This is a genomic window from Dyella lipolytica, from assembly GCF_030160075.1.
GTDB lineage: Bacteria > Pseudomonadota > Gammaproteobacteria > Xanthomonadales > Rhodanobacteraceae > Dyella_B > Dyella_B lipolytica.
Window position 1 is genome coordinate 58,295 of sequence record NZ_BSNQ01000009.1, and the last position, 54,553, is coordinate 112,847.

Genomic DNA, 54,553 nt, shown 5'->3' on the forward strand with positions numbered 1-54,553 from the left:
GCGCTAAATCCCGATGGAGTCAATGAGTGAAAGAAAAATCTAACCGAGGTTACAAGGCGATACCGCGACAAACGTATGCGGTGGTGCTCATGACTGGAATCGAACCAGCGACCTCTTCCTTACCAAGGAAGTGCTCTACCGACTGAGCTACATGAGCACAAAAACACAGTGACGAGATCAATGGAGCGGGAGACGGGAATCGAACCCGCACCATCAGCTTGGAAGGCTGAGGTTCTACCATTGAACTACTCCCGCCCTGCGCGGAACCCGCTTGCCAGCGCAACTGCCTAGGCAATCATGCTGGTGGAGGGAGGTGGATTCGAACCACCGAAGGCGTAAGCCAGCAGATTTACAGTCTGCCCCCGTTGGCCGCTTGGGTATCCCTCCAACAAAGAACGGCTATTGTGTGGATCGAGGCTTGGCGTGTCAACACCTAGCCGGTCCCAAACGGCCGGTTTTTCGACATTTTTCGGCGATGCTGACGCCGCCGTTCAGTCGTTTCCGCCGCCGCGCATATCGACCAGCTGCTCCATGCTCTTGGAAAGTTCAAGTAGATGCAGCGCTTTCTCTTGCAGACGACGCTCGTTGTCGTCGCGCGGTGTCCACGGCGGCACGGGCGTGGGTTTGCCATCCGGTTTGTCCAGCGCCACGAAGACCATCACGCAACTGGTCGCAAGGCGCTCATCGCCAGTACGCAAATCGCGCGCAAGCACGTCCACGGCCATCTGCATGCTCGAGGAGCCGGTATGGATCAATTTGGCGCGCACGCTGACCAGATCGCCGATCAGGATCGGTTTGACGAACTGAATGCCGCTGACCGCCGCAGTGACGCAGTACGCCCCGCTCCAGCCCACAGCGCAGGCATAGCCCGCCTGATCGATCCATTTCATGACCATGCCGCCGTGCACCTTGCCGCCGAAATTGACATCGGTGGGCTGCGCCATGAAACGGAAGGTCACTTCGTGCTGCTGGCCTGACATGGGATCTCCAACGGACTGAGCCAACGATTCGGCAAGTCGCATTATGCCCGCTTGCTGCGCGGCCTCGGCAAAATCAACGTCATGGGAGTGGTCAGCACCCCATTGGGCGATAGCTTTTCAGGGCCATTCGCGCGAAAACCCAGCCGCAAATAGACCGGAACCGCGCAACGCGTGGCATTGAGTGTGAAACGATGTGTATGAGCTCGTCGCACGGCGTCTTGCATGGTTCGCAGCCATAGTTGCCGTGCGAAGCCTCGACCTTGGTAGCGCGTGCTAACGAAAAATTGCACGAGATGGCAATCATCGCGCATCGCCGAAACTCCCACCAGCACGTCGCCCAGATAACCGAGATGAAACCGCTGCCCTTCGATGATTTTTTCGCGCAGCGCTCTGGCGCTAAGACGCGAAAGCAGCGCCTGCCCCGCCTTGCGCGGCTGATCGGGAAGTATCCAGCGATGCGCCACCCGGCGAATCAGCACACCGATGACACGCGCATCGTCCGGCTGCGCAAGTCGCATGCGTAACTTTGACTGTGACATGTAGGAGCCTGCTTCGTAGTACGCCGCTAGCGTGGCAAGAATCCCCGCATGAAAGAAGCCCCGCGTGTGCGGGGCTTAGAGGAACGGTCGAGACTCAGACGTTGAACAGGAAGTGCAATACGTCGCCTTCTTTCACGATGTACTCCTTACCTTCCTTGCGCAAACGCCCTGCAGCGGCAGCGCCAGCTTCACCCTTGTATTGGATGAAGTCGTCGTAACCGATGGTCTCGGCACGAATGAAGCCTTTTTCGAAATCGGTGTGAATCACACCGGCGGCCTGCGGTGCTGTGGAACCGGCTTTGACCGTCCAGGCGCGAACTTCCTTAACACCCGCAGTGAAATAGGTCTGCAAACCGAGCAACTTGTAACCAGCGCGAATCACGCGGTTGAGACCTGGCTCTTCCAGACCGTAGCTGGCTAGCATCTCATCGCGATCGGCGTCATCGAGCTGCGACAGCTCTTCTTCGATCGCGGCACACACTGGCACCACCTCGGCACCCTCGGCCGCGGCGCGCACGCGCACGGCATCGAGATGCGGGTTGTTTTCGAAACCGTCTTCGCGCACGTTGGCGATGTACATCAGTGGCTTGAGCGTCAACAGAAAGAGATCGCGGATCAGCGCTTTCTCTTCATCGTCCAAGCCAAGACTGCGCGCCGACTTACCCTCGTTGAGGCCGGTAGCGAGCTTCTGCAACACCGGCTTCTTCGCTAGCGCTTCTTTGTCGTTCGCTTTCGCGGCGCGCTCGGCGCGGTTCAAGGCTTTCTCCACGGAATCCAAGTCGGCAAGGGCCAACTCGGTGTCGATGGTTTCAATATCCGCGATTGGGTCGATCTTGCCGGCGACGTGCACGATGTCGGTGTGCTCGAAACAACGCACAACGTGAGCGATCGCATCGACTTCGCGAATATGCGCCAGGAATTTATTGCCCAAGCCCTCGCCCTTCGACGCACCCGCCACCAAGCCTGCGATGTCGACGAACTCCACGGCGGTGGGAATCAATTTCTGCGGCTTGACGATCTCGGCCAGCGCGTTGAGACGCGGATCGGGCACGGGCACGACGCCGACATTCGGCTCGATCGTGCAGAACGGGAAATTCGCCGCGGCAATGCCCGCCTTGGTCAATGCGTTGAACAGGGTGGATTTGCCGACGTTAGGCAGGCCGACGATGCCGCATTTGATGCCCATGCTTTTGAATCCGGGGAAGGTGAATCGTGGATAAGAAATAGTACGCCAGGCGTCGAATCGCTTAGCGATCCCGGACGCCCGACGTTCAATTCGCTGGTGTGTGTAGCTGCTGCATCGCCTTGTCGAACTGCCCCTCGACCGCCAGCGGCAGCACGTCCAGTGCGCGCGCAACACCATCGAGCATGGCGTCCTCATCCTTGACGGAAGGACGGCCCAATACCCAGGGCGTCACTTGATCGCGATGACCGGGATGGCCAATCCCAATGCGCAAACGATGAAACTTGCCGTGCCCGAGGTGGGTGATGATGTCGCGCAGTCCATTCTGGCCGCCGTGGCCGCCATCGAACTTCAGTCGCACGGTGCCGGGAGGCAGATCCAGATCGTCATGGGCGATCAGGCATTCCTCCGGCTCGATCTTGTAGTACCTCAGCGCCGAAGCCACCGCGATGCCACTCTTGTTCATGAAAGTGGCGGGCCTCAGCAGCCACACTGGCTCGCCGCCGATGCGCAGCTTGCAGGTCTCGCCATGCAGCTTGCCGTCGAAACCAAAGCGCTCGCCTTGGCCCGCTGCGAGGGCGTCAACAAACCAGAACCCGGCGTTGTGCCGGGTTCTGAGGTATTCGGCACCGGGATTGCCCAGCCCGACAATGAGTCGCAAACCTGCCATAAAGCAGAAGCGCGCCTTGCGCATCCGCGCCTCGTGAGAAGCGCGGGGCGCAGCGGCTTACTTCTTGGCGTCCTTGGAGGGCGCGGCGGCAGCGTCAGCGGCCGGCTTGGCCTCGCCTTCGGCACCCGCTTCAGCAGCCGGTGCTTCGTCGACTTCTTCCTTCACGGTCACGGCGGTAACAACGGCCACGTCGTGATCGGCACCCAGATGCAGCGCAACGATTTCCACGTTGGCCGGCAGCTTGAGCTGCGACAAATGGATGATATCGCCCGGCTTCAGGTCGGTCAGGTCCAGATCGATGAACTCCGGCAGATCCTTCGGCAAGCAGGAGACTTCCACTTCCGTCATGTTGTGCGAGATCACCACGCCAGCGGTCTTGCCGGCCGGGGACTTTTCCTGGTTCAGGAAGTGGATCGGCACATTCACGCGAATCGCTTCGTTCTCGTTGATGCGCTGGAAGTCCATGTGCAGCATCTGCAACTTGAACGGATGCTTCTGCCAGTCACGCACCAGCACCTTCTGCACCTTGCCGTCGACGTTCAGATCGAGCACCGAGGAGAAGAACCACTCGTGCTTGGCGGCGAGCAGGATGGTGTTGTGCTCGATCTGGATGCTCTGCGGAGGTTGGCCCGCACCGTAAACTACGGCTGGCACGAAAGCCGTACGACGCAGGCGGCGGCTCGCACCTTTCCCCTCGTCTTTGCGGCCTTGCGCCAGAATCTCATGAGTCTTAGCCATTTCAGTATTGCCTTGGTTTAGGAAGCCGCCTCACGGCAGCCAAGTAGACTCTCCCGCGACCAGAAGAGCCGGATTGCCCGCCTTAACGGGCGGAAAAGCGCTCGATTATAAACGAAAAAGCCGCCGTAGGCCTGAATAGCCCCGGCAGCCCTCCTCTCAACCCGGCCTTGCGGCTGGTTAATCGATATACAACGAGCTGACCGACTCGCCGAAGGCGATGCGTCGGATCGTCTCCGCCAGCAGCTCCGCCACCGACAGCTGGCGGATCTTCGGGCAGGCCTTGGCGTCGTCGCGCAGGGGCAGCGTATTGGTGACCACCAGCTGGTCGAGCTGGGAACCCTCGATATTGCGAATCGCCGCGCCGGACAGCACCGGATGCACGCAGTAAGCCACCACCTTGCGCGCGCCGCGCTCCTTCAGGGCAGCAGCAGCAGCGCAAAGCGTGCCGGCGGTATCGACGATGTCATCCACCATCACGCAGGTTTTGCCTTCGACGTCGCCGATGATGTTCATCACCGTGGCCACATTGGCCTTCGGGCGGCGCTTGTCGATGATGGCCAGATCCGCGTCGTCCAGGCGTTTGGCGATGGCGCGTGCGCGAACCACGCCGCCCACGTCCGGGCTGACCACGATCAGGTCGTCCATGCTGTGGTTGCGCCAGATGTCCGCCAACAGGATCGGCGAGGCATAGACGTTGTCCACCGGCACGTCGAAGAAACCCTGGATCTGGTCGGCATGCAGGTCGACGGTGAGCACGCGATCAACGCCGGCCTTGCCGATCAGCTTGGCCACCAGCTTGGCAGTGATCGGCACGCGCGCTGAGCGCGGGCGACGATCCTGACGGGCGTAGCCGAAGTAAGGGATAACGGCGGTTACGCTGGCCGCCGAGGCGCGCTTCAGCGCATCGGCCAAGGTCAGCAGTTCGAACAGGTTTTCCGCACTCGGCGCGCCCGTGGGCTGCAGCACGAAGACTTCCTGGCGGCGGACGTTCTCTTCGATCTCGATCTGCACTTCGCCGTCGCTGAATTTGCCGACGAGGGCCTTGCCTAGCGGCACGCCCAGTCGGTGAGCAACATCTTCGGCGAGGGCACGGTGCGCATTGCCGGCAAACAGCATCGGGCTGGACGTATCCACGTTTGCTCCCTCAGAAACCAGGCCATTGATAAATGGCTGGGGCGGTAGGATTCGAACCTACGCATGCGGGAATCAAAATCCCGTGCCTTAACCAGCTTGGCGACGCCCCAGTATGACTCGTTTGTAGTTTGCTTCCGATCAACCCGTTGCGCCATGACGCGACAGCGCCCGATGCAACGGCGACAGACCTACGCCCTCGACCACCCAGGCCGTGAACGACGCCGGGCAACGCCTGGCAACCGCCTCAGCCTGCTCGATCGTTGCCGTCTCGAGGAAAACACAACCACCGCTGCCGGAAAGACGTGCGTGGCCGTGACCTCCGAGCCAGTCGAGCGCTGCGGCAACCCGCGGGTGGCGCGCGCGAACGATGGGCTCGAATGCGTTTTCCAGCGTTTCGCCGGAAGCAAAGGATGAAATTGTCGCCGGGGGCGCATTTCGTGTCAATTCAGATGCCTGAAATAATGTCTCCGTGGACACGTGTTCGTGCGGGTCGAGCACCGCATACCAACGCTTGGGCAGTGTGATGGGCTTGATGTGCTCGCCGATGCCAGTAGCCCACGCCGAACGGCCGCGCACAAATACCGGCACGTCCGCCCCCAGTTGTCGACCCAGTTCCGCAAGTTCATCCGCACTCAGGCCGCACTTCCACAGATGGTTCAGCGCCACCAGCGCGGTTGCAGCATCCGAACTCCCTCCGCCCAGACCGCTACCCATCGGAATGCGCTTTTCTACTTCGATATCGACACCTGCGCGAACACCGGCATGCGTGCGCAGCAATGTCGCAGCGTGCACTAGCCAATCCGTTTCTGCCGGAACGCCAGGCACGCCGGTCAGACGATGAATTTCACCATCATCGCGTGTGCGCAGGCGGATCTCATCGCCCCAATCGAGCAGCCGAAATACGGTTTGCAGTTCGTGGTAGCCGTCCTCGCGTCGTCCGGTAATACGCAAAAACAAATTGAGCTTGGCTGGCGCCGGCCAGACGGTCCATTCGTCCGCTGCCGGTAGCGACAACCTGCGTGACATGAACACGCGCAGCGCATCCGGGAATCCGTTTTCGCGATCGCGATCGCGTGCATACGCAAACGCCGCATCCCACTTGTTGACGGTGACAAACCCATGTTTCGCGTAGAACGGTGCGTTCCACGGCACATCGGCCAATGTACCCAGGTCCACACGGCGATAGCCGGCGGCCCTCGCCCAGTCGCAGGCATGCTCCAACAGCGCCGCGCCAATACCGCGCCGGCTATATGCGGGGAGCACGTCGATCTCGGCGATGCCGATGACATCGCCACCATGCTCTGTATCAAGCCACACGAAACCAACAGGCTCGTTGCTTTCATCATCCAACGCCACCCATACAAGGCCGCGCTGGATCGCTTCCTCAAGCTGTTCCGGTGGAATCGATATGGCCTTGTAGAACGGCCAAACAGGATGTTCGCGAAACATCTGCACGGCAGTGCGCTCTATGGCGCAAATGGCGTCGACGTGCGCCGTGACGGCGCGTTCGATACGGAATGACATGAATGGACGCCAGGAGTCGGGTAATGCAGTGAGATGAAGCGTAATGCATGTGTACGGCGAAGCGCCTAATGCATGCTCCACGATTCGATGGCCAGTTTCACCTTATACGGCGGCTTGTCCGCAAACACTTTGGTCGGCAGCGGCGGCTGATGCGTATTGTCCCAGGCGGGATAGCTGACAGCCCAACCGTCCTGCTGCAACAGCGAGGGCAGCCTGTCGTCACCGAAACTCACTTCTGCCTCGGCACCCTGGGCACGTACGCCGAGCACCCACGCACGCAATTCGCTCAATGGAACATCCCAACCGAGCGCATGCTGCATCAACGCCTCGGCATCCGGCCCGTGTTGCGGGCCGCCATCCAACCCATCAAGTACTGCGCCGTCCGGGCCGCCGGCCAAACGAAAACTCTTGCCGGTTACGGGTGCGCGCAGCGTGAACTCGTAGTGGTCGCCATCCTGCGTCCAGGTAAGGTTCCCCGTACCTCCGTCCCGGCCATTCGATACAAACAACCTACCCTGCAAGGTCCAATGGGTGGTGTCGGCCAATTGCTGCTCACGCACCTGCTGCTGGGCCAGCGACGTGGCGTCGCCTTTGTTGCGCACGAGTTGCTGAGGGGCGCACGCAGCCAGCAGCAGCGGCGCGAGCGCTGCGAGAAAGCGAAGGGATGATTTCATGGCTGAAGACGCTTCAAGGTTTCTTGCAGGCTGACATTGTGCGGATCCATATGTCGCACCTGATCGAAAATCTGCTGCGCCTGCTCGTGTTGACCTTGCTTCCACAACACCTCTCCCAGATGCACGCCGACATCGGCATCCTTGCCCGATTGCCATGCGCTACGCAGCACCTGTGCCGCCTGATCAAGATGCCCAAGCCGATATTGCAGCCAGCCCCATGAGTCGGCGATCGACGGATCGTTCGGTTTGGCCGCACGCGCGGCGGAGATCAGCTTTTCCGCCTCCGGCAAGTCGCGTCCGGCATCAGCAAGCGTGAAACCCAGCGCGTTGCTGGCGTCGATGTCGTCCGGCTTGATCTGCAACAGACGGCGAAAATCGGCCACCGCCAGATCGATCTTGCCGATTTCCGCATAGGCCAATCCGCGCCCATACAAAAGATCGGGATCGTCCGGCACCACCTGCAAAGCATGACTGAACGCGTTGGTAGCTTCCGCGTAGCGCTTTTCTCGCAGATACAAGTCGGCATCCACTTCATAAGCGCGACGCAGTTGCGCCGGTTGATCGAGATAATCCGTCTGCAGTTCCGCCAATTGCTGATGCGCCTCGACGCCGTGCCCGAGCGACTGCTGCAGGATCGCACTGCGCAAATCGGCATCGAAGGCATGATCGTCGTCGTCCGGCACCTGGTCGTACCACTTCAACGCTTCTTCCTTGTGATCGAGCACTTCGGCCAATTGCCCCAGCAGATAGGCACTGGCATGGCGCACATCAGCCGGTGCATGCGACAGCTGCTGATACACCTGCTCGAGCGTCTTGCTGTCTTTGGCGTTGGCCGCCAGCGCGGCGCGAAGCGCATAGGTTTGCGCGTTCTGCGGACCCTTTTCCAGCAAACGGGTCGCCTGCGCGTATTGGCCGCTCTGGCCGAGCAGCGACGCATACGTCAGCCGCAATCCGATATTGCTGGGGTCTTTTACTTGCGCCTGGCGCAGTAGGCTCAGACCACCGGTGCGGTCGCCGTTATTGAGTTTCAATTGAGCGGCCCAGGCATACGTCTCGGCCGTGCCGAAACGCTTCATGGCGCCATCGGCCACTTGCTGGGCGTAGGCATGGCGACCGAGCTGCTCGCCAAGTTCGCTCATCGCTAGCCATGCTTTGGGATCCGGCGGCAGGCGATCGGGCGTCGCCAATGATTCGAGCAAACTGGAGGCGAGTGCGGCGTCGCGGCTGCCTACCAGCACGCGTCCGAACATGCGCCAGGCATCCTTATCGCCGGTCGCCAGCAAAAGCGACAACTGGTGTTGGGCCTCATCGGTCCGCCCCTGCTCCACCGCGAGCTCGGCGCGCGCTTGAGCCAACTGCGCCGGGGTCGCACCGAGGGCTTGCCAGCGATCGATGGCGCGTTGCGCTGCGTCCGGATCATGGATGGCAATAGCTAGCGCAGTCGCCTTGCCGGCCAGTTCGGGATCGTCCGAAAGCATCATCGCCTTGCCATAAGCCTGCGAGGCGGCCTTGAGATCCGAGCTGGACAACGCCAGTTCACCTGCCAGCATCTGAGCCAACAGATCATGGTCCAGATCCGGTGTGGCCACGGTCATACGCGCCAGTGGCTGCGCCGATCCCGTCGATGCGATACCTGTACGATGGGGCAGCGCCGTACATCCGGCCACACCCAGCACGACCAACCCGCTAGCTACAAACTGCCGCACTTGCTTGAACTTGACCGTTCCGCTCAGCACACTATTCCTCCAAACTACCCGTCGGTTCCGGTCATATCCGGCCATGCCTAGTCTACGCCGGCCCACGCCTGCCGCCTCCAATCGCATCACGTCATGAAGCTGATCGCCCTCGGGCTCAACCACCTTACCGCGCCGGTCAGCCTGCGCGAGCAGGTTGCGTTCGACGAGGATGCCACCAGCGTGGCCTTGCACGAGCTGGCACATCAGCCCGGCATCGACGAGGCGATGATCCTTTCCACCTGCAACCGTACCGAACTTTACGTCAGCGTAACGGCAGGCGCGGAGAACGTGCCGCAGGAATGGCTCAATCGTCACCATCGTCTGACTCCGGGCAAGCTTGACGAGTTCCTTTATCGCCATGATGACGAAGCGGCCGTGAGACATATGTTTCGGGTCGCCACCGGGCTGGATTCGATGGTGCTCGGCGAGCCGCAGATCCTCGGTCAGGTCAAGGACGCCTATCAGCAGGCCCGCCATGCCAATGCGCTGAAAACGCCCATGGATCGCCTGCTGCAACAGACCTTCGCCGTCGCCAAGCGCGTACGCACCGATACGCGTATCGGTGCGCATACCGTATCGGTGGCCTTCACTGCGGTGCGTCTGGCCGAGCGGGTGTTTACGGATTTGCGACAGGCATGCGTATTACTGATCGGCGCCGGCGACACCATCGAACTGGCCGTACGGCATCTGGCTGAAAAACAGGTGCGCCGCCTGATCGTCGCCAATCGCACATTGGAGAATGCGCAAGAGCTTGCGGGCCGTCACGGCGGCTATGCGATCGCCCTGCACGATCTTCCCCAACACCTGGCCGAAGCCGACATCGTGATCGCTTCCACCGCCGCCCGGCAGCCTGTGCTGACTCGCGCCATGGTGGAAAAAGCCATCGCAGCGCGTCGCCGCAAGCCGATGTTCATGGTCGATATTGCGGTGCCACGCGATATCGAACCGGCGGTGGGTGAGCTCGACGACGTTTATCTCTACGGCATCGACGATCTGCGCCAGGTCATCGACGACAACCGACGCTCGCGCGAAAACGCCGCGCGCGAGGCCGATGCCATCATCGATCTGCAAGTCGAACGCTACATGGCCTGGCGCCGCGCGCTCACGGTGAAGAACCCGGCCATGGATCTGCGCCTGCACGCCGAGACCTACCGCGACGAAGTGCTGGAGAAAGCGCGCGCCATGCTCGCGCGCGGCAAATCGCCGGACGACGCGCTGGCGTTTCTCGCCAACACGCTGACCAACAAATTGCTGCACCATCCCAGCGCACGCCTGCGTGAAGCGGCGCTAAGCGGTGATCACGATCTGCTGCACGCCGCAGGTCGTCTGTATGGGCTCGAGGACGACACAGGGACGACAGACGAGTAGCGAGAGCGGCTGGCTGCCGCACACCGGATGTCCGTAGCGACACTGGCACTTCAATGCCCTTACTCGCGCCTCGCCCACCCTTATCGCCCTGCCCATGACGCCCTCTATCCGCCGCAAACTCGAAGCTATCGCCGAACGCCACGAAGAGATCGGCCTGCTGCTAGGCCAAGCCGACGTGCTGGCCGACAATCATCGCTTCCGCGAGCTCTCGCGCGAATACGCGCAACTCGAACCGGTGGCCGGTGCCATGCGCGAGCAGGCAGGTTTGGAACACGAACTGGCCGACGCGCGCACCATGCTCGACGACCCCGAACTTCGCGAGATGGCAGCAGACGATATCGTGCGCCTCGAATCGCGCGCCGCGGCGTTGGAAAGCGAACTGCAACTCTTGCTGATTCCGAAGGATCCGCGCGACGACGCCAACCTCTTCCTGGAAGTGCGGGCGGGCGCAGGCGGCGACGAAGCCGCGATCTTCGCTGGCGATGTGTTCCGCATGTACACCCGCTACGCCGAGCGCCAGCGCTGGCAAGTCGAAGTGTTGAACGAGAACCCTGGCGAGCACGGCGGCTACAAGGAGATCGTCGCCCGCATCGAAGGCAAGGGTGCTTTCTCCCGACTGAAGTTCGAGTCCGGCGTGCATTGCGTGAAACGGGTGCCGGCTACCGAATCGCAAGGCCGCGTACATACCTCCACAGCCACCGTGGCCGTGCTGCCCGAGCTAGACGAGATCGGAGAAATCGAGCTTTCCCCGACCGACCTGAAAGTCGACACCTTCCGCGCCTCGGGCGCCGGCGGCCAGCACGTCAACAAGACCGATTCGGCCATCCGCATCACCCATTTGCCTAGCGGCATCGTGGTGGAATGCCAGGACGAACGCAGCCAGCACAAGAACCGCGCCCGCGCCATGAGCCTGCTCAAGGCGCGCCTGCTGGACGAAGCGCAATCCAAACAGACGGCAGAACAGGCCCAGTCCCGCCGCCTGCAGGTCGGTACCGGCGATCGCAGCCAACGCATCCGCACCTATCGCTACAAGGACAACCTGGTGACCGATCACCGCATCGGGCTGGACCTGTACCGCCTGACGGAGATCATGCAGGGCGACCTGGATGAACTGCTCGGCGCACTGGCCCGCGAACATCAGGCCGACGAATTGAAGTCCCTGGCTGGCGGCTGAGAAGCAACCCGGCGCCTCAGAGCCGCGGTACGCTTAGGCCTCAAGGGGATCTCGAAATATCTCGCCCAAGTCGTCATCCGGCCGCCGGATGACGGCTGTGACGTCGAGTTTTCGAAGCGCCATTTTGTCTTTCACCCACTCGTTTCCGGTTAATGAACGACACTCAGCTCACCGATATTGCCTCGACCCTGCATAAGCTCAGCGAGCTGCTGCAGCGCGACGCCAACGACGAAGCCGCTCGTTTCGCCACGCTGGCGCGTCGGCAGTTCCCGGTTGCCGCCGAACTGATTCGCCTGCACGGCGTGGCGCTGTTGCGACTAGGGCGTCATCGCGAAGCACACGTAGCGATGAACCGCGCGGCCGAACTGGCGCCGGACAATATCGAGCTGCAGTGCAATTTGGCCAGCCTTGCGCTGGCCGACGGCAAGGCTGGGGTTGCCATCGAACGCCTGCAAAAAGCACTCGCCAAATCCTCTGGACATCCGGCGATTCTGCAAGCGCTGGGCACGGCCTACATGACGACAGGGCAGCATGTGCAGGCCCGCGATGCGTTTGCCCTCGCCGTTAAAAACATGCCGCAGCACCCTCTGATCCGCTTGAACCTGGCGGCTGCGGAACTGGAACTGGGCCGCATGCCGGAAGCCGAAGTGCAGACTCGCGAAGCCTTACGGCAAGCACCTTCCTCCGACATCGCGCATGTGATGCTCGGTCACGTCATGCGCATGCAGCGTCGCCCGCAAGAAGCGGCAGCCGCGCTGCTGCAGGCCGGCAAGCTTTCGCCCAACAACCCGCAATATCTGTTCCAGGCGGGCTTGATGCTCAAAGAGGCCGGCGACCTGGTCGGTGCAAACCAGGCATTCACCGACGCACATGCGCGCGGACCGGATTCACTCTCGGTGATGGGGCGACTGCTGTTCGTCCGCCGTCAACTGTGCCGCTGGCAAGACATCGATGCATTGAGTGAGCGTGTTAAGCAGGGCGTCTTGCGAGGCGAATCCAGCGTGCATCCCTTCTCTTTCCTGGCAGAAGACGCCGATGCCGCGACCCAGCTCCGTTGCGCCAGATCGTATGCTGCATTGATCGAACAACAGATGGCCGCATTTCGCCAACAACTTAGCTTGCGCCACGCCCTGCCCTTGCCTGAAACCCCCATTCGAGTCGGCATGATCTCGGACGGATTCCATGAAACAGCTGTCGGCCAGCATATTGTCGCCCTGATCGAAGCGCTCGCGAACAGCGATTTGGATATTCACCTGTTCGCTGCCACACCCGACGACGGCGGCACGGTGCGACGGCGCCTTTCAGCCGCCGCCACCCTGCATGATGTTTCTGCGCTCAGCCGCGGGCAGGTGGCTACGCTGATTCATGGCACGGCGATAGAGATTCTGTTCGATCTCAACGGCTACCGCGGTGTCGGCAATGCCGAATTGATGGCGTTACGTGCCGCACCCGTGCAGGTGAGCTGGCTGGGCTACACCGGCAGCTCCGGCGCGCCCTGGATGGATTATCTGCTTACCGATGCCGTGACAGTGCCGACAGAGTTGCGCGAGCACGTCAGCGAAAAAGTGATTCGATTGCCGCGATGCCCGCAACCGAACGATCCGACGCGCACGCTGCCCGCACCACCTTCAAGGCAGGCCTGCGGTTTGCCCGAACATGGCATCGTATTCGCGTGCTTCGGCGAAACCTACGCCATCAATCCGGCCGTGTTCGCGCGCTGCCTGCTGATCCTTCAGCAGGTACCTGGCAGCGTATTGTGGCTGCTCGCCGGGCCTGCCGATACAAACAAGCGCCTGCAACACGCGGCGAGCGCGCTCGATGTCTCGCCCGAACGCTTAGTCTTCATGCCGCGCCTGCCTTACTCCGACTATTTGGCGCGTTACGCGCATGTGGACTTGTATCTGGATACGTTGCCCACCAACGCACGGGCCACCGCGTCGGATGCCCTCTGGGCAGGCTGCCCGGTGCTCACCCGTACCGGCGACACCATCGCCGGACGCACCGTAACCAGCCTGTTACATCAGCTCGCACTGCCCGAATTGATCACCGTCGACAACGTAGCCTTTACCGGCATGGCCACCGCCCTAGGCAACAATCCGGAGGCATTGGCCACGCTGCGTCGTCACATTACGCAACAACGCACGCGGAATATGCTGTTCGACATGCAGGGATTCGCTGCTGACTTCCGCCGCGCCGTACGCACGATCAGTGCGCGCTATCGTATTGGCCGTCCGCCCACCGATTTCAACTTGTAGCTTTGGGAGATACCCATGAGCAAGCAGGACAAACAATACGGCAAGCGAATGGAAGCATTGCAACTGGAACTGGCCGGTTTGCATCGCTGGTTACGGCGTAGCGGCAAGCGGTTGGCCGTGATCTTTGAGGGTCGCGATGCGGCTGGCAAGGGTGGGACGATCAAGCGCATCGTCGAAAGCATGGACACACGCGGCTATCGCGTCGCCGCGCTAGGCAAGCCGGGCGAAGTCGAAGCGACCCAGTGGTATTTCCAACGCTATATCTCGCACCTACCAGCAGCCGGCGAGTTCGTGCTGTTCGATCGCAGCTGGTACAACCGCGCCGTAGTCGAACCTGCCATGGGCTTTTGCACGCAGGCGCAATACGAGGCGTTTCTCGCGGCCGTGCCCGCATTTGAAAAACTGCTGACCGATGACGGCATCATCCTGATCAAATACTGGCTGGCGGTGGATCAGAAGGAGCAGGAAAAACGCTTTGCCGAGCGTGCCGAAGATCCACTCAAGCGCTGGAAGCTCTCGCCGGTCGACCTGGCCTCGCGCGGCAAATACACCGACTTCGGTCATCTGCGCGACACGATGATCGAGCGCACGCATACCTCCAACGCACCCTGGTTCGTGGTCGACTTCAACGATCAAAAGCGTGGCCGCATCAACCTGATCCAGCATCTGCTGGAACAAGTACCCCGCCGCGACGAGACGACTCCGCCTTTGAAGCTGAAACCGTTGAAAGGCAAGCCGAAACGGGAGCGCGTGACTGACAAGGCGTTGTGGGTTCCCGATGCCTTCGGCAGTTAACGCGCCGCGCGGGCTAAATCACTACAAATCCATCTTTGACGTGCCCATGATGTTCGCTGCGAACGACATCATCCACTCGTGCCGTCGGCGGCCCTTGCCAGAGCCATTGCTCCAGCTCGAACAGTGCCTCGACACGACCCATCGCTACAACTTCGACCCTGCCATCGGGAAGATTGGCGGCATAACCGCTCAATCCAAGCCTGAGTGCCTCGTTACGCGTGCTGGCGCGAAAGAACACACCCTGCACTTTGCCGCTGACGAGAAAGCGCACGCTCGGCATAGCATTACGGGCCGATCGCGGCGCCTAGCGAAGCGGACGTGACCGGCCCCATGAAATGCTTGGCAACCTTGCCATCCGGAGCGATCAGCCACGTCGTTGGCAGGCCCAGCGGTTCGTCGAAATCCTTCAGCGGCTTGTCCATCGTTACTTGCGCGACGGGAAAACCGACCGGATGCTTGTCGAGAAACGCGCGAATGTCCGACGGATCCGTGTCGTCATACGCGATACCGATCGCACGCACGTTCGGGTGTGTCGCCACGAAGTGCGCGATATCCGGCAATTCCTTGATGCACGGCGCGCACCACGTCGCCCAGAAATTCACGATCACCCAGTGCCCGCGCTGCGACGCCAAGTCATACGGCTTGCCATCGAGCGTCGTTACCTTAATCGACGGTTGTGCCGGCATGACGGCATAGGCGGGCGCCGCGAACATACAGGCAACCAGCAGCGACGTTACGAACAACTTCATGATTCGGATTCCTGGGTTTGGGGTGCACGCGCTGTATTCAAAGGATAAGCCGCATCCAACCGGGTACCCAATGTTGCATCGAGCGAACGTGCCAATTTGATCAGCAGTGAGAGTAGCTCCGGAGGCAGCTCGATACAGGATGCCGCAACCTGCTCGGCCGGGTTCAACGGCAAACGGTAGCCGCTGTGACGATAGACGTGCAACAGATCGGTGTTGTCCAGGCTGCGGGTCAATGCCCAGCCGCCGGCCTCGCTGCGATGAATTAAATCCGCACGCGCTAAGTCATCGAAGTAAGCGGCGATCGACGCGCTGCGCAAATAGGGTTCGGCGGCGCGAATACTGGCCGAATCGATGCTGCGCCCAGCGCGCTGCGCATCGACAAAGTGTCGCAACACCACCAGCAACCCAAGAAACTCTGAACCCTCTGGCATGGCATCGCACGGCGCCTGGTATTCGAAAGACGAAATGGACGCAGCGATCGACGCGCAGAGAATCACGATCACCCAGGACAGATAGATCCACAACAACAGCAGCGGAATGATCGCCAGCGCACCATAGATCTGCTGGTAATTTTGCGCACGCATCACGTAGTGGGTGAAACCCCAACGCGCGATCTCGAACAGCATCGCACCCAGCAACGCGCCGATCGCCGTATGTGTCTTGTTGACACGCCGATTGGGAATCGTGGTGTACATCAACCATAGCGTGAGGAACGTAACGACGAATGGCAGGGCCTTGAGCAATTCCTGCCCGATGCCTAATTGCTGACTCGCATCCCGCAGCACGGGAACCGCTGCTACATACGATGTCACCGCGATTCCGCCCACCACTAGGATCGGCCCCAAGGTGAGCGCCGCCCAATACAACAGCAAACGGGGGCCCCACGGACGGTGCCTGTGCACCTGCCAGATGCGATTGAGCCGGTCTTCGATGCTGTTCATCATCGATACCGCACTGAACAACATCACCAGGATACTGATGCCGGTAAGGCTGCGTGCATTCGAAGAAAACGCCAGCAGTGCCTTCTGCACCTCATCCCCAGCGGTAGGCACGAAGTTGCTGAAGACAAAATTGATCAGCGTTTCACGCGCATCCTCGAACATGGGAAACGCCGCAAACATAGCGAGCATCGCCACCGTCAGCGGAACCAGCGAGACTAACGTGGTGTACGAAAGCGCACCGGCGGTCTCGAAGCACTTGTCGTCGAGAAAACGCTGCCAGATAAAATGGCCGAAAGTGAGCGTGCGGTCGCGGTCGAAGCGCAAATTCATGGGGGTGGTCGCCAACATCCTCGCTGTCGCACGTACACTACCCCATCCAGTCTGAACCTCCCAAGCGCATGAATGACATCCTGGTCCTCTACTACAGCCGCACCGGCCACACGGCCCAACTGGCTCGCCTGATCGCCCGCGGCGTCGAGGAAATTCCCAGCATGCGCGCACGCCTGCGCCAGGTTCCCCCGGTAGCGCCGGTTACCGAGCTGGCTCAACCGCCCGAACCCGAGGAAGGCGCGCCTTACGTCACCAAGCAGGATTTGCATGAATGCGTTGGCCTGGCACTCGGTAGCCCGACCCGCTTCGGCAACATGGCCGCGCCCTTGAAGCATTTTCTGGATAGCACCGGCGCGGAGTGGGCGAGCGGCGCACTGGTCGGCAAACCGGCCGCCGTGTTCACCGCTACGAGCACCATGCACGGCGGTCAGGAATCGACGTTGCTCAGCATGGCGCTCCCGTTGCTACACCACGGGATGCTGCTGCTGGGTATTCCGTATACCGAGCCGGCGCTGACCAGCACGCTAAGCGGCGGCACACCGTATGGCGCCAGCCACGTTAGCGGCGCAAAGGGCGACAACAGCATTAGCGAACACGAACGTGAACTCGCCCGCGCCCTCGGCAAACGGCTTGCCGATACGGCGCGTAAGCTGGCAGCGAATCCATGAGCGCACCGCTCTCCGTCACTTACCGTATCGGCATCGCCGCATGGATCGCGTTGATTGCGTTGCAAGTCGCCTGGTACGCATGGCTGTTTCCACCCGAACGCATACCGGTGTGGATCGCGCTTGCCATCACGGTGATTCCGCTGCTGCTTCCCGCGATGGCGGTCCGCAACGTACGTCGCGCCTTGCTTTGGGTTGGCATCCTCGGCCTGTTCTACTTCTGCCACGGCATCGCCGAATGCTGGAGTTCGCCGCAAGAACGCTGGCCAGCATTGATTGAAGTACTGCTTACCTTGCTGCTGATCGGTGCGCTCGGCGCTGGCGTGAAGCGCAAACCGTCACCCAGCGCGAGTTAACCAAACACCACCATGCTCTGGCGACTCAACGCTATGGGCTGTCCGTCCGGTCCCCACAACATGACCTGCTGGCTGGTGTAGCCATCCTGCGCGGCTTGCAGCTGGGCATCGATGCGCCAGTGGTCGAGCGACAACCCTCGGCTATCGGCAAACAACTCCAGCATCCAGGTCAACGAACTGCCAGGCGCAGGCTGACGGAGCATCGAAAGCGCGACCGGCGGAATGAAATCGGCGAACGCGATCACCCGGGCTTCGTCGGCTACGCCATCATCCTTGAGCGTGATCTCGACGACCTGCGCGGTCTTGCTGCTGCCCGAAAAAGGAATATCGCCTTGCAGCCAGCGCGCCTCGAAGTGTTGCGTGAATTGCGGCAGGACACCTGGCACGTAGCGAAGTACGTGCGGCTTGGCCATCGTTTCCACACTCGGCTGCGATGGCATCACATGCAGCGCCGACGCACGCGCAGCACCAAACACACCGATGACCACGCAGGCCGTCGCATCGCCGTCTATCAGGCGCGCCTCGACTTGGGTCACGCTCTTGCCCTGGCGCAGCACCTTGGCGGCGATATGCACGGGACCCGCAGGGATCGGCGAGACAAACGTTACTTGAAGGCAGCGTAGGGGCGTTTCGGCAGGCACGAGCGCACGCATGGCCCGCAAAGCCAACGCCGCCTGTATCCCGCCAAAGGCACTGCGACCCTGCATCCAATCCTCGCTGATCGAAGCGGCCCATAGGTCGCCGTCGCGGCGGACGGTATCGAGTGCTTCCGAAAATCGCATGTCCTGGCCTCCATTTCGCTCCGGCCATGCTAACTGATGGTTTCGACCGGACCCAGTGAGCAGCCCTGTGCCTATACTCATCGCCATGGCTCAAGCGAGGTGGCTGTCATGGGATTTTTGCAAGACGCTCCGCAACTGGCTCATCCGCACCGTAATGACCGGTTGTTGATCGCATTGCTTAATCGCGCGTTCCCATCCAAGCGCCGTGCGGCCCTGGATGCCGATCTCGATGCGCTGGGCGACTACGCGCAGATGGCGTGGGAACGCAGCAGTCGCAGCGCACGTCGTAAACCCGTGTTGACACAGTGGGATGCCTGGGGACGTCGCGTGGACCGCGTCGAATTGACGGCAGCTTGGAATGAAGGTCCGCAGATCACCACGCGCCATGCCATTCTCGCGGCCGGGCACGAGAACCACGAGCACGCGCGCCTGGAGGAATTTGCACGCGCCTATGTCTATCACGTGGCCAGCGAGTTCTATACCTGTCCGCTCGCCATGACCGACGGCGCCGCCACGGCGCTGAAAGCATCCGACAACAAATCCCTGATCGAGCGCGCGCTGCCGCATTTCCTCAGCCGCGATGCGCACAGCTTCTGGCTATCGGGCCAGTGGATGACCGAGAACGCCGGCGGCTCGGATGTGGGCAACACCGAAACCGTGGCGAAGCGGGATGCGGATGGCCAGTGGCGTCTCTACGGCCGCAAGTGGTTCAGTTCCGCCGTGGTCGGCGAAGCAGCGTTGGCGTTGGCCCGTCCTGAAGGCGCTGGAACCGGCACCGCGGCACTCGCATTGTTTTACGTCGAAACGATGAACGGCATCGAACGCAAACCCGAGCTGATCATCGATCGTCTGAAAGACAAGCTAGGCACGCATGAACTGCCCACGGCGGAGATCCACCTCGACGGCTTACCGGCAACGCCTGTGAGCGAACTTGCGCATGGCGTACGGCAAGTTGCGCCGATGCTCAATGTCACGCGCACCTGGAACGCAATCTGCGCTGTCGCGAGCATGGCGCGGGCGATCGCACTGGTGCGCGATTACGCGTCGCGGCGACAGGCCTTCGGCCGCACGCTGATCGAACAACCACTGCACGCGCAAACGCTGGCCGACATGCAGGCCGAATTCGAAGGTGCGTTCGCGCTGGCTTTCGAAGTCGCCTATTTGCTCGGTCCCGTCGAACAGAAAGTGGCGACCTTGCAGGAAACCGCTTCGCTGCGCCTGCTCACGCCGCTGGCAAAACTGTGGACGGGCAAGATGGCGGTAAGCCTCTGCTCGGAAGCATTGGAATGCTTCGGCGGCGCCGGCTACATCGAGGACACCGGATTGCCACAGCTGCTGCGCGATGCGCAGGTGTACGCGATCTGGGAAGGCACTACCAATGTGCTGTCGCTCGACAGCCTGCGCGCGCTGGCCGGCAACAACAGCTTCGCTGCGCTGCGCAAGGTGATTACCGGCTGGCTGGGCGAGGCCCATAACGCCCAGGCCTCCTTCGCGATTCACGCCGCCCTCGATGCGGCAGCCACGCACATGGATGCCCAGAAGGTCGAGCGCAGCGTCCTGGAGGCCGGCGCGCGAGGCATCGCGATCACGCTGGCACGCTGCGCGGCGGCCGCCTTGATGGCACGCCAGGCGGCCTGGTCCTCGTCGCGCGGCGACGAGCGCCCCGCCGCCGCCCTGCGGCGCTTTCTCGGGCACGGCCTGCTGCGCCTGTCCGACATCAACGGTGAGGACACCCGACTCCTGCTCGAATGAAAGGCCGCCGCCGGGACAGTCTCTGGTTAAAATGCCGGCTCACCCCCACGGCATTTCCATCATGCAGCATCTGACCATCGTTACGACCGGCGGCACCATCGACAAGATTTACTTCGACGACAAGTCGGACTACAAGATCGGCGCTCCGCAGATCGGCGAGATCCTGGGCCAACTCGGCGTGGCGTTCCAGTTCGATGTGATCCCGATCCTGCGCAAGGACAGCCTGCACATCAATGCAGAAGACCGCGCGCTGATTCGCTCCACTATCGAGGCACAACCGCATCGCCATGTGCTGGTGACGCATGGCACCGACACCATGGTGGAAACCGCCAAGGAACTCGCTTCGATCAAGGGCAAGGTGATCGTAATCACCGGTGCGCTGAACCCTGCGCGCTTCCAGGGCTCGGATGCCGTGTTCAACATCGGTTGCGCTGTCGCCGCCGTGCAGACCTTGCCTGATGGCGTTTACATCGCCATGAACGGACGCGTGTGGGACCCGGCCAAGGTGCGCAAGAATCGCGACGCCAATCGATTCGAAGAAATCAGCGGAGCGGTGTAACCGCCGTCATTCCACTTCAATCGTCACCAGAATATCGTCGGAATACTCACCGGGAACCGCATCCTGATTGGCAAAGACTCTGCCAAACGCTTCCACCTGACTAAAGCTTTGGACGGATATAACGATGGGGACACTTCCGCCCGTTCCGTCGCCCCACGCTATTGAACGACTCCATTCGGTGTAAAGCTGATATTTCAGCGTAGCGCTCTCACCTCCTTGATGACGCATCAAACGGTACTCGAAGCTACCGCTGTCGGGGCTGGGGGATACGCTCGCCGTGAGCCTTGTCGGCTCCGTGCACCGGAGGCTCCAGCCCATCGTCATGTCCAAGTTTCGGCTTTGCCCGGATGTGTAGTTACCGAAATTGAGAACGTTGGTATCGATGTGACACTCCGCCGCCGCCGGGACAGGTTCGGCGTGCGGTGGCAAAGGATGTATCGACGGTGGCAGAGGGTCCACCGGCTCCGCGGGTGGCGGCATCGTGAATTGGGTATGCGCCGGCGCGCCAAAAAACACGAGCAGCACTGCCGCCAAGCCACAGCGCCAAATAAGCTTATTCACAGGTCACCTGCCCTGCCTGCCAAATGGCCGGCCTCTCATCAGGCACATGGATCACAGCGGTACATGCCGGCGATGCACGAGGTACGTCGATGCGGTAGTCGCCGCTGGTCATATTGTCCAACTCGAAAAATCCAGCGTCGCCCGTGCGCTGACTGAAAACTTCCCCGTCCGGCGCCGTTACGGTTATCGCATAGTTATTGATGGCGCCCCCGCCATGCGCCGGCGAGAAATGTAGCGAGCCGTTCACGGCAGAGATCTTCGGCAAAGCGAATTTCACCAAAACCCCAGCGCCGTCGGCCGGCACTACATCAATCCTCGGCTCCAGCAAATCCACATCCATGGGCAAATCGTCTTCGCGGACGGAAAGCGTCGTGGCGGCGTAGGGCGCCAAACTGGGCACCAGCAAGGTGCCGTTGCGACCGGTGACACCTATCGGCGTACCACCGCGATTGATACCCACGCCCGGGTAACCCACATCGGCCACGGCAAAGGCATCGTTGATCTCCGGTGTTAGATAAACATGGCCTTCAATCGTCGCGACAGCACCGCTGATCGAGAAGTTGGTGGACTGCTGCACGAAAGAACCATCGTCCACGTCACGGGCGCCCACGTCGATTTGTGTCCAACGATTGAGCCATGTGACATGAGCATCCTTGTCGTTAATGGGGCCTTGCCAACTGTCGTAAAGCCAATAACCGAATCCACCGTCGGAAGGCGGATACATGGTGGCTTCGATGTATCGCTGTGGCGGGCTGTTGGTGACGTTTCGATAGCCCGCGCTCACCGTGGTGCGATTGCCCAATGGGATATAGACGGACGCAAAAATGCCACGCAGCCGCGTGCCACTGCCGGTCGCGCGCAGCCCGCTCAACGTCAATTGCCCGCGCCATGGCAATCGCAACGACCAATTTAGCGACTCGCTCGTCACCATAGTGTTATCGAAGCGACAAAGCCTGCCGACGTTGGCGGAAAGGGTTCCTACTAGCCCGAGCGTCTGCGACACCGTCATCGAATAGCGATCCCGTGCGCGCAGATCGGGAAGAATCGGCACACCGATACTCGGCTCGCTCACACCTGGCGCACTAACATTTTCCTGGCCATTGCCTACCAACGTAAGCGCATCGTCAAAATCCTTTTGCGCGTGCCGCCATTGAAAACGGAATTCCGTGTGTTGCCACACGCCGTCGAAATTCACCTCATGCGCGTAGCGGCGCTGATGATCGTGCTGACGTTGCGCACTCATCAATGTGATCGTGCCAACAGGACCCAGGCCAAACGTCATCAATGGCGAAAGGCGTCGATCGCCCTGAAGGTAACTGTCGTTGGTGCCGACTGTCCACCAGTCCGTCACGCCATAGAGATAGGCAATGCTCGCGGCTTTTCCGCTATATCCACCCGCACCAAAACTCGCGCGGGGTGAACCAAAGCTCATATCGAAGGTATCGAAGCCCGCTTTAAGCAACTCATTGCTGAAGTAGTAAGGCACGTAGTACGCGTGTTGATTACCCGCGGCGTCCGTTACCAGTACGCTGATGTTGCGCAGGCCACCGTAGCCTTGCAGGCCCTGAAAGTTGAAGGGGCCCGGACCGATATTCATCCCACCGATCAAGACGCCATCCATGTAAATCTGCGCCTGCGAGGGCGATGGAGCAATGCCGGACATGCTGGCCGTCGGATTGATCACCTGCCCAGGTTGCAAAGCATAGCTTTGCTGCAAAGTAATGCCTGCGAGGGAAAACGTAGCGCCCAAGTCACCGGTGCTGGGCGTGTAATCGCCGACGAGAAGGCGCAAGGCGTCGTTGGGCCAATCGTGATACGCAACGGTGTCGAAGCGATGGTTGCTGAATCCGGCCGGCGTGCTCGATAGCACCTGGTCGTCGAAAATCGACCATCCGAATATGCGAAGGTGCGGCGACAGTAGCGCCTGCTGATACGCGCGCCCTTGGGACTCGGTACGGCTATAGCTGTAGCTCAGAAACCCGGACCAGGGCGGCTCGGGTGTCAACGTGCGAATCACCGGTTCGGACAGATTGACGTTATGTCCCTTCAACAGATCGCCGGGCACGACGATATGCACCGCAAGCGTGTTGAGGTCGAGTTCGTTCTCGGCTCCTTGGATGCTCTGCGGATCGAAGTAGTCTTTGCCGTTGACATGCTCCAGTTTCGGTTTCACCAACATCCCAAATTCATCGAGCATCGACGCCGGCAATAACACACGTTGTCCGTCAGTCAACGCGTCCTCTTCCGCGGGCTTGCCGTGATTGACGTCCACCGTCAAAACGACTTCGCTCAACGTCAAATCATGATGCTCGACCGCTGACGTCGCGACAGCGTGGATACCGGGAGCAAGGCATAGGGTCAGCAACCAGCCCATGCTCCATCCACGACGATTCGCCATGGCACAGATGATCGGGATCTTGCGCACCCAGCCTCTCCCCGACCGCACATCTGGATGAATGATCCATCAAGAGGCTGAAGTCTCTTCCCGCACATGCTGCCGCCATCCTGGCGTTTGTCGCGCTTCGGCCCCCTCCGTCGTACACGCGTGCTCCTGCACGCACTGCCACATCAAGTACACCTGCAAACGTATGGCGAGTTAGAGTCGCTTGACCCGCGCACCTGCCGTCCTTGGACTGCGGTATCGGGGTGAGCTATTCACTCTGGCATTTTGATTGCGCTAGCCCGACTTGCACGCGCCGCTCGGAACCGAGACAGGCACGGCAATCGGTTTGCCCTGGTCAAGATTGATGCTCAGCGTGGCCTGCGATGCACTGCACACGCTGCCGGAAATAGGCAATGAATACAGATGCGAGGCACCGGGCAGCACATACCACTCATCCAACTCACCGCTGGTGATGCCCGCAGGATCGGATGTAATGGATTTCAGATGCGCATGCGCCGTGCCCTGATTGGTAAGCCGCACCTTGATGAGGCCGGCCCCACCGCCTTCTACGCTGGCACTTAGCTTTGCGCTCACCTTGGCCTTGGGGTCGCTAACAAACGCGGGTATACCGAAACTTGTTCGTATCACGACACTTTCGCCCGCCTCGTGGTGCGGAGGCGGCAACTCCGTGATGAAGAGTCGGTAGGCCTTTTCCGTACCCGACATAGCACCCTTGTCGGCGATAGAAACGCTGATGAAGCGCTGGTTCGGGTTTGCGTTACTGGCCTTTCCTTTGCCCTGCCCTTCCGTCGGCGTCGGCAACGTGAACTGCTTGGGAAAGAAATTCAAATCGCTGGTGTCGTTATACACATCCTTGCCAGCGACTTGTGTCCAACTCTTGGCCTCTACCTTCAGTTCCAAGGGTGTGTCGCCTTCATGCGCGACGACCACTACGGCGCGTCTTCCCGTCAAATCCAGTCGCAACGGTGAAACGCTGAAGTTTGCCGCCGCCGCCGAACCGGCCAGCACTAAGCCGAGCACCCCAAGCCCAAAGCGCTTGATCGTAATCATCGCCAGACTCCTTTGATCAGGGTGTAATCGTGACCGTTACGGTGTCTTCGTAATCGCCCGGTGGCACGCTTGCCAAAGCGTTTGCAGCCAAACCAACGGTGACATCGACTTTTGCTTCAGGACTAGGCCCGCTGCCAGTACCGCTTCCTGGCGTATGCGCCCATGTATAAGGGATGGTTTCGGTTCCACCCGTCCGCTTCATGTTGCGCGTGGCGCCTGCGTAATTTTGCCCGTTATCGGCGCTTATGGTGTGCGTGGTTCCATTGCTGCACCAGTAGCGCACCTCTCCCTTTCCTTCAAGGGCATTGTGCGCAGCGCCTGAAACATGTTCACCGAAGTGAGCTTCGTCGTTACCCGTGGTGGTACACCCACCTTTTACGGTTACTTTCACTTTCAGTTGTTCCTGGTAACCGAAAGCGATACACGGCAAAGCGAAAACCAGACATAAAAGCATGCATTGCACAGGCTTCTTTTTCATACGGAATACCCCTTTTTTGAAAAAATGGATATTGCGCAGCTTGTCTAGCGAGCGGCACAAGGCATGCCGCGTTTTCTTATTCTATACGCCGTCAATAGTGAAAATTCCACTTCTTTTTCCATATATCGGCGCGTTACTGATTCAACGCGAAAACCAACTAAACACCTATATCCGCATTTGGTATTAGCGAAAAGCCTTAGCCACCTGCTTGGCGTTGACCAAGTAGATGTCGAGTGTGGTAAATCGAAATTTGGCGTACACAACCACGAGCCGTGCAAACGGACTTACTTACGCTGCCGCGTAGCACACGTTGTGATGGACTCCATCCGAGGCACTCAAAGCATCCCGGTTTCGAGCTTCGCCGCATCCGACATCATCGAATGATTCCACGGCGGATCGAACACCAGATCCACATCCGCTTCGACCACGGTGGGAATCAATTCCAGCTTGGTGCGTGCATCGTCGATAAGCACATCGCCCATGCCGCAGCCCGGCGCTGTCAGCGTCATCTTTATGTAGACCTTGCGCTGCTCGGGCGCGGTGGTCTCCAGGCTCACGTCGTAGACCAACCCCAGCTCGACCACGTTGATCGGAATTTCCGGATCGAACACGGTTCGCAACTGCTGCCACACCAACTTCTCCACGTCGGAGTCGGTGGCGTCGGCAGACAGTTCCAGCGGCGGTGGCGGCTCCTTGCCCAAAGCATCGGCGTCGTTGCCAGCGATGCGGAACAGGTTGCCTTCCACATACACCGTGAAACTGCCGCCAAGCGCCTGGGTGATGTAGCCGACCTGGCCGGCCGGCAAGGTCACACTCTCGCCCTGAGGCACCATGACCGCGCCGCAGTCTCGCGCCAGAGTGAAAGGTTCGCTGCTAAGACTGAAACCGCTCATGCCATCTCGTTGCTCGTCATGGAAAGCCGTCCGACGGCTTACCCGGCCCTCTATTATGCCGGTCGCCAGTGGGGCCTGTCCTAAAGATCAGGCTGAAACTGCCCAATCTCAAGGGATACCGGGCAGAGAAATCTCACGCGCCACGCTAATATGGCTGCTTTGCCCAGCAGGACATCGCGTGACCGTGTTCCGATCCATCGGCAATTGCCAACCATGATTGTGCGCCGAGTGCTTGGCGAGTGTTTCGCGCTGTTCTGTGCGGTGATGCTGGGGCTGGCGGCTGGCGCAGTCTGGCTGGTGCCCACGGTATTTTTGCGCCATTCGCTGCCCTGGCTAGTCTTGCCTATCGGCTGGTTGCTTGCCGTGGCTATCCGTCAATGGGTGCATGGCGGCAAATGGAATGCCGTCCTGCTGGCATCCGTGGCCACCGTGGTGGCCTGCGCCTATCTTCAAGTACTGACGGTAGCGACCGACCTTTCCGCCATGATGGGCTATGGATTGATCGATGCCATGCGCGCTGCAGGCTCCTCGATGCTGTGGGACTTGGCCCGCCTTGGTGTGGGTCCGCGTGATATCGCCTGGTGCGTCGCTGGCGTGATCGTCGCTGCCGTCACGGCCGCGCGTGACAAGGCACGCGCAACCTCTCCGGCGAACTAACCGTCTACCGCCTTCAGTTCGGAAACGAGCTGGCCCGCGGCAGCCTGACCGTCGCCGTAGAGCATGCGCGCGTTGTCCGCATAGAACAGCGCATTCTCGATGCCAGCGAAACCGGTGCCCTTGCCGCGCTTGACCACGATCACCTGCCTGGCATCGGCGACATCGAGAATCGGCATGCCGTAGATCGGTGACGAAGGGTCGGTCTTGGCCAGCGGATTGACCACGTCGTTGGCGCCGATCACCAGCGCCACATCGGTGGCCGGGAATTCGGGATTGATATCTTCCATGTCCACGATCAGGTCGTAGGGCACGCCGGCTTCGGCTAGCAGCACATTCATGTGACCGGGCATGCGGCCTGCCACGGGATGGATGGCGAACTTCACCTTCACCCCACGCGCCAGCAGCAATTGCGCGAATTCCCACACCTTGTGCTGTGCCTGCGCTACGGCCATACCGTAGCCGGGAACGATCACCACACGCTCGGCGTAAGCCATCATCACGGCAGCATCGGCGGCATCGATCGGCTTTTGGCTGCCGCCGATCTCCTGCGCGGCCGCACCGGACGCTGCGCCAAAATTGCCGAACAACACATTACCGATCGAACGGTTCATCGCCTTCGCCATCAGCTGTGTCAGCAGCGTACCGGCCGCGCCAACCACCATGCCGGCGATGATCATGGCTTCGTTGTGCAGCACATAGCCTTCGAACGCCACCGCCAGGCCGGTGAATGCGTTGTAGAGCGAAATCACTACCGGCATATCGGCACCGCCGATAGGCAAGGTCATCAGTAGACCGAACAACAGCGCGAGCGCAAAGAACGCTCCGATCAAGGCGAGGCTTACATGCCCCGTCGCCAGCATCAGACCGATCACCACGGCAGCTGCCAGTACCAGCAGATTCACCACGCGCTGCCCGGGAAACACGAAACGCCGGTCCAGCCACCCCTGCAGCTTGGCGAAGGCGATCAGCGAACCGGAAAAGCTCACCGAGCCGATCAGCGCACCCAACACACCCAGCGCCAGCGCTACTGGGCTCAGCGGAGCCACCGCCACTGCCGCATGCAGCGGCGACCAACTTTCCGGCATCAAAGGAAAGGTATGGGGCGCCACGACCCCGTCCAGAGTCGCAAAATCACCTGCATGGCCGATCAACTCACTGGCGCCGATGGCTGCCGCAGCGCCACCACCCATGCCGTTGTACAGCGCGACCATTTGCGGCATGGCCGTCATCGCCACTCGGCGGCCGGACCACCAGGCCGCGGCCACGCCGATCAGCACCGCAGCGATAATCAGCCCGCGATTCGCCATATCGGGCAGCAACAGGGTGGCCACCACCGCCAGCAACATGCCGAAGCCGGCCCAGACGATGCCGCCGCGGGCCGTGCGCGGCGAACTCATGCGCTTCAGACCAAGGATGAACAGCAGAGCGGCGAGGAAATAGCTGGCGTCGATCAAAGTCTGCGGCCAGGCCATCACTTGGCCTCCCCGCTGCCCTTCCCGGGCTTGCTGGACTTAAACATTTCCAGCATCCGTTCCGTGACCACGTAGCCACCGGCGGCGTTGCCGGCCCCCAGCAGCACGCCCAGGAAACCTATCGCCATCTCGAACGGGGTGCGGGCATGGCCTAGCGCAATCATGGCTCCAACCAGCACAATGCCGTGTATAAAGTTTGAACCTGACATCAACGGTGTGTGCAGGATGACAGGCACCCGCGCAATGATCTCGTAACCCGTGAATGCGGCCAGCATAAAGACGTAGAGCGCCAGGAACCCGTCGAGCATGTGTTTCCCTCGCCAATCAGTGGTATCCACCGCATCATACGGTCCCGGGTCAACCCGCGCGAGCCTGGGGCGTTAATGGCAAGAGTCGAACAGATGGAGCCCCGGGATGCTCGCCCTGACGATTCGGAAAACGGCGCCATGAACAGCGTCTCGGCGGTGTTTGAGGCGGAACTTCTGGTCCAGGACGGTCGGGCGGTGCCTGCCACGCTGGATGCCTTCCTGGCGAGCATGGAGCGTCGGGCTTTCCGTATGGCCGAGTTGCATCTCGGCAATCGTGAAGACGCCCTCGACGCCGTGCAGGACGCCATGCTTCGTCTGGTCAAGCATTACCGCGACAAGCCCGCGGGAGAATGGACGCCGCTGTTTTGGGGCATCCTGCGCCGCCGCATCGTGGATCTGCAGCGCCGGCGCAAGGTGCGCTCCATCGTGGTCGGCTGGCTCGGCGGCGGTCACGACGACGATGGCGACGAATTACCCGTATGGGAACCGGCCGATACCGGCCCGGACCCGCTGGAAAAATTGCACGGTGAGCAATCCTATGCCGACATGGCAGCCGCCGTGAAGCAACTACCGCAGCGCCAGCGCGAAGCGTTCATGCTGCGGGTGTTGGAAGGCCTGGATGTAGCAGAAACCGCCCAGGTGATGGGCTGCTCGGAAGGCAGCGTAAAAACACATCTTTCGCGCGCCATGCAACACCTGCGAGAGAAATTGGAGGAGTGGCGATGAACTCGTCCGACAAGCAATTCGAAAAGCGCGCTCGCGCGCTCTATCAAGAAGCCGCCCAGCGCGTGGATCCGGTCACTGCCGGACGCCTGCGCGCTGCGCGCCGTACCGCATTGCAGGCTGCCACTACGCATGCCTCGGCGCATCGCCGTACTCGCGTGCTTTTGCCGGTAGGCGCGTTGGCCGCCATGGCTCTGGCCGCATTGATGATCTGGCAGCCGGCACCGCGATCGCACACCGACGCCAACCAGCAAGCCGCTACGGCCACTGCCGCCGAACCGGACAACGAACTGCCGCCGGGCGCCGATAGCGCCGATCCGGGTCTGTACCAGAACCTCGATTTCTACAGCTGGCTGGCTGCCAATAACAGCAGCCAGACCAAACACTGATCCATGCTGCCACGATCGTTTCGCCTGCCCTCGCTATTCGCTCTTCTCTTCGGCCTGATGGCTGCGACGCCGTCGTATGCGCAGAACTTTCCCACGCAGCATCCGTGGAACACGCTTAGTCCGGCCCAGCGCAATATGTTGTCGCCGCTGCAATCGCAGTGGGACTCCTTCCCGCCGCGCCGGCAAGAGCACATGCTCGAGCGCGCTCAGCAGTGGTTGACGTTGCCGCCGGGGCGACAGCAGGAAATCCGCGATCGCATTGCACGCTGGCAGCAGATGACACCGGAACAACGTCAGCAGGCGCGCGAAAACCAGCATCTTTACGACACGCTGCCGCCCGCAAAACAGCAGCAATTGCATGACGCCTTCCAGCGCTTTCAGCAGCTTCCGCCAGCACAGCGCGATGCACTGCGTCGGCAATGGCAGACGCAGTCGCCGGAACAGAGGCAGCAGTGGCTACGGCATCTGGGCCCGAATTCCACGCTACCCGGCAAGCATGCGTTCGGTATGCCGGGTCGCTGACGTGTGATCCGGCCCGATGCCACGCTAGGCACCGTCATTCTCTTATGCCTTGAACAACACCTCGCCATGGCGAGTGACGCAACTCTTGGCGACTAGTTCATCATTGAAATCGGGTTGCAGCGCGCCGTCGCGAATCAGCAACTCCACAAAATTGTAGATATTGCGCGCATACATTTCCGACGCATGCAGCGGTGCGCCGGAGGCCAGGTTCAGCGGGCCCAGGATCACTACGCCACCGTGATCGACGCGCTCGCCCGGCCGAGTCAACTCGCAATTGCCGCCGCTGTCTGCGGCTAGATCCACGATCAACGCCGCGGGCTTCATGCCTTCCACCATGGCCGTGCTAATGATTTTCGGCGCGGCACGGCCAGGTACTGCGGCGGTGGTCACTACAGCGTCGAACACTTTCAGATGCTCGGCCAGGGCGTGCTGTTGCGCCGCACGCTCCTCGGCGGTGAGTTCGCGCGCATAACCGCCGCTGCCTGCAGCGCTCACGCCGAGATCCAGAAATTTCGCACCCAGCGACTCCACCTGCTCGCGCGTTTCCGGGCGCACGTCGTAGCCTTCGATCTGCGCACCAAGACGACGTGCCGTTGCGATGGCCTGCAAACCCGCCACGCCGGCGCCGATCACCAACACACGCGAAGGGCGAATGGTGCCCGCGGCCGTGGTCAGCATGGGGAAAAATTTCGGTGAGCTCTCGGCAGCGATCAGCATGGCGCGATAACCCGCCACAGCGGCTTGTGAGCTCAGCACGTCCATCGCCTGGGCGCGTGTGGTACGCGGCAACATTTCCAGCGAAAAGGTAGTCAATTTGTGCTGCGCGAGAGTCGCGATGCGTTCCGCCGCGCCATGCGGACGCAGCTGGCCGACCACGATGCTTCCTTCGCGTAAGCGGCCAAGCACGGCGTCATCCGGCGGCAACACGCAGGCCAACAGATCGGCTTGAGCCAGCACTTGCGCCGCGTCGGCGAACTCGACGTCGGCATAGCCCGCATCCGGAAAACCCGCCGCGTTGCCTGCACCGCGCTCCAGTAGCACGCGCAAACCCTTGCCGCGCAGTTTCTTCGCCACTTCCGGCGTGATCGCCATACGCCGCTCACCAGCGGCGGTTTCGCGCAATGCGGACACGGTGATTGACATCGGCCATCCCCAACGGAGTTGTTCTCACATCCTAGCCGATGCCTACCCCGGGTTGAACGGATCGGCCAGCCACGGTTGTAGGATAAGCGTTTCCCCCGGTGCAACATTCCCATGTCCGACGCGCTTTCGCTGCTTCAACAACGCCATTCCGCACCCTCGCGCCAGCTCGGCGAACCTGCTCCGGATGCAGTTGGCTTGCGTGCGCTGCTCGAAGCGGCGATTCGCGTACCCGACCACGGCAAACTGGTGCCCTTCCGGCTGATCGAACTGCGTGGGCATGCCAAGCTGAAGTTCGGCGCACAGCTGGCCGAGCGCGCCATCCGGCGCGACCCGGACCTGCCCGAGTCCAAGCGCGAAAAAGAACGATTGCGCTACACCTTCGCACCGCTGGTGATGGTGGTGGTGGCCCGTCTCCAGGCCGATAGCGGCATTCCGGACATCGAACAAAAACTCTGCGCGGGCAACGTGGCCTACAACATCCTGCTTGGTGCGTATGCCCTCGGCTTCGGTGCGCAGTGGCTTACCGGCTGGGCGGCTTACGATCCGGAGGTTGCAGCCTTGCTGGGACTGGCGAAGAACGAATGCGTGATCGGCTTCGTGCACATCGGCACGCCGATCGCAGATATCCCCGATCGCGACCGCCCGGCTCTCGACGATCTGCTAAGCGAGTGGAAGGCCTAATCGCGTGCCTGTCTCCCGCCGCCCAACCGCTCATTTGATCGATGGCAGCCTGTATGTATTTCGGGCCTGGCATTCGATGCCGGACGAGTTCCACGATGCGGACGGTCATCCGGTCAATGCGGTGCACGGCTATACACGCTTCCTGTGCGAACTGCTGGAACGCGAACGCCCCACGCATCTCGCGGTGGCGTTCGATGCATCGCTCACCACTTCGTTCCGTAACGCGATCTATCCGGCATACAAAGCCAATCGCGAATTGCCGCCGCCCGATCTGGAGCGGCAATTCGTGCAATGTCGCGCGATCACCGAAGCGCTCGGCATCTGCATGCTGATCGATCATAGTTACGAAGCCGACGATTTGATCGGTAGCACGCTGTGGGGACTGCGCGAACATGGCTTCCGCAGTGTGATCGTTTCGGCAGACAAGGATTTTGGCCAGCTGCTTGGTGAGCACGACGAGCAGTGGGACTTTGCTCGCAATCTGCGCTGGGGACCGGCCGGCGTGTTCGAACGGTTGGGCGTGCATCCCCAGCAGGTCGCGGATTATCTCGCGCTATGCGGCGACGCCGTGGACAACATCCCGGGCGTACCGGGCATCGGCGCCAAGACCGCAGCCGCATTGCTGGCACACTTCGGCAACTTGGACGAATTGCTGGAACGCGTGGATGAAGTTGCATTTCTGCGCCTGCGAGGCGCTGCCAGTTGTGCGGCGAAGCTTCGCGAGCACGGCGAATCCGCGCGACTGTATCGCCGACTTACGCGTATCGCGCTCGACGCACCTATCGAAGCCGGCACCGATGTGCTTTTACGTCGTCGCGGCATGGACAGCCTTGAACCACTGTGCGAACAGCTTCGCTTCGGTCCGCTGACACGCAACCGTTTGCGTGCGCTCAACAGCACGGAAAATGGCGCAGCGGATTGAGCAAGCAGGTCAGCGCATAAGCCCCTCTTCAACCAGGCGACATATCCTGATGAATCAAACGGACCGCATTCCCAACGACGCCAACGCATCGCCTGAAACACTCTACGAGGGACGCTGGCTCAGCTTGCGCCGCCGCGGTCGCTGGGAATATGCCGAGCGTAACAATCCAGGCGGAGCGGTCATCATCCTTGCCGTCACGCCGGAAGATAAGGTGTTGTTCGTGGAGCAATACCGGGTCGCCGTGCAACAGTTCACCATTGAGATGCCGGCGGGCTTGGTCGGCGACTTGGCCGGTAGTCAAAACGAAAGTGTCCTGCTCGCCGCACAACGCGAACTGGAAGAAGAGACCGGGTATCGCTGCGCCAGCGTGAGCTTCGTGCACGAAGGACCTTCGTCATCCGGCATGAGCAGCGAAATCATTGCCTTCGTGCGCGCGCACGATTTAGTCAAGGTCAGCGACGGCGGCGGCGATGAGAGCGAGAACATCGTGGTGCACGAAGTGCCTCGACAGCAGGCCGGCGCGTGGCTGCTCACCCGCGCGGCCGACGGTTATTCGATCGATCCGAAGCTATTTGCGGGACTGTGGTTTATCGAACACGCCGAAACGTTCGGCTGAATCCGGCTCTATATCAACGCGTTCAACGTGCTCGTAACGCGCGCACACGCCACACTGTCAACGCGGCGCCAACGAGCGCCAAGCCGAACCATCCCGCCGCTGGCACCCTGTCGTTACCGAGCCAAAGCACCGCATCCACCGCACCGATCACCAACACCGCAATGGAGGGCGCCAGGACCGGATCGATGGTCTTGTAGTACCAGCGCACAAGAAGCGCGGCACCTAGCGTGCCCAATAGCGCGAAGAAAATGCGACGCAGCCATAGATAGTCGGGCGGCAAAGGCAGATCGGGAAAAATATCAGACAGCGGAACATCGCCGGGCTGCACGGCGAAGCCTACGCCGTCCGCCGCATCGCTGGCCGGTATCAGCTTGTTGCCGTCGACTTTCGCCACGATGGTGACTGTCTGGACCGGCACTGCTTCCCAGCTAACGCGCAGATCCCCGGGTTGCGGGTTGGAAGGCACGGCGCTGGTGACGAGATGATCGTCATACAGGCTGAAACTGGCCGCAAGATTGCTGGGTAGATTGCGCAGATCCGGCGAGACCGGCTGGCTTCCCGTCAACCCATGCACCAATGCGGGAGAGAGCATGAAATCATTCAAGCGCACTAGCCCGGCGTCGAACTGAGCATCGTCGATAGGGAATTTGCCTACCGGGTTGACGTGGCCTTCGGCTCGTTCGAAATGACTGGAATCGACGGGATGATCTTCCCAATCCAGCTCGTAGGAGGCTGGGCCACCGTACCGAACCTCGTGCCACTGGAACATCTGCACGCGCCGAATCAGTACGGGCTGATCGGCTTGCTGGTTGAACTGCGGGTCCAGCGGCGCTTCCACTACTTGCAGGGGCCCGACCACACGCACCATGTAGCCTTGTTCGTCGGCATCCGGGCGACCGTTGCTGCCAAGGTCCAGTACATCGCCGCCGTGCCTTTCCATTTGAGCGCGGTAGTCGATCTGTCCTTTTTCGGTGACTGCGGCCAGACCTACGCCGATGAGAAGAATCACCGCACCCAGTGCAGGCAATAGCAGTTCACGGACTGAGATGGGTGGCTTCCCCTCGCCGCTCATCGAACCTCCAGATGGATGCTTCAGATTGTGGTGCCGCGCAACTCGGCTTGTTCGTCGGACGTACCATAGCGCCCGCGCTCGTCGCGTGTCACGCGGGCGACCGCGCAAGCATGGTCGTGGGTAAAGAACAGCCGCACGTTGCGCGCCAGCTTGTCCTCCAGAAAGCTGCGCTTTTCTTCGATCAACGCTTCCGGAAAGCGGTCATAGCCCATGGTGATGGGCAGGTGCACCCAATGCCGGCCCGGAATCAGGTCGGCGCAAAAAACTACGCCGGCACATTCCGCCAGCATCAGCCCGGGCGTGTGACCTTCCGAAAAATGGAAGCGTACCGCCTGCCCCAGGGCCTGCGAGTACTCGCCAGCCACCAGCTCCAACCGCCCGCTCTGCAGCAATAGCTGCTGGAGCTCCGGAATGAAAGAAGCACGATCGCGCGGATGCGGTTTCATCGCGCGCTGCCAGTGGAGGGCGCCGACCAGGAACTTCGCATGCGGGAACAACAACTGCGGCGTCTTGCCTTCTTCCCAGGCCGCGAGCAGCCCGCCCGCATGGTCGAAATGCAGGTGCGAAAGCACTACGACATCGATGTCCTCATGCGAAACGCCGGCGGCGGCAAGCGAGTCGAGCAGCACGTGGTGGCTTTCCACGATGCCATAGCGTTCGCGCAGCGAAGGTTCGAAGAAGGCGCCGATGCCGGTTTCGAACAGCACATTGCGGCCGTCGAGATCCTTCACCAACAAGCAGCGACAGGCCAACGGGATGCGGTTGAGTTCGTCCGGAGCAATCCAGCGCGACCACATCGCTTTGGGCGCGTTACCGAACATCGCGCCGCCATCCAGTTTCTGCGAATTACCGTTGATCGACCACAACTGCATGAGCTAATTCCTGGGACGGCCTATATGCCTCAAACGGACAAAGACTTACTGCACCTTACCCAAGCCATCCGGCCGACGCGGATCGCTCGCGGCATCGAGCTTGTTGGTGCGGCGATCCCAGATCACCACATTCATGAAACCCCACGAGTCCCGGGTTTTTAGCGTGTAACCCATACGCGTCAGCGCGTCGCTGGTTGCAGGATCGAAGGCGCCAGCTTCCACCGTGACCACATCCGGCATGTACTGATGATGGAAGCGCTTGTGCGCCGCTACCTGATGCGCGTCGCCGCCATCGATGAAAGCGAGAATGCCTTCCAGTACCTGCGTAATGATGGTGGAACCACCGGGCGAACCGATCACCGCGGTGCGGTCCGGACCGATCACGAGGCTCGGCGACATCGACGACAACATGCGCTTGCCGGGCTCCGGTGCGTTGGCCTTGCTGCCGAGCAGGCCATACACATTCGGCTTGTTCGGCACCAGCGCGAAGTCGTCCATCTCATCGTTGAGCAACACGCCCGTGCCCTGGGCGACGAACGTGGAGCCGAGCACATAGTTCACGGTGGAGGTGATCGCCACCATGTTGCCATCGGCATCGATGATGGAGAAATGCGTGGTGTGCATGCCAGGATCCTGGCCGCTCGACGGCGCCAACATGGATGACGGCGTGGCTTTGTCCGGCAGGATGGTTTGGCGCAAGCCGTCGGCGTAATACGGCGACAGCAGCATGTCCAGCGGCATCTTCACGAAATCCGGATCGCCCAGATAATCGTTGTGATCGCGAAACGCGCGGCGCATCGACTCAATCACCAGATGCGTGCGTTGCACCTGATCCAACTTGCTCATGTCGAAGCCGGACAGGATGTTGAGGATCTCGGCGATAGCCACGCCACCGGACGATGGCGGCGGCGCCGTGATGATCTTGTAGCCGCGATAGTCGACGGTGATCGGCGCGCGTTCCCTTACGCGATACGACGACAGATCCTTCAAGGTCCAGTTGCCGCCCGCTGCGCGTACAGCGTCGACCAACTTTTGTGCAGTTTCGCCGCTGTAGAAACCGGAATCACCGTATTGGGCGAGCAGCTCCAGCGTGTGCGCCTGCTCGGGATCGCGCCAGATGTCGCCCGCTATCGGTGCGTTGCCATTCGTAAGGAACTTGGCGGCAGATGCGGGCCAGCGCTGGATATTCTCCCGTTCTTCCTGGATGGATCCAATCAGACGGCTATCCGGTTTGAATCCATCCCTCGCCGTGCGTATGGCCGGAGCCAGCGACACTGTCAGCGGCAACTTGCCGTAATGCTTGGCCAGCCACACCAGACCGGCCGGCTCACCTGGAATGCCTGCCGACAGCGGGCCTTTCAGCGCCGTATCGCGATTGGGCGTGCCATCGGGATTGAGATAGTCCTTGGGATTGATCGCGGCCGGTGCCGTTTCGCGCGCATCGACGAATACATCGCGATGTCCGGAAGCAACGTACATGGTGGCCATGAAACCGCCGCCGATGCCCGAGCTCTCCGGCTCCACCACCGATAGCGTGGACGCCACTGCAATGGCTGCGTCAAAAGCATTGCCGCCCTTGGATAAAACTTCGAAACCGGCTTCCGTCGCCAGCGCATTGGCACTGGCGATGCCCGCATGGCCGGGTCGCTGCGCGAGCTGCGCCTCATGTGTGGATGGTGTCGGATTGTCGGCGGCGAATGCCCCGCTCGTCCCCAATAAAAAACCTAATAACAGCACATCCCAACGCGGCGCAAACCTCATCCCTTGATCTCCATCAAATGCGTGTATTTGTCTTCGAGTTGTTCGCGCGTTTCGGTATGCGCGGGATCGACGATGATGCATTCCACCGGACACACGATCACGCACTGCGGCTCGTCGTAGTGACCGATGCATTCGGTGCACAACGCGGGATCGATGATGTAGTACTCCTCGCCGAGCGAAATCGCCTTGTTAGGACAGGCCGGTTCGCAGACGTCACAGTTGACGCAGGTATCGAGGATCTTGAGGGACATGCCGGATAAGTCTACACGGGCCGGCGCTTATTGTGCGAAGCAACAAGACACGGCATCTCCCTCCCCCGGACGGGAGAGGGAGATGAATGCGGTTTACATCTGGGCGAAACGGATCGTCGCGTTGGTCGGCTGCAGCACGGCGTCCACACGCTGCTCGTCGGCCTTGTCGCCAATGAACAGCACGATCACGCCCTTGAAGGAACCGGCCTTGGCATCCTTGAAGGCGGTGGTGATCAGATCAGCCGTCTTGCCCGAATCCGGGCCACCGAACACCAGCATGTTGCCGGGCAGAACGCCACGGGCAACGGTGTCCTGCACGTCGCTCAGCTGGCGATCGCGAGCGTCCTTGATGGCGTCGGTGTCACCGGCCGGCACCATGTAGGCATAGGGCTGGCTGGCGGACATGCCCTGCATATTGCCCTGCACGATCTGACCGAGATAAGCGCCCCAGGCCTTGGTGTCGTTCGGGTCGGCCGGTTTGGTGAGCTTCTGTACCTGCTGGGCAACCTGCGGCTGGTTGTCGCTGTTATTGCACGCGGACAGGGCCAGGCAACTGGTCAACGCAAAAGCGGTGGCGATGAGAGTGAGTTTACGCATAGTTGTCCCCTTCGGTTTCAGGTTGCTTTTTATGCCAGCGCTGCCGCATGGCTTGTTGGACCGCGGGATGCACGAAACCGGAAATGTCGCCACCAAGGCGACCGATCTCGCGTACCAGCGAGGAAGAAATGAAGCTGTACTGCTCCGCCGGCGTCAAGAATAGCGTTTCAGCCGTGGGAATGAGATGACGATTCATGCTCGCCAACTGGAATTCGTATTCGAAATCCGACACGGCGCGCAAGCCGCGGATGATCACGCCGGCGCCGATGTCGCTGACGAAGTCGGCCAGCAGACAATCGAAGCCGCGCACTTCCACATTCGGCAAATCCGCCAGCGCCAGGCGCGCCAGAGAAATGCGTTCCTGCAGGGTGAAACCCGGACCTTTGCCCTTGTTCTGACTTTCCGCCACCGCTACGACGATGCGTTCGAACAGCGGTGCTGCGCGGGCCACGAGATCCGCATGGCCGTTGGTAATCGGGTCGAAGGTACCCGGGTAGACGGCAAGGCGTGTATTGACCGACTTTTTCACGAAAACGGGATTCGCGGAGGAAAGCATAAGCTTAACGGAATGGGCTAGGTCCGGCGATAGAGTGCGTAACGCACCTCGCCAGCGTGTCCCTCGCGGTGCAGCACCCAGTTCGGCGGTAGATCGGGTGTCAGGTCGCGCGGCGATTCGACGTAGATCTGCGCGGACGGAGCGAGCCAACCGCCCCGCTCAAGCTGCTGCGCCAACGACGTCCACAGCTGCAGAGCGAACGGCGGATCGAGGAAAACCAACCCGACCGGCTGCGGCGCGCGCTGCAGAAAGCGCGCAGCATCCGTACACGCCACTTCTCCGCCATGGGCCTTCAGCCTCGCCAGATTGCCGCGTAAGGCCTCTGCCGACGCAGCCTCCGGCTCCACGAACCGGACTCCCGCTGCACCGCGCGAAAGTGCCTCGATACCCAGCGCACCTGTACCCGCACACAGATCCAGCGCCTGCACCCCGGCGATGGTCGGCGCCAGCCAGTTGAACAAGGTCTCGCGCACGCGCTCGGGCGTAGGCCGCAATCCCGGGAGATCGGGCACATTCAATCGGGAGTTGCGTAAGTGGCCGCCGATGATGCGGATACGCCCGGACGCAGCCTTCATGGGCCCGCGCCCTCAGCGGACAGTACGGATCGGAGTGATAGCATGCCGCCTATTGTCTTTGAATCATGTCCCCCATGCTCAAGTTCTGGAAGAAGAAGCCCGCCGACAACGGTGCCGGGGAAAACGAGGATGCCGCGGACCAGGCGCCAGCTAATGTCGCAGCGCCCGAAGCACCCGCGGTTCCTGATATCACCCCGACCATCGTTGAAGAAACCGCCGAACCATCCACCCGGCGCAGCTGGCGCGAGCGCCTTTCGGGCAGCACCTTCGCGCGCGGGCTCTCCACGCTGTTCTCGCGTCATCCCAAGTTGGACGACAGTCTGCTGGATGAACTGGAAACCACGCTGATCACCGCCGACGTCGGCATCGAGGCCAGCACTTCGCTGGTAGAAAACCTGCGCAGGCGCATGCACAAGCGCGACTTCGCCGACGCCGACGCGTTGCTGCGGGCCTTGCGGCAAGAATTGGTGACGCTGCTCAAACCCGTGCAGCATTCGCTGGATATCAGCGGACACAAGCCCTTCGTGGTGCTTATCGTGGGCATCAACGGTGCCGGCAAGACCACGACCATCGGCAAGCTTGCCCGCAAGTGGCGCGACGAAGACAAGCAGGTGCTGCTGGCCGCCGGCGACACCTTCCGCGCCGCCGCGGTGGAGCAACTCAAGACGTGGGGCGAGCGCAACCAAGTGCCGGTGATCTCACAGGGCCAGGATGCCGACGCCGCCAGCGTGATTTTCGACGCCCTGCAAGCTGCGCATTCACGCAACGCCGACGTACTGATTGCCGACACTGCCGGCCGCCTGCACACGCAAGGGGGCCTGATGGACGAGCTCGGCAAGATTGCGCGTGTGCTCAAGAAGCTCGATACCGATGCGCCACACGAAGTGCTGATGGTCATCGACGGCACCACCGGCCAGAACGCAGTGAGCCAGGTGCGCCAGTTCCGCCAGATCGTCGGCGTCACCGGCCTGGTTGTCACCAAACTCGACGGCACCGCCAAAGGCGGCGTGGTGTTTGCGCTGGCGCGCGAGTTCGGCTTGCCTATTCGTTTCGTCGGCCTGGGCGAAACCGCCACGGATTTGCGCGTATTCGACGCGGAGGCCTATGTCGATGGGTTGCTTCCTGCCGATTTCACTCGCGCCTAAATGACTCTGCCGCGCCCGCTGCGATTGCTGCTGATTGTTTGCGCCAGCGTGCTAGGTGGCATCGTGCTCACCGTGCTGGTGGCGCTCTATCTGCTGCTGCAGCCGGACCGCTTTACGGCGATGCTGCAAGAGCAGGCCAACACCGCCGGATTGCAGCTCACGCTCTCCAGCCCGGCCAGCCCCACGCTCTTCCCTCGGCCAGCACTGCAGCTGGTAGGCATCACGCTGATTGCACGCGACACCGGTTCAGGCGCCGCGAACATGCCTATCCTGCTGGCCGCTAACGGCCGTCTGGTGTTGCCATGGCGCACTCTGTTCGGCGGCCCGATCGTGATCTCGCGCATGCAGATCGATTCGCCGCGTGTCGATCTGGATGCGCTTCAAGCATGGCTGCTAAACCTGCCGCCGCAATTGACCACCGTACCGGATCAGATTCCAAGCATCGCTACCGGCATACGCATCCGTAACGGCAGCGTGGTGGAAAACAATAGCCAGTGGTTAAGCGACGTTTCGCTCGACACCGGCAGGCTCATTCCCAAGCAGCCTTTCTGGATCAACCTGTCGGCCAAGAAAACCGACGGCACGCCCTTACAATGGCAATTGTCCAGCGTGCCCAGCATTGCACATGGTGCATTGGCCCTCGACAACATCACCGTGTATGCGTCAGATAGCGGCGCCACGGTATTGCACCTGACCGGCAACGCACGCTGGACCGGTGCCACCCATGCATCGATGCAATTGCAGGGCAAATTCTATGAAGCGAACGAAGGCAATTACGACGCTACCGTTCTGCTTACTGCGACCGGCCCCAATAATCCGCTACTGCTGCATCTGAAGCTGCTCGGCAAAAACAACCACGTCGATCTCGAGCTGCCTACGCTCGAATTGGCACAATGGTGGAACCAGTTGACCAACCCGCTGGGACCCAAGATATCCGCACCGCCCGGCAACGGGCAGGTCGATATGGCCACGCTTGATATCGGCAAGATTCATATCGAAGGTCTGAGCATGCAAACCGGTAATGCCGTGCCTGCCCATACCGAAAGTGTTGCGCCTCCCGCCAAATCTGACGCCCCGCATCCACAGTGACGCCATTCGCCGCTGCCCTGCTCGCCTGGTTCAACCGTCACGGTCGTCACGATCTGCCGTGGCAGCATCCTCGCGATGCATACCGCGTGTGGTTGTCGGAGATCATGCTGCAACAGACGCAGGTCGCCACGGTCATCCCCTACTTTCAACGCTTCGTAGAGCGATTACCTGCGCTGCGCGATCTCGCCGCCGCCGATGAAGACACCGTGCTGGCGCTGTGGTCCGGACTTGGCTACTACCGGCGCGCACGCTTTCTACATCGTGCCGCGCAGTTGTGCGTGGAACTGCACAACGGCGAATTGCCGCACGATTTAGACGCACTTACGGCACTACCGGGCATTGGCCGTTCCACCGCAGGCGCCATTCTCGCCCAGGCTTATGGACTGCGCTTTCCGATCCTCGACGGCAACGTGAAGCGTGTATTGACGCGCTATCACGGTATCGCTGGTCATCCGGGCGAAAGTGCCGTGGAAAAGCAGCTTTGGCAGCGCGCCGAAGCGCACACGCCCGCCGAGCGCACCGCTGATTACACGCAGGCGATCATGGATCTCGGCGCCACGGTATGCGTGCGCACTCGTCCGCTATGCGACGCCTGCCCGATGCGCGGCGACTGCGTAGCCCATCGAGAAAATCTCACCGCACAACTCCCCACGCCGAAGCCGGCCAAAGCTATCCCCACCCGCAGCACGGTCATGCTGATTCTGCGTGACACCGATGGCCGCGTGCTCTTGCAGCGACGTGTTGCGCAGGGCGTGTGGTCCGGTCTGTGGAGCCTGCCGGAAGCCGACGACATCGACAATGCATGGCGTGAGGCGCAACAACGCGCGCGGATCGACGATGCCCAATCGCTCACACCTTTTGTGCATGTCTTCAGCCACTACCGATTGCAGATCCAGCCCCTGCTATTCGACGGCGCAGCACCCCTGCACGCAATCGCCGATAATGCCGACCTACGCTGGTGCGCCATAGCGGACCTGCCGACGCTCGGTCTGCCTGCGCCGGTAAAGTCCCTCCTACTGGCGCTGCCGGAACCCACCGAGCTGTAACGTCTAAAACTCAAAGAGAAATACTGATGAGCCGTACGATTCATTGCGCCAAACTCGGCATCGACGCCGAAGGTCTGGACTTCGCCCCCTGGCCCGGCCCCCTTGGTCAGCGCATCTATGCCGAAATCTCCAAGCCCGCATGGCAGCAATGGCTGGCCCACCAGACCATGCTGATCAACGAATACCGCCTTAACCCCCTGGACCCCAAATCCCGCCAGTTTCTGGGCGGCGAAATGGAGAAATTCCTGTTCGGTGGCGACGTAAAACAGCCTGAAGGCTACGTGGCCCCGGGCACCGAGTCTTGACGCAAAGCCGACCATCCGATTTAATGTGCGGCTCCACGCAACACCGATGGCCCTCGCGGCTGTCCACCCTGGCCGGGTAGCTCAGTTGGTAGAGCAGGGGATTGAAAATCCCCGTGTCGGCGGTTCGATTCCGTCCCCGGCCACCATTTGTTTCAAGCGATTTGGCTCACTTTCGATGGTGAGCCATTTTTGTATGCGGCACCCGCGTGCTCCCTTTTCCCGCTCATCCGGACGAACTGATCTTCGGGCTGATATCAAGTATGTGTGCGGATGGCTATTCGCAGCATGCTGATGCGCATCGCTCACAAAACCACTCTCGCGGAATACATTGCAGATCCATTCTTGCCAGTGCAGCGCCTGATGAGAAACCCGGCACTCGCGACACGCCGGTCTAGCTCGGGATGCGGGCCGAAATAGGACGGGCCACGGTCCGTCGAGAAAAATCCGCACCATCGAAGCCAAGCATTCTGCCGCCCATCAGAAGCGAGCATGGCTATCGCGGTCCGAGCTTACCGGCAACGCTTGCTGAGGAGCACGACGAGAAACGCATACGCTTGTCACGATCCAAACAAGCCTTTTGGGAAAATACATACCCGTCCAGATTTCACGCGCCCGTCACGGCGCCAGCGTGGCGCTGAACCGAATTGCGGTCGGCGCTAGCGCGCCTACGCTTTCTTCTGGCGCCCGGTGATAGATTTCGACGTACAAGCGGGCGCCGCTGCCTGCCATTCACCCAAGAGGTATATCTATGCTGCACATCAGGTCTCGTCGTGCCGTGTTCACCGCGCTTTTGACGATCGGCTTATCCGGCGTGGTCAATGCAGCCACACCTCCCTCTACTGGCCTGGGCCAAGCGTGGCCCAATGCCACCGACGTAAGCACCAGCCCGAATTACCACGCTTACGTCTTTGTGCTCGGCGGTATTCAATACATCCAGATCAACGATCTCAACGGCAATGTCCTAGGCAGCGTCGGTACGACCGGCGGTCAATTCATCACGTTGCCTATCGGCAAATTTGCGCAGCTCGTCTCCACGCCGCAGCAGCCCGCGGCCACGACAAGCAACGCCGCTCCGACCACTTCGCCCACTACCGTCTACAACGATGGCACCACCACGGTAACTGCGACGCCGATGAGCGATGGCACCACGCAACTCAGTGCCCAACTTGCGGCGACCTGCAACGGCGCCGACCCAGCCGGATGCGGAACGCACGGTTCCTGAGTGAAACAAGGCGCTTGAAAGAAAAAGCCCAGCGATTTCGCTGGGCTTTTTTCGTCAGAGGTCGAGCATGATCCAACTGATGCGCCGCCCGTCGGGAAGCATGCGTTCGCGCGCATACCCTTCAAAGATCGCTGCCCGGTCTTTGAGTGCCTTGATCCCTGCCCCAGTCGTGGCGCGCATTAAACGAGGCATCAGGTCGTCCCACCGCACATGAGGCAAGCGCACAAGGTTGGCGCGGAACACGACGCTCACGGCGACCCAACGCCGGCCGTTCACATCCCCACCGCGGATCCGGACACACACGTCGCTCACATCCCGCTTACCGCATCCGTCGGCCAGGGCTTCGCACACCATGCGATAGAGAGCGAGATGGACGGTCGAAGACAAGGCACTCAGCGGGCCTTTGAGTTCACACCAATATCGGATTCCAGCGTGATCCAACATCCGCGCTACCGCGCCTTCCCGCAGGGCGGCCGGTAGGCCGCGCTCACGCCAGACCGTGGGATGAAGGCTTTCGGAAATCCCATGAAGCTGGTCTTGGGCTGCGAGCGCCAGACGCTGATAACCCCCGTCATCAATGGCGGGCTGCAAATGGCGAAGGCGGCCCATCATCATCGCGTAGCCAGTGCGCACGGTTTCACGCGCATTTTCGAGGGCCTGGGCCGTCATCCGAAGTTGCATTTCCCCCAAGTAGACATTGCGTTGCGCCAACGCCAACGCCGTGCGCACTTCTTTGCGTTCTTTCTCAGCGCGCCGATCGAGCGCCTCGATACGGGCCCCGAGCAACAGCATCGTTGCAATGGCGAACGCGACGATCACTTCGGCCTGGATGGTCGTTTGATCGTATTTCTCGGGCATCAGCCAGACGAGCGCCAAACTGGCAGCCGTGCCACCCAAAGCAGCCCCCTGCCAACCATGGCGAAGCGCCAGCCACACGACCGGCACAAACATCGCAACCTGCGCGAGCGCGCGCAGGTGTGGCTCGGTGAACCCGGCCCACACCAGGATGGCGAGCACAGGCAAAATAAAGCACACGCTCTCGAAGGTCGCCCGGCTTTCACTGATTGCAGTGAGCAACGAGCGCCAGCCATGGCGTCGTAAGGCCTGCCACACGGCGAGCACCGTAGGCACCACCGTCAAGACGCCGATGAAGTTGCCAAGCACCCACTGCGCCGCCAGATGGTTGTAATGCATCGGGTGAACGCCCGGTGGATAGACGGCGCTGGCCAACTGCACCTCATTGACGCCCAACATCACGATCGCGACCGCAAGGGCGCAGAGCACCAGCATCGAAATGTTCACCTCACCCTTCCGATCCACCAAGGGCGCGCGCGTCTGGAAGAGATAGACGATCGGGGCAATGAACACGAGGCTAGGAATGACCATCAGCGTGGACCACAGCACCCCGAACACCGACACGCAGCTGATCGCAACGGGGAGTTGGGCCATGCTTTGAGACACGATCATGGCCGGCCAATAGCGACGAGGCACAAGCAAGGCCGCGGCGACATGCACACCGCACAGCAGGACAAAATGCGGAACAGTCAGATGCTGGAAAAGCCACACGCCGAGGCCATAGCCGATACCGACCGCAAGGTGCTTCCACCGATCCGTTGTCTTCACCCCTGAACGTTCGTGCATCGTTCTCCCACTCCCCAGTGGACAACCAGTGGACTCGTGACGCTTGGAATAAATGCTGCGACGATCCGGGTTCAGCCGTGAAACCCCGGTGAAGCCGGCTAACCCTTTGTATCGGCGCCATCTTACTGCCATGTAGGGCCGCTGGATGTTGCGAACGTCCGAGGTGTGAGGTGGGTTGTGAAACCGGCGCTCACATGGGGAAACAATCAATCGACCGTCGCCCCTATCCGCGGTCCGCAAGAATACCCCTGTTGTCACAGGCCAAGGACCGAGGAGCCGCAGCAGCAGCGGCTTTTTTATGGACGGCCATACGCCCGCTACCTTCGACAGGTTGCTCGTGCTTAATGGCTTGAGCTGCGCTTTTTATAGCGACGTGGTGAGATTGGTTACCCAGTCCGGCAGCACGCCAATAATCCCCGACTCGAGGCTGCGATCGGCACCGGTGATAATCAACACGCCCACCAGCAGGATAAGCGCACCCAGGATTCGCCTACCGCGCGTCCCCGCGGTCATCAGCCTGCCTCGCCAGCGCGCGAGCAGGCTTTGCGTGGCCAACGCCATGATCAGCAGCACCGTGGCAATGCCGAGGGCGAAGGCCATCATCACGAAGGCGACCTGCCCCAGATTCTTGCCTTGCGCGGCAAGCAAGGTGGCTGCGCCCAGCGTGGGACCGACGCATGGGCTCCACACCAAACCGAGCAGGACACCGATGCCGGCCTGTCCGGCAAGCCCGAATCGCTCCAGCCTTGCCTGACGTTCACCGGCCCAAGTCGCAAGGGGGCCGATGGCATGCTCGAAAAATGTTTGCACTCTCGGGACCAGCAAAGCCACACCGACGATCAGCAGCAACACGGCGCTCCATGTGCGGATGGTCTCGCCATCCAGCCCGATCGATGCACCAACCGTGGCAATGGCGAACCCCGCCAACGTGAACGAGGCGACCAAACCCAGTGCCAGCGCGAGCGGCCCCCAGCGATGACGCTGCGCGGCGCTGCCGAGCACGATCGGAACCAGGGGGATCACGCAAGGCGACAGGATCGTCAGTACACCTGCAGCGTAGGCAACCAGAGGATTGAGATTGCCGCTCATGACAGCCTACCGGCCAAACAGGTAAAACCGATCGTCGGATTAACACGCATGCTGGGTCTTCCGTTGCGAAAAAAATGTAACCGGGCATCTGTCCGCGTAGCGCGATGCCGCTCACCTAGGGTTTCGTTTGAAAGAACCTTGGAGTTACACCGGGCATGCCCGTGTAACCACTCAAGTGTCAGCGACGAATAGTGAGTAGAAGTCACTTGGGAGAACGCTCCATGTCCATACTCCGCATCCTCTCGGCCATCGCACTTGGCCTGCTTGTTACGGCTGCCGTGCAGGCTCAGCCGATCCAGCCGTTCACTACTGCCGCCTTAAAAGCAGCTCAGGCCGCTGGCGAACCCGTGCTGGTGGATGCGTACGCGAGCTGGTGTCCCATCTGCCGCAAGCAGGCGCCGACAATCGACGCGATGGCAAATGATCCTGCTTTCGCAAAACTGGTGATCTTGCGGTTGGACTACGACAACCAGTCCGCTGAAAAACGTGCACTGGGAATCACCATGCAAAGCACCTTGATTGCTTTTCATGGCGATAAAGAAACGGGTCGACTCGTCGGTGTTACCGATCCCGACCAGATCAAGTCGCTGGCCGCATCGGCATTACACTGATTTGCGTTAGCGCCCCCTCGCGACGAGCGGAAGCACCGCCAGCGCAGCGGGCGTGAACTGTTAGACCGATTGAAATTACGTCGTTCTAACAACTGCACCACGCCCGTCATCATGACGTCCGCGCATCGCCATGCTAGTGACGCATAGAAATAATCGTCGCGTCATCCGCGCCTGGCATGCTCTCACCATCGGATATGGAGCGCTTCCCGATGGTGTCGCAGTATGTTTTTCCGTCCAGCCGTGGCTTGTTCCGCATCGTTAGTCACGGTCGTCGCTGGCGTTCGCTCGTCGATGCGCGCGAATGGGCGCGACACGATTCAGCGGAGGCAGCGCTGGATGCTTTGCGCATGAGCTGGCCCCAGGCGCGTTTGCCCCAGACGTTAGGCGAATGGCGTTATCTCGGTGAATCGCCGGCTCTGCCGCATGCTCGCCTAGCTCGTGCCACTAGAACTACGGGTGTTGATCCTTTGCATGCGCGTGTGCGTCGTTCGCGCCGTTTGCAGGATCGCCCAAGCCGTGGCGTGACCGATCATGGATGATCGGTCGCGACCCTTTTTTATCGTCAATCATTCGAATTGATGACTTCGAGAAAATCGCGACCGTAGCGTTTTAGCTTGGCCTCGCCGATGCCGCTGATCGAGGCGAGATCCTCTTCGTTTTCGGGCATCGCGCGCAACATCGCTAGCAGGGTCGCGTCGTGAAAGATGACGTAGGCCGGCACACCGTGCTGCTTGGCGAGACGAGAGCGCAAAGCGCGCAATGCGTCCCAAAGCGGTTGCTCGTAGGCCTCTATGCCGAGACTGGCACCCGTCACCAGCTGACTGTCGCGACGGCGCGAAGCCCTGCGGGTCGGACGTGTTTCCTCGCGCATGTGTACCGATTGATTGCCGACCAGCACATCGCGGCTGGCCGGGGTGAGACGCAACGTCCCAAAGCCTTCGGCATCGGTGGCGAGCAATCCAGCTGCCAGCAACTGGCGGAACACGGAGCGCCATTGCTTTTCATCCGTATCAGCACCAATGCCAAAGGTGGTGAGACGGTCGTGGCCGAGCTGGCTCATGCGTGCGCTATCGATACCGCGCAGGATGTCGATCACGTGGCCCGAGCCGAAGCGCTGGCCACTGCGATACACCGCCGACAAGGCTTTCTGCGCGGGTACGGTGGCGTTCCAGGTTTTCGGTGGCTCGACACAGTTATCGCAGCGACCGCAGGGACCATGGAAATCTTCACCGAATGCGCCCAGTAGCAATTCGCGTCGACAGCGTGTCGCTTCGGCGTAGGCGAGCAGCGATTCCAGTTTCTGCCGCTCAACGCGTTTGCGTTCGTCCGCCGACTCGGACTGCGCGATCATCTGACTCATCGTCACCACGTCGGACAGGCCATAGATCATCCACGCTTCGGCCGGCAATCCATCGCGACCGGCGCGGCCGGTTTCCTGGTAATAGCCTTCCATGCTGCGTGGTAAGTCGAGATGTGCCACAAAGCGCACGTCGGGCTTGTCGATGCCCATGCCGAATGCCACCGTAGCCACCATCACCACGCCATCTTCGCGCAGAAAGCGTGTCTGGTTCGCGGTACGAGTCGCCGCATCCAGTCCCGCGTGATACGGCAGGGCTTCGATGCCCTCCTCCGCCAGCCAACTGGCAGTATCGTCGACTTTCTTGCGGCTCAGGCAATAAACGATGCCTGCATCGCCGCGTCGATCGGCAAGAAAATCCAGCAGCTGCCGTCGCGCGTTGTGACGCAGGCCGACGCGATAGCGAATGTTGGGGCGATCGAAACTGGAAACGAATTGCTGCGCATCCTGCAATGCCAGCCGCTCGACGATTTCATCGCGCGTGCGTGGATCGGCGGTAGCGGTCAACGCGATGCGCGGCACCTGCGGATAGCGTTGATGCAGGACGGTCAGCTCGCGATATTCGGGACGGAAATCATGTCCCCATTGCGAAACGCAATGCGCTTCGTCGATGGCGAACAATGCGATCTCGGTGCGTCCGAGCAATTCGAGAAAACGCCCGGTGAGCAACCGCTCCGGCGCTACATAGAGCAGGTTGAGATCACCGGCAAGCAACTGCTTTTCGATCTCGCGCTGTTGTTGCGCATCGAGGCTGGAATTGAGATACGCCGCCGCCACACCCGCCTCGCGCAACGCATCGACCTGATCCTGCATCAACGCAATCAGCGGCGACACGATGATGCCCGTACCTTGCCGCAGCAACGCGGGAATCTGATAGCAAAGCGACTTGCCGCCACCTGTCGGCATAAGCACGAGCGCGTCGCCGCCGTCGGCGACGTGCTCGACGATGGCTTGCTGCGGATCTCGGAAATGGGCGTAACCGAAGACGCTCTGGAGAATATCGAGGGGAGTGGCGGACATCGGCTGCATGCTAGCAAACCGTCACGTGTGGCTCACGTCCGACATGTAGTCTCGCGCGCAATCGATGTGTCCCTGCGTTGCGATTGCGCCGGAAAGCCAAGGATTACCGCGGTGGCATGCCCCACACCGCCCGATCGACATCGGCATCGAGACCGAAGCGCGACAATGGCACGCGCCCGTTTTTCACTTCCACGCCCTCGGCCCGCAACAATCGGCACTGCTCACGAAAGCCGCGACTGCCGGGCGGCATGGCGATGTGGCCGCTGGAGCGCAGTACGCGAAACCAAGGGAGCACCATGCCGTCGGGCACCTCGCCCAGCAGGCGGCCGACCAGGCGCGCGCGGCCTGGCAAGCCGGCACGCGCAGCGATGGCGCCGTAGCTCGCGACGCGACCCGGCGGAATCGCAGCAATGGCGGCAAAAACCCGCAAATATTCCTCTTTCATAAGAGCCTGTCTAAGGTCTCCGAGTAGCTCGCGTTGAGCCCGTATACTCGTCAGGTGGTAGTGCGTGGCGCAGCGCCTGACTGGCGGTCAGGCCAAGCCGCGCGCTGCCGCATGGCGAGTATACGGGCTCAACCCGAAGGACCGGGTCTGTTTGCACACACGCCTGCGTCCTCGCTCAGTCGTGTATCGACATACACTCCTTCACTCCTCCTTGTCGTGCGCGCAAACAGATCCCGGCGCGGGCCACTCGGAGACCTTAGACAGGCTCTACGCGTGCACGTTCGCGTTGGTCGTGTCAGAGTATCAGTCCGTCCGTCTGTCCGGATCGCCTTATGCATCACTTCGAGGCCGTGCGTTCGCTGATCGGCAGCCTGCATCCCTTGCGGCAGAACGATCCGTATCTGATCAGCTTCGATCTCGTGCTGCCGCACGGGCGCCACCAAGGTATTTATCTGGCGGAGCTGGAAGACGAGATCGGACGCCGCTATCTGCGCATCTCCACGCCGATTGGACCTCTGGCCGGCGTAGATCCAAAGCGCTGCCTACGCTTCAACTGGGAACAACGCAACGGTTTCCTGGCGGTGGCGGACCTGGATGGCTCGCCCTATCTGCACCTGTGCGAAAACCGGCCGTACGATCTGCTCAACCAGCAGGAACTGCGACGCTTGATCGGCGAGCTCGGCAGCCTCGGCGATCAGCTGGAACAGGTGATCGTCAGCGGTGGCGATGCGTTCTGACCATCACGACCATTGCCGGGCCAGATAGACAAAGGCATACGCGACCAGCGCGGTAACCGGCAGGGTGAGAATCCACGCCCACACCATGCGCTCCACCACCGACCAGCGGATGGCATTGAATCGCTTGGCCGCACCCACGCCCATGATCGACGACGACACCACATGCGTGGTCGATACCGGCAAGCCAAACACTGAAGCGCCGAGAATCACCAACGCCGAACTACCCTCGGCTGCAAAACCATTGATCGGATGCAGCTTCACCATCTTGTGACCCAGCGTTTTGATGATGCGCCAGCCGCCACCGGCGGTACCGCCGGCCATGGTCAGCGCGCACACCACTGCCACCCATGACGGCACCGCAAAGCCACCGGCGGCGGATTCGTGGATACGCAGGAAGGAAAGCCAGTGCGGCAGACCATCGAATTGCCCGGCCGCCGTGGCGCTGGCCAACGCCAGGGCGATGATGCCCATGCTCTTCTGCGCATCGTTCATGCCGTGCGCCAAACCCATCGCGGTGGCGGAGAGAATCTGCGCCTTGCCGAAGAAGCTGTTGACGAATGGTGTGCGGCCCAGATATCGCAGAACGCTCTTGCGGCTGGCGAACCATGCCAGCAATCCATAAAGGCCGCCCATAAGCAGGAAGCCCAGCACAAATCCCATCAACGGCGACACCACCATCGGCATCACGACCTTGGGCAGCACGCCCTTGCCTTCCCACCAATGCGCACCGCCGTGCGCCCAGATCACGGCGTCGAAGCGCCCGCCCGAAGCGCCAATGGCCGCACCCACCAGCGCGCCCACCAGCGCATGACTGGAGCTGGACGGCAAACCCATCCACCAGGTGATCAAATTCCACACGATCGCCGCCAGCAAAGCGCAGATCAGCAATTGCGGCCCGGCTTCGATCACCCCGGTGTTGACGATGCCGGCGGCAATCGTTGCCGCCACCGCCGTGCCCCATAGCGCACCGATCATGTTGGTCACTGCCGCCAGCAATACCGCCTGCCCCGGCGAAAGCACCTTGGTCGCAACCACGGTAGCAATGGAATTGGCAGTGTCGTGAAAGCCGTTGATGTAAGTGAAGGCGAGTGCGATCAGTACCACTATCGCGACGAGACCAAGACTCATGCGGCCACTCCGATCGGTGCGCGCCATGCATGAAGGAGAGCGTGCAAGGCGGACACCTCAGGAGTTCTTCAGCACAATGGAGTAGACGATGTTGCCCACGTCGCGGCATTTGTCGATGGCCTTTTCGATCAGCTCGAACAGATCCTTGGCCAACATCGCGCGCATCGCATCGTTGCTCTCGATATACAGCGTGCGGTACGGCGCCAGCAGCATGCGATCGCCTTCCGATTCCAGCGTCTGCAGCCGATCCTGCAGCTTCTTCACCGGATCGATGCGTAGACCGTTGCGCAGCTCGCCGATCATCTCCGCCACCACGTCGGTGGCGCGCGACAGCACCAGCGCACGCTGACCGAAATCCACCCCGGCAAGACGGCTGGCGACGATCTCGTAGCGCTCGGCGAACTTCTCCACGCTCTTGGGGATCTTGTAGAGCGACGAGTTGAGCGCCTCGATGTCCTCGCGATCCAGCGCAGTGACGAAGGTATTCACCAGCTCTTCACTGATCTGCCCCGCCAGCGCTTTCTCGCGGGCGCGGGCAGAGGCAAATGCGGCCATCACCGGGGCATGGTCGGCTCGGGTCACCAACTCGTGCAGGGCCTTGGCGCTTTCGCGGGCGGCGTCGGCGCTCTGCTCGAGCAGGCCGTAGAACTTGTCGCCTTTACCGAAAATCGTCTGAAGTGAAAACATGCAAGGGCGCCTGGACCGAAGGGGGCAAATGTGACGCGCATGTTACAGGACGGCCCCGCCGGGCCGCACCAGCAGGGACACCCTTGCGTGCCTTACACTGGCGCCATGCCCGCAACAACTGCCCTGTCGCGATGCTGACTACAGTCGCGCTCGTCCTCATCCTCGCCCTCTGCAACGGTTTCTTCGCGCTCTCGGAGATGGCGCTGGTCGCCTCGCGCAAGAGCCGCCTCAAACAGATGGCCCGTACCAGCCGGCGGGCGCAGATCGCCCTGCGACATGCGGAGGCGCCGGAGCACTTCCTTTCGACCGTTCAGGTTGGGATTACGCTGATCATGCTGGTCACCGGTGCGGTGGCTGGCGATGCGGTGGGGTCGCATATCGCGGACCTGCTGCACGGCGGCAACGTGGCCTGGCTGGCTCCGTATACGCGGATCGTCGGCATCGTGCTGGGCTTCGTGGTGATCTCGTTTATACAGATCGTGATCGGCGAGCTGGTGCCCAAGCGCCTGGCGTTGTCCGCGCCCGAAAAGGTGTCGGGCTACGTGGCCATGCCAATGCTGGTGCTTTCACGTGCCACCGCACCGTTCGTGTGGATGTTGAATCGTTCGAGCAGCATGCTGATGAAGCTGCTGCGCGTGAAGGACCGCGGCCAAAGCGCGGCAACCGAAGAGGAAATCCGCCTGCTGGTGGCCGAGAGCACCGAACAAGGCGTGCTCGATGCCGACGAGCAGGCGATGGTGAACCGCGTGCTGCGCCTGGGCGACCGCACGGTGGATAGCGTCATGAGTCCACGCACGCGCATAGCGTGGCTGGATATGACCGCGCCGCTGGCGGAAAACCTGGATGTGCTGCGGGAGACGCCCTACTCGCGCTATCCCGTCTATCGTGGCGACGAATCCGACATTGTCGGCGTCGTCGAAGTGAAAAGCCTGCTCGGAAGCATCACTGCCGGAAAGCCGGACCTGTTTCGCACGCTCGCTAAACCGTTGTACGTACCCGCTACCGCGCGCGCGCTCGATCTGCTGGAAGAATTCCGCGACGCCGAAACGCCGATGGCGCTGGTGGTGGACGAATACGGCGATATCGATGGCGTAGTCACGCTCAACGATCTGCTGGCCGCGGTAGTCGGCGCGAGTCAGCTGGGCCACGGCAACGAGGAAAGCCCGCCGATCGTGCAACGCGAAGATGGCAGCTGGCTGGTCGACGGCGCCATTGCCACCGACGATCTGCGCGAACTTCTGCATCTGGATCAGCTGCCCGGCGAAGAAGAACACGATTTCCGCACGGCCGCCGGCATGGTGATGGCTGCGCTCGGACACATTCCGCAAACCGGCGAGGTGTTCGCATGGCGCGGCATCCGCTTCGAAGTGGTGGATCTGGATGGCGCGCGCATCGACAAGTTGCTGATAACGCCGCCGCCGCGTATCGAACTGGCTGACGACGAGCAGTAGCGCTTACTCTTTTTCTCTCGCCAACTGAGCCATCCGCTGTGCATCGGCAAGAATGCCGTGCAGCATGCGCAGCTCACGCTCATCCATTTGGGCACGCTGGAACAGCTTGCGCAGACGCAACATGATCGTGGTGGGTGCGCGCCCCTTGTGAAAATCGATGTCGTCCAGCGTTT

Annotated in this window: 59 protein-coding genes and 5 tRNA genes (1 of these 64 only partly in view); 25 read left to right on the forward strand and 39 right to left on the reverse strand. The window is 61.2% G+C overall.

Annotated elements, in window-relative coordinates; translation table 11 throughout:
• Positions 1 to 81: 81 nt before the first annotated feature.
• The 13 genes from QQL64_RS13280 to QQL64_RS13340 form a co-directional block, all read right to left on the reverse strand.
• Positions 82 to 157 (reverse strand) — tRNA-Thr (locus QQL64_RS13280).
• A 24-nt stretch (positions 158 to 181) separates the two neighbouring features.
• A tRNA-Gly gene (locus tag QQL64_RS13285) sits at positions 182 to 255 on the reverse strand.
• Positions 256 to 301: 46 nt separating this feature from the next.
• Positions 302 to 387, reverse strand: a tRNA-Tyr gene (locus QQL64_RS13290).
• A gap of 104 nt (positions 388 to 491) precedes the next feature.
• On the reverse strand, positions 492 to 980 hold the full coding sequence (locus QQL64_RS13295) for an acyl-CoA thioesterase (RefSeq protein ID WP_284400511.1): 489 nt from the start codon (positions 978 to 980) through the stop codon (positions 492 to 494).
• Positions 981 to 1,021: 41 nt separating this feature from the next.
• On the reverse strand, positions 1,022 to 1,519 hold the full coding sequence (locus QQL64_RS13300; RefSeq protein ID WP_284400513.1) for a GNAT family N-acetyltransferase: 498 nt from the start codon (positions 1,517 to 1,519) through the stop codon (positions 1,022 to 1,024).
• A 94-nt stretch (positions 1,520 to 1,613) separates the two neighbouring features.
• On the reverse strand, positions 1,614 to 2,705 hold the full coding sequence (ychF, locus tag QQL64_RS13305; protein ID WP_284400515.1) for a redox-regulated ATPase YchF: 1,092 nt from the start codon (positions 2,703 to 2,705) through the stop codon (positions 1,614 to 1,616).
• A gap of 85 nt (positions 2,706 to 2,790) precedes the next feature.
• Positions 2,791 to 3,372 carry an aminoacyl-tRNA hydrolase gene (gene pth, locus QQL64_RS13310; RefSeq protein ID WP_284402183.1) on the reverse strand — a complete coding sequence of 194 codons (582 nt, stop codon included), beginning with the start codon at positions 3,370 to 3,372 and terminating at the stop codon, positions 2,791 to 2,793.
• A 57-nt stretch (positions 3,373 to 3,429) separates the two neighbouring features.
• Positions 3,430 to 4,110, reverse strand: coding sequence for a 50S ribosomal protein L25/general stress protein Ctc (locus QQL64_RS13315; RefSeq protein ID WP_284400517.1), 681 nt, complete (start codon positions 4,108 to 4,110; stop codon positions 3,430 to 3,432).
• A gap of 177 nt (positions 4,111 to 4,287) precedes the next feature.
• Entirely contained in the window at positions 4,288 to 5,226 is a 939-nt protein-coding gene (locus QQL64_RS13320) for a ribose-phosphate diphosphokinase (protein ID WP_284402184.1), read from the reverse strand.
• Positions 5,227 to 5,277: 51 nt separating this feature from the next.
• Positions 5,278 to 5,354, reverse strand: a tRNA-Gln gene (locus QQL64_RS13325).
• Between the two features lie 28 nt (positions 5,355 to 5,382).
• Complete coding sequence (gene ispE, locus QQL64_RS13330; protein ID WP_284400520.1) at positions 5,383 to 6,768, reverse strand: 4-(cytidine 5'-diphospho)-2-C-methyl-D-erythritol kinase; 1,386 nt, start codon at positions 6,766 to 6,768, stop codon at positions 5,383 to 5,385.
• Positions 6,769 to 6,833: 65 nt separating this feature from the next.
• Positions 6,834 to 7,442 (reverse strand): lipoprotein insertase outer membrane protein LolB, encoded by a 609-nt coding sequence (gene lolB, locus QQL64_RS13335; protein ID WP_284400523.1) that lies wholly within the window; start codon positions 7,440 to 7,442, stop codon positions 6,834 to 6,836.
• A complete protein-coding gene (locus tag QQL64_RS13340) occupies positions 7,439 to 9,178 on the reverse strand; it encodes a tetratricopeptide repeat protein (RefSeq protein ID WP_284400524.1) in 1,740 nt (579 codons plus the stop codon). Before QQL64_RS13340 ends, lolB begins: the two co-directional genes overlap by 4 nt.
• Before the next feature lie 93 nt (positions 9,179 to 9,271).
• Between QQL64_RS13340 and hemA the strand changes: the two genes are divergently transcribed.
• The 4 genes from hemA (at position 9,272) to ppk2 (ending at position 14,770) form a co-directional block, all read left to right on the forward strand.
• Positions 9,272 to 10,546, forward strand: a complete 1,275-nt coding sequence (gene hemA, locus QQL64_RS13345) for a glutamyl-tRNA reductase (RefSeq protein ID WP_284400562.1) — start codon at positions 9,272 to 9,274, stop codon at positions 10,544 to 10,546.
• A gap of 94 nt (positions 10,547 to 10,640) precedes the next feature.
• Positions 10,641 to 11,720, forward strand: coding sequence for a peptide chain release factor 1 (gene prfA, locus QQL64_RS13350; RefSeq protein WP_284400565.1), 1,080 nt, complete (start codon positions 10,641 to 10,643; stop codon positions 11,718 to 11,720).
• A gap of 152 nt (positions 11,721 to 11,872) precedes the next feature.
• Positions 11,873 to 13,975 carry an O-linked N-acetylglucosamine transferase, SPINDLY family protein gene (locus QQL64_RS13355; RefSeq protein WP_284400568.1) on the forward strand — a complete coding sequence of 701 codons (2,103 nt, stop codon included), beginning with the start codon at positions 11,873 to 11,875 and terminating at the stop codon, positions 13,973 to 13,975.
• 15 nt (positions 13,976 to 13,990) lie between these two features.
• Positions 13,991 to 14,770 (forward strand): polyphosphate kinase 2, encoded by a 780-nt coding sequence (ppk2, locus tag QQL64_RS13360; protein ID WP_284400569.1) that lies wholly within the window; start codon positions 13,991 to 13,993, stop codon positions 14,768 to 14,770.
• 13 nt (positions 14,771 to 14,783) lie between these two features.
• On the opposite strand, the gene QQL64_RS13365 is transcribed toward ppk2, so the two are convergent.
• The 3 genes from QQL64_RS13365 to QQL64_RS13375 are packed head-to-tail and all read right to left on the reverse strand — an operon-like array spanning position 14,784 to position 16,790.
• The gene (locus tag QQL64_RS13365; protein ID WP_284400572.1) at positions 14,784 to 15,050 is read right to left on the reverse strand and encodes an acylphosphatase; all 267 of its coding nucleotides are present in this window, start codon (positions 15,048 to 15,050) and stop codon (positions 14,784 to 14,786) included.
• 4 nt (positions 15,051 to 15,054) lie between these two features.
• Positions 15,055 to 15,519: a TlpA family protein disulfide reductase gene (locus QQL64_RS13370; RefSeq protein ID WP_284400575.1), complete on the reverse strand. Its 465-nt coding sequence runs from the start codon at positions 15,517 to 15,519 to the stop codon at positions 15,055 to 15,057.
• Positions 15,516 to 16,790 carry a YihY family inner membrane protein gene (locus QQL64_RS13375; protein ID WP_284400577.1) on the reverse strand — a complete coding sequence of 425 codons (1,275 nt, stop codon included), beginning with the start codon at positions 16,788 to 16,790 and terminating at the stop codon, positions 15,516 to 15,518. The genes QQL64_RS13370 and QQL64_RS13375 overlap by 4 nt, the downstream gene beginning before the upstream one ends.
• Positions 16,791 to 16,858: 68 nt before the next feature.
• On the opposite strand from QQL64_RS13375, the gene wrbA reads away from it, so the two are divergent.
• Both wrbA and QQL64_RS13385 read left to right on the forward strand, forming a co-directional pair.
• Entirely contained in the window at positions 16,859 to 17,458 is a 600-nt protein-coding gene (gene wrbA / locus QQL64_RS13380; RefSeq protein WP_284400579.1) for an NAD(P)H:quinone oxidoreductase, read from the forward strand.
• Complete coding sequence (locus QQL64_RS13385; RefSeq protein WP_284400582.1) at positions 17,455 to 17,811, forward strand: DUF2069 domain-containing protein; 357 nt, start codon at positions 17,455 to 17,457, stop codon at positions 17,809 to 17,811. Before wrbA ends, QQL64_RS13385 begins: the two co-directional genes overlap by 4 nt.
• Here QQL64_RS13385 and QQL64_RS13390 read toward each other — a convergent pair.
• The gene (locus tag QQL64_RS13390; protein WP_284400585.1) at positions 17,808 to 18,593 is read right to left on the reverse strand and encodes an acyl-CoA thioesterase; all 786 of its coding nucleotides are present in this window, start codon (positions 18,591 to 18,593) and stop codon (positions 17,808 to 17,810) included. The two genes, QQL64_RS13385 and QQL64_RS13390, sit on opposite strands and share 4 nt — an antisense overlap.
• Positions 18,594 to 18,701: 108 nt before the next feature.
• Here QQL64_RS13390 and QQL64_RS13395 point away from each other — a divergent pair, with 108 nt between their 5' ends.
• Together QQL64_RS13395 and QQL64_RS13400 are read left to right on the forward strand one after the other, a co-directional pair.
• Positions 18,702 to 20,345 carry an acyl-CoA dehydrogenase family protein gene (locus tag QQL64_RS13395; RefSeq protein WP_284400588.1) on the forward strand — a complete coding sequence of 548 codons (1,644 nt, stop codon included), beginning with the start codon at positions 18,702 to 18,704 and terminating at the stop codon, positions 20,343 to 20,345.
• Between the two features lie 61 nt (positions 20,346 to 20,406).
• Complete coding sequence (locus QQL64_RS13400; protein WP_284400591.1) at positions 20,407 to 20,904, forward strand: asparaginase domain-containing protein; 498 nt, start codon at positions 20,407 to 20,409, stop codon at positions 20,902 to 20,904.
• Between the two features lie 6 nt (positions 20,905 to 20,910).
• On the opposite strand, the gene QQL64_RS13405 is transcribed toward QQL64_RS13400, so the two are convergent.
• The 5 genes from QQL64_RS13405 to sufT all read right to left on the reverse strand — a co-directional run bounded on the left by QQL64_RS13405 (position 20,911) and on the right by sufT (position 26,290).
• Positions 20,911 to 21,465 (reverse strand): Csu type fimbrial protein, encoded by a 555-nt coding sequence (locus QQL64_RS13405; protein WP_284400594.1) that lies wholly within the window; start codon positions 21,463 to 21,465, stop codon positions 20,911 to 20,913.
• Positions 21,458 to 23,890 (reverse strand): fimbria/pilus outer membrane usher protein, encoded by a 2,433-nt coding sequence (locus QQL64_RS13410; protein ID WP_284400597.1) that lies wholly within the window; start codon positions 23,888 to 23,890, stop codon positions 21,458 to 21,460. The genes QQL64_RS13405 and QQL64_RS13410 overlap by 8 nt, the downstream gene beginning before the upstream one ends.
• A gap of 252 nt (positions 23,891 to 24,142) precedes the next feature.
• Positions 24,143 to 24,919 carry a fimbrial biogenesis chaperone gene (locus tag QQL64_RS13415; RefSeq protein WP_284400599.1) on the reverse strand — a complete coding sequence of 259 codons (777 nt, stop codon included), beginning with the start codon at positions 24,917 to 24,919 and terminating at the stop codon, positions 24,143 to 24,145.
• Positions 24,920 to 24,935: 16 nt separating this feature from the next.
• Positions 24,936 to 25,397, reverse strand: a complete 462-nt coding sequence (locus tag QQL64_RS13420; RefSeq protein WP_284400602.1) for a Csu type fimbrial protein — start codon at positions 25,395 to 25,397, stop codon at positions 24,936 to 24,938.
• A 335-nt stretch (positions 25,398 to 25,732) separates the two neighbouring features.
• Complete coding sequence (gene sufT, locus QQL64_RS13425) at positions 25,733 to 26,290, reverse strand: putative Fe-S cluster assembly protein SufT (RefSeq protein WP_284400605.1); 558 nt, start codon at positions 26,288 to 26,290, stop codon at positions 25,733 to 25,735.
• Between the two features lie 213 nt (positions 26,291 to 26,503).
• On the opposite strand from sufT, the gene QQL64_RS13430 reads away from it, so the two are divergent.
• A complete protein-coding gene (locus QQL64_RS13430; RefSeq protein WP_284400606.1) occupies positions 26,504 to 26,947 on the forward strand; it encodes a hypothetical protein in 444 nt (147 codons plus the stop codon).
• Here QQL64_RS13430 and QQL64_RS13435 read toward each other — a convergent pair.
• Both QQL64_RS13435 and QQL64_RS13440 read right to left on the reverse strand, forming a co-directional pair.
• The gene (locus tag QQL64_RS13435; protein WP_284400607.1) at positions 26,944 to 28,419 is read right to left on the reverse strand and encodes an NAD(P)(+) transhydrogenase (Re/Si-specific) subunit beta; all 1,476 of its coding nucleotides are present in this window, start codon (positions 28,417 to 28,419) and stop codon (positions 26,944 to 26,946) included. The two genes, QQL64_RS13430 and QQL64_RS13435, sit on opposite strands and share 4 nt — an antisense overlap.
• Positions 28,419 to 28,727 carry an NAD(P) transhydrogenase subunit alpha part 2 gene (locus tag QQL64_RS13440; RefSeq protein ID WP_284400608.1) on the reverse strand — a complete coding sequence of 103 codons (309 nt, stop codon included), beginning with the start codon at positions 28,725 to 28,727 and terminating at the stop codon, positions 28,419 to 28,421. The genes QQL64_RS13435 and QQL64_RS13440 overlap by 1 nt, the downstream gene beginning before the upstream one ends.
• A gap of 138 nt (positions 28,728 to 28,865) precedes the next feature.
• Here QQL64_RS13440 and QQL64_RS13445 point away from each other — a divergent pair, with 138 nt between their 5' ends.
• Genes QQL64_RS13445 through QQL64_RS13455 form a run of 3 tightly spaced genes read left to right on the forward strand, consistent with a single transcriptional unit; the run spans position 28,866 to position 30,361 of the window.
• Positions 28,866 to 29,453, forward strand: coding sequence for an RNA polymerase sigma factor (locus QQL64_RS13445; RefSeq protein WP_284400609.1), 588 nt, complete (start codon positions 28,866 to 28,868; stop codon positions 29,451 to 29,453).
• The gene (locus tag QQL64_RS13450) at positions 29,450 to 29,839 is read left to right on the forward strand and encodes a hypothetical protein (RefSeq protein ID WP_284400610.1); all 390 of its coding nucleotides are present in this window, start codon (positions 29,450 to 29,452) and stop codon (positions 29,837 to 29,839) included. Before QQL64_RS13445 ends, QQL64_RS13450 begins: the two co-directional genes overlap by 4 nt.
• A 3-nt stretch (positions 29,840 to 29,842) precedes the next feature.
• Complete coding sequence (locus tag QQL64_RS13455) at positions 29,843 to 30,361, forward strand: DUF3106 domain-containing protein (protein WP_284400611.1); 519 nt, start codon at positions 29,843 to 29,845, stop codon at positions 30,359 to 30,361.
• 42 nt (positions 30,362 to 30,403) lie between these two features.
• Here QQL64_RS13455 and QQL64_RS13460 read toward each other — a convergent pair whose 3' ends face one another.
• Positions 30,404 to 31,504 (reverse strand): NAD(P) transhydrogenase subunit alpha, encoded by a 1,101-nt coding sequence (locus QQL64_RS13460; protein ID WP_284400612.1) that lies wholly within the window; start codon positions 31,502 to 31,504, stop codon positions 30,404 to 30,406.
• 111 nt (positions 31,505 to 31,615) lie between these two features.
• Here QQL64_RS13460 and QQL64_RS13465 point away from each other — a divergent pair, with 111 nt between their 5' ends.
• Genes QQL64_RS13465 through QQL64_RS13475 form a run of 3 tightly spaced genes read left to right on the forward strand, consistent with a single transcriptional unit; the run spans position 31,616 to position 33,723 of the window.
• Entirely contained in the window at positions 31,616 to 32,185 is a 570-nt protein-coding gene (locus QQL64_RS13465) for a nitroreductase family protein (RefSeq protein ID WP_284400613.1), read from the forward strand.
• A 4-nt stretch (positions 32,186 to 32,189) separates the two neighbouring features.
• Positions 32,190 to 33,107, forward strand: a complete 918-nt coding sequence (locus QQL64_RS13470; RefSeq protein ID WP_284400614.1) for a 5'-3' exonuclease — start codon at positions 32,190 to 32,192, stop codon at positions 33,105 to 33,107.
• 49 nt (positions 33,108 to 33,156) lie between these two features.
• A complete protein-coding gene (locus tag QQL64_RS13475) occupies positions 33,157 to 33,723 on the forward strand; it encodes an NUDIX hydrolase (RefSeq protein ID WP_284400615.1) in 567 nt (188 codons plus the stop codon).
• A 22-nt stretch (positions 33,724 to 33,745) separates the two neighbouring features.
• Here the strand turns inward: QQL64_RS13475 and QQL64_RS13480 are convergent, their stop codons facing one another.
• The 7 genes from QQL64_RS13480 to rsmD form a co-directional block, all read right to left on the reverse strand.
• Entirely contained in the window at positions 33,746 to 34,795 is a 1,050-nt protein-coding gene (locus QQL64_RS13480) for a TMEM43 family protein (RefSeq protein ID WP_284400616.1), read from the reverse strand.
• Between the two features lie 20 nt (positions 34,796 to 34,815).
• Positions 34,816 to 35,667 (reverse strand): MBL fold metallo-hydrolase, encoded by an 852-nt coding sequence (locus tag QQL64_RS13485; RefSeq protein WP_284400618.1) that lies wholly within the window; start codon positions 35,665 to 35,667, stop codon positions 34,816 to 34,818.
• 45 nt (positions 35,668 to 35,712) lie between these two features.
• Positions 35,713 to 37,428 carry a gamma-glutamyltransferase gene (ggt, locus tag QQL64_RS13490; RefSeq protein WP_284400619.1) on the reverse strand — a complete coding sequence of 572 codons (1,716 nt, stop codon included), beginning with the start codon at positions 37,426 to 37,428 and terminating at the stop codon, positions 35,713 to 35,715.
• Entirely contained in the window at positions 37,425 to 37,679 is a 255-nt protein-coding gene (locus QQL64_RS13495; RefSeq protein ID WP_284400621.1) for a YfhL family 4Fe-4S dicluster ferredoxin, read from the reverse strand. The genes ggt and QQL64_RS13495 overlap by 4 nt, the downstream gene beginning before the upstream one ends.
• A 93-nt stretch (positions 37,680 to 37,772) precedes the next feature.
• On the reverse strand, positions 37,773 to 38,276 hold the full coding sequence (locus tag QQL64_RS13500) for a hypothetical protein (RefSeq protein WP_284400622.1): 504 nt from the start codon (positions 38,274 to 38,276) through the stop codon (positions 37,773 to 37,775).
• Positions 38,269 to 38,805 (reverse strand): pantetheine-phosphate adenylyltransferase, encoded by a 537-nt coding sequence (gene coaD / locus QQL64_RS13505; RefSeq protein ID WP_284400624.1) that lies wholly within the window; start codon positions 38,803 to 38,805, stop codon positions 38,269 to 38,271. Before coaD ends, QQL64_RS13500 begins: the two co-directional genes overlap by 8 nt.
• 44 nt (positions 38,806 to 38,849) lie before the next feature.
• Positions 38,850 to 39,407 (reverse strand): 16S rRNA (guanine(966)-N(2))-methyltransferase RsmD, encoded by a 558-nt coding sequence (gene rsmD, locus QQL64_RS13510; RefSeq protein WP_284400626.1) that lies wholly within the window; start codon positions 39,405 to 39,407, stop codon positions 38,850 to 38,852.
• A gap of 74 nt (positions 39,408 to 39,481) precedes the next feature.
• On the opposite strand from rsmD, the gene ftsY reads away from it, so the two are divergent.
• The 6 genes from ftsY (at position 39,482) to QQL64_RS13540 (ending at position 44,214) form a co-directional block, all read left to right on the forward strand.
• Positions 39,482 to 40,552, forward strand: a complete 1,071-nt coding sequence (gene ftsY, locus QQL64_RS13515; RefSeq protein ID WP_284402186.1) for a signal recognition particle-docking protein FtsY — start codon at positions 39,482 to 39,484, stop codon at positions 40,550 to 40,552.
• Positions 40,553 to 41,641 (forward strand): AsmA family protein, encoded by a 1,089-nt coding sequence (locus QQL64_RS13520; protein ID WP_284400628.1) that lies wholly within the window; start codon positions 40,553 to 40,555, stop codon positions 41,639 to 41,641.
• Entirely contained in the window at positions 41,638 to 42,687 is a 1,050-nt protein-coding gene (gene mutY, locus QQL64_RS13525) for an A/G-specific adenine glycosylase (RefSeq protein WP_284400630.1), read from the forward strand. The genes QQL64_RS13520 and mutY overlap by 4 nt, the downstream gene beginning before the upstream one ends.
• Before the next feature lie 26 nt (positions 42,688 to 42,713).
• A complete protein-coding gene (locus QQL64_RS13530; RefSeq protein WP_284400632.1) occupies positions 42,714 to 42,992 on the forward strand; it encodes an oxidative damage protection protein in 279 nt (92 codons plus the stop codon).
• A 70-nt stretch (positions 42,993 to 43,062) separates the two neighbouring features.
• Positions 43,063 to 43,138: transfer RNA gene (locus QQL64_RS13535), tRNA-Phe, on the forward strand.
• A gap of 602 nt (positions 43,139 to 43,740) precedes the next feature.
• Positions 43,741 to 44,214: a hypothetical protein gene (locus tag QQL64_RS13540; protein ID WP_284400633.1), complete on the forward strand. Its 474-nt coding sequence runs from the start codon at positions 43,741 to 43,743 to the stop codon at positions 44,212 to 44,214.
• Between the two features lie 54 nt (positions 44,215 to 44,268).
• Here the strand turns inward: QQL64_RS13540 and QQL64_RS13545 are convergent, their stop codons facing one another.
• Together QQL64_RS13545 and QQL64_RS13550 are read right to left on the reverse strand one after the other, a co-directional pair.
• Positions 44,269 to 45,855, reverse strand: a complete 1,587-nt coding sequence (locus QQL64_RS13545; RefSeq protein WP_284400635.1) for an MASE1 domain-containing protein — start codon at positions 45,853 to 45,855, stop codon at positions 44,269 to 44,271.
• Positions 45,856 to 46,218: 363 nt separating this feature from the next.
• On the reverse strand, positions 46,219 to 46,944 hold the full coding sequence (locus QQL64_RS13550) for a cytochrome c biogenesis CcdA family protein (RefSeq protein ID WP_284400637.1): 726 nt from the start codon (positions 46,942 to 46,944) through the stop codon (positions 46,219 to 46,221).
• 221 nt (positions 46,945 to 47,165) lie between these two features.
• Between QQL64_RS13550 and QQL64_RS13555 the strand changes: the two genes are divergently transcribed.
• Together QQL64_RS13555 and QQL64_RS13560 are read left to right on the forward strand one after the other, a co-directional pair.
• A complete protein-coding gene (locus QQL64_RS13555; protein WP_284400638.1) occupies positions 47,166 to 47,555 on the forward strand; it encodes a thioredoxin family protein in 390 nt (129 codons plus the stop codon).
• A gap of 176 nt (positions 47,556 to 47,731) precedes the next feature.
• On the forward strand, positions 47,732 to 48,094 hold the full coding sequence (locus tag QQL64_RS13560; RefSeq protein ID WP_284400639.1) for a hypothetical protein: 363 nt from the start codon (positions 47,732 to 47,734) through the stop codon (positions 48,092 to 48,094).
• 23 nt (positions 48,095 to 48,117) lie between these two features.
• On the opposite strand, the gene recQ is transcribed toward QQL64_RS13560, so the two are convergent.
• Both recQ and QQL64_RS13570 read right to left on the reverse strand, forming a co-directional pair.
• Positions 48,118 to 49,932, reverse strand: coding sequence for a DNA helicase RecQ (recQ, locus tag QQL64_RS13565; RefSeq protein ID WP_284400641.1), 1,815 nt, complete (start codon positions 49,930 to 49,932; stop codon positions 48,118 to 48,120).
• Between the two features lie 103 nt (positions 49,933 to 50,035).
• Complete coding sequence (locus tag QQL64_RS13570; RefSeq protein ID WP_284400642.1) at positions 50,036 to 50,377, reverse strand: MGMT family protein; 342 nt, start codon at positions 50,375 to 50,377, stop codon at positions 50,036 to 50,038.
• Between the two features lie 332 nt (positions 50,378 to 50,709).
• On the opposite strand from QQL64_RS13570, the gene QQL64_RS13575 reads away from it, so the two are divergent.
• Positions 50,710 to 51,114, forward strand: a complete 405-nt coding sequence (locus QQL64_RS13575; protein ID WP_284400644.1) for a hypothetical protein — start codon at positions 50,710 to 50,712, stop codon at positions 51,112 to 51,114.
• 3 nt (positions 51,115 to 51,117) lie between these two features.
• Here QQL64_RS13575 and QQL64_RS13580 read toward each other — a convergent pair whose 3' ends face one another.
• Both QQL64_RS13580 and QQL64_RS13585 read right to left on the reverse strand, forming a co-directional pair.
• On the reverse strand, positions 51,118 to 52,242 hold the full coding sequence (locus QQL64_RS13580; RefSeq protein WP_284400646.1) for an inorganic phosphate transporter: 1,125 nt from the start codon (positions 52,240 to 52,242) through the stop codon (positions 51,118 to 51,120).
• A 57-nt stretch (positions 52,243 to 52,299) separates the two neighbouring features.
• Entirely contained in the window at positions 52,300 to 52,929 is a 630-nt protein-coding gene (locus QQL64_RS13585; RefSeq protein WP_284400648.1) for a DUF47 domain-containing protein, read from the reverse strand.
• A 131-nt stretch (positions 52,930 to 53,060) separates the two neighbouring features.
• Here QQL64_RS13585 and QQL64_RS13590 point away from each other — a divergent pair, with 131 nt between their 5' ends.
• The gene (locus QQL64_RS13590) at positions 53,061 to 54,380 is read left to right on the forward strand and encodes a hemolysin family protein (RefSeq protein ID WP_284400649.1); all 1,320 of its coding nucleotides are present in this window, start codon (positions 53,061 to 53,063) and stop codon (positions 54,378 to 54,380) included.
• Between the two features lie 3 nt (positions 54,381 to 54,383).
• Here the strand turns inward: QQL64_RS13590 and QQL64_RS13595 are convergent, their stop codons facing one another.
• Positions 54,384 to 54,553, reverse strand: partial view of an RNA methyltransferase gene (locus QQL64_RS13595; protein ID WP_284400651.1) — the 3' end only. Its footprint extends 592 nt past the window's final position; the window shows 170 of its 762 coding nt (coding positions 593-762); its start codon lies off the right edge, out of view — the gene reads right to left on this strand; its stop codon occupies positions 54,384 to 54,386.

Excerpts from the sequence above, each read along its gene's own strand:
- prfA (WP_284400565.1), top strand. The coding sequence starts at position 10,641 with ATGACGCCCTCTATCCGCCGCAAACTCGAAGCTATCGCCGAACGCCAC.
- QQL64_RS13560 (WP_284400639.1), top strand. The coding sequence starts at position 47,732 with ATGCTCTCACCATCGGATATGGAGCGCTTCCCGATGGTGTCGCAGTAT.
- QQL64_RS13370 (WP_284400575.1), bottom strand. The coding sequence starts at position 15,519 with ATGAAGTTGTTCGTAACGTCGCTGCTGGTTGCCTGTATGTTCGCGGCG.
- QQL64_RS13355 (WP_284400568.1), top strand. The coding sequence starts at position 11,873 with ATGAACGACACTCAGCTCACCGATATTGCCTCGACCCTGCATAAGCTC.
- QQL64_RS13415 (WP_284400599.1), bottom strand. The coding sequence starts at position 24,919 with ATGATTACGATCAAGCGCTTTGGGCTTGGGGTGCTCGGCTTAGTGCTG.
- QQL64_RS13315 (WP_284400517.1), bottom strand. The coding sequence starts at position 4,110 with ATGGCTAAGACTCATGAGATTCTGGCGCAAGGCCGCAAAGACGAGGGG.
- QQL64_RS13555 (WP_284400638.1), top strand. The coding sequence starts at position 47,166 with ATGTCCATACTCCGCATCCTCTCGGCCATCGCACTTGGCCTGCTTGTT.
- QQL64_RS13480 (WP_284400616.1), bottom strand. The coding sequence starts at position 34,795 with ATGAGCGGCGAGGGGAAGCCACCCATCTCAGTCCGTGAACTGCTATTG.
- QQL64_RS13545 (WP_284400635.1), bottom strand. The coding sequence starts at position 45,855 with ATGCACGAACGTTCAGGGGTGAAGACAACGGATCGGTGGAAGCACCTT.
- QQL64_RS13375 (WP_284400577.1), bottom strand. The coding sequence starts at position 16,790 with ATGAATTTGCGCTTCGACCGCGACCGCACGCTCACTTTCGGCCATTTT.
- wrbA (WP_284400579.1), top strand. The coding sequence starts at position 16,859 with ATGAATGACATCCTGGTCCTCTACTACAGCCGCACCGGCCACACGGCC.
- QQL64_RS13450 (WP_284400610.1), top strand. The coding sequence starts at position 29,450 with ATGAACTCGTCCGACAAGCAATTCGAAAAGCGCGCTCGCGCGCTCTAT.
- QQL64_RS13295 (WP_284400511.1), bottom strand. The coding sequence starts at position 980 with ATGTCAGGCCAGCAGCACGAAGTGACCTTCCGTTTCATGGCGCAGCCC.
- QQL64_RS13395 (WP_284400588.1), top strand. The coding sequence starts at position 18,702 with ATGGGATTTTTGCAAGACGCTCCGCAACTGGCTCATCCGCACCGTAAT.
- QQL64_RS13530 (WP_284400632.1), top strand. The coding sequence starts at position 42,714 with ATGAGCCGTACGATTCATTGCGCCAAACTCGGCATCGACGCCGAAGGT.
- QQL64_RS13495 (WP_284400621.1), bottom strand. The coding sequence starts at position 37,679 with ATGTCCCTCAAGATCCTCGATACCTGCGTCAACTGTGACGTCTGCGAA.
- QQL64_RS13485 (WP_284400618.1), bottom strand. The coding sequence starts at position 35,667 with ATGCAGTTGTGGTCGATCAACGGTAATTCGCAGAAACTGGATGGCGGC.
- QQL64_RS13300 (WP_284400513.1), bottom strand. The coding sequence starts at position 1,519 with ATGTCACAGTCAAAGTTACGCATGCGACTTGCGCAGCCGGACGATGCG.
- QQL64_RS13580 (WP_284400646.1), bottom strand. The coding sequence starts at position 52,242 with ATGAGTCTTGGTCTCGTCGCGATAGTGGTACTGATCGCACTCGCCTTC.
- QQL64_RS13440 (WP_284400608.1), bottom strand. The coding sequence starts at position 28,727 with ATGCTCGACGGGTTCCTGGCGCTCTACGTCTTTATGCTGGCCGCATTC.
- ppk2 (WP_284400569.1), top strand. The coding sequence starts at position 13,991 with ATGAGCAAGCAGGACAAACAATACGGCAAGCGAATGGAAGCATTGCAA.
- rsmD (WP_284400626.1), bottom strand. The coding sequence starts at position 39,407 with ATGAAGGCTGCGTCCGGGCGTATCCGCATCATCGGCGGCCACTTACGC.
- QQL64_RS13590 (WP_284400649.1), top strand. The coding sequence starts at position 53,061 with ATGCTGACTACAGTCGCGCTCGTCCTCATCCTCGCCCTCTGCAACGGT.
- QQL64_RS13445 (WP_284400609.1), top strand. The coding sequence starts at position 28,866 with ATGAACAGCGTCTCGGCGGTGTTTGAGGCGGAACTTCTGGTCCAGGAC.
- QQL64_RS13390 (WP_284400585.1), bottom strand. The coding sequence starts at position 18,593 with ATGCGATTTTCGGAAGCACTCGATACCGTCCGCCGCGACGGCGACCTA.
- QQL64_RS13460 (WP_284400612.1), bottom strand. The coding sequence starts at position 31,504 with ATGTCAATCACCGTGTCCGCATTGCGCGAAACCGCCGCTGGTGAGCGG.
- QQL64_RS13520 (WP_284400628.1), top strand. The coding sequence starts at position 40,553 with ATGACTCTGCCGCGCCCGCTGCGATTGCTGCTGATTGTTTGCGCCAGC.
- ispE (WP_284400520.1), bottom strand. The coding sequence starts at position 6,768 with ATGTCATTCCGTATCGAACGCGCCGTCACGGCGCACGTCGACGCCATT.
- ychF (WP_284400515.1), bottom strand. The coding sequence starts at position 2,705 with ATGGGCATCAAATGCGGCATCGTCGGCCTGCCTAACGTCGGCAAATCC.
- QQL64_RS13540 (WP_284400633.1), top strand. The coding sequence starts at position 43,741 with ATGCTGCACATCAGGTCTCGTCGTGCCGTGTTCACCGCGCTTTTGACG.
- QQL64_RS13385 (WP_284400582.1), top strand. The coding sequence starts at position 17,455 with ATGAGCGCACCGCTCTCCGTCACTTACCGTATCGGCATCGCCGCATGG.
- hemA (WP_284400562.1), top strand. The coding sequence starts at position 9,272 with ATGAAGCTGATCGCCCTCGGGCTCAACCACCTTACCGCGCCGGTCAGC.
- QQL64_RS13500 (WP_284400622.1), bottom strand. The coding sequence starts at position 38,276 with ATGCGTAAACTCACTCTCATCGCCACCGCTTTTGCGTTGACCAGTTGC.
- QQL64_RS13455 (WP_284400611.1), top strand. The coding sequence starts at position 29,843 with ATGCTGCCACGATCGTTTCGCCTGCCCTCGCTATTCGCTCTTCTCTTC.
- QQL64_RS13435 (WP_284400607.1), bottom strand. The coding sequence starts at position 28,419 with ATGGCCTGGCCGCAGACTTTGATCGACGCCAGCTATTTCCTCGCCGCT.
- lolB (WP_284400523.1), bottom strand. The coding sequence starts at position 7,442 with ATGAAATCATCCCTTCGCTTTCTCGCAGCGCTCGCGCCGCTGCTGCTG.
- QQL64_RS13475 (WP_284400615.1), top strand. The coding sequence starts at position 33,157 with ATGAATCAAACGGACCGCATTCCCAACGACGCCAACGCATCGCCTGAA.
- QQL64_RS13550 (WP_284400637.1), bottom strand. The coding sequence starts at position 46,944 with ATGAGCGGCAATCTCAATCCTCTGGTTGCCTACGCTGCAGGTGTACTG.
- QQL64_RS13365 (WP_284400572.1), bottom strand. The coding sequence starts at position 15,050 with ATGCCGAGCGTGCGCTTTCTCGTCAGCGGCAAAGTGCAGGGTGTGTTC.
- ggt (WP_284400619.1), bottom strand. The coding sequence starts at position 37,428 with ATGAGGTTTGCGCCGCGTTGGGATGTGCTGTTATTAGGTTTTTTATTG.
- sufT (WP_284400605.1), bottom strand. The coding sequence starts at position 26,290 with ATGAGCGGTTTCAGTCTTAGCAGCGAACCTTTCACTCTGGCGCGAGAC.
- ftsY (WP_284402186.1), top strand. The coding sequence starts at position 39,482 with ATGCTCAAGTTCTGGAAGAAGAAGCCCGCCGACAACGGTGCCGGGGAA.
- QQL64_RS13465 (WP_284400613.1), top strand. The coding sequence starts at position 31,616 with ATGTCCGACGCGCTTTCGCTGCTTCAACAACGCCATTCCGCACCCTCG.
- QQL64_RS13430 (WP_284400606.1), top strand. The coding sequence starts at position 26,504 with ATGATTGTGCGCCGAGTGCTTGGCGAGTGTTTCGCGCTGTTCTGTGCG.
- QQL64_RS13570 (WP_284400642.1), bottom strand. The coding sequence starts at position 50,377 with ATGAAAGAGGAATATTTGCGGGTTTTTGCCGCCATTGCTGCGATTCCG.
- recQ (WP_284400641.1), bottom strand. The coding sequence starts at position 49,932 with ATGTCCGCCACTCCCCTCGATATTCTCCAGAGCGTCTTCGGTTACGCC.
- QQL64_RS13320 (WP_284402184.1), bottom strand. The coding sequence starts at position 5,226 with ATGCTGTTTGCCGGCAATGCGCACCGTGCCCTCGCCGAAGATGTTGCT.
- QQL64_RS13400 (WP_284400591.1), top strand. The coding sequence starts at position 20,407 with ATGCAGCATCTGACCATCGTTACGACCGGCGGCACCATCGACAAGATT.
- QQL64_RS13420 (WP_284400602.1), bottom strand. The coding sequence starts at position 25,397 with ATGAAAAAGAAGCCTGTGCAATGCATGCTTTTATGTCTGGTTTTCGCT.
- pth (WP_284402183.1), bottom strand. The coding sequence starts at position 3,372 with ATGGCAGGTTTGCGACTCATTGTCGGGCTGGGCAATCCCGGTGCCGAA.
- QQL64_RS13585 (WP_284400648.1), bottom strand. The coding sequence starts at position 52,929 with ATGTTTTCACTTCAGACGATTTTCGGTAAAGGCGACAAGTTCTACGGC.
- QQL64_RS13575 (WP_284400644.1), top strand. The coding sequence starts at position 50,710 with ATGCATCACTTCGAGGCCGTGCGTTCGCTGATCGGCAGCCTGCATCCC.